The sequence below is a fragment of the Thetidibacter halocola genome, from assembly GCF_018224955.1.
Lineage (GTDB): Bacteria > Pseudomonadota > Alphaproteobacteria > Rhodobacterales > Rhodobacteraceae > Thetidibacter > Thetidibacter halocola.
Genome location: NZ_JAGTUU010000005.1, coordinates 1 through 57671 on the forward strand (window position 1 = coordinate 1; position 57671 = coordinate 57671).

Here is a 57671-nt window from a genome sequence, read left to right on the forward strand (position 1 = left end):
GAAATCGACGTCCTTGATCTTCGTCGGCGCCTTGATCCAGTCCAGCCGCTGAGCCTGTTCGGCCCAGAACCCCTCGGGGTCAGAGATCGACCGCGCATAAAGCGCATCGTATTTCGCCGCGTCGATGTGGGCCTTGGCGACGATCTCGGCGGATGGCGGATGGGTTCCGGTCGGGGTGGTCGGCTGGTCTTTCATGCGCTCCTCCTAAGCAGATCGGGTCATGCCGGTTGCCCCGGCGTCATGGACTTGCGCCGACCATAGGCTTTTGAAAACGGTTTTGGAAAATATATTTCTTACAACGGTTTAGATGTAAAAAATTTTCAGAAACCGATGATAATCTGTTAATGAATTTTCGAAAGCCTGCCCAAGTCCCTTGTTTTGCTGGACTTCGTAAAATGCCCGTTAAACGGGTGGAGCGACTGTCATGCGGTAACGGGTGCGCGATGTCTCGGTGTGACATATTGATGCGGTATGCCGTTGCATGCCGGACTTTCGCCACAAATCGGGGTGCCAAAACGTCTTGCACTGCCCCCTCGATTCTCTAGTCTCCCCCGACGAGGTGGAAAACCGCCCGTGTCCAACAGAGGGGAGAAAGACATGCCCAACATGACCGCCAAGCTGCTGTGCAGCGCCCTGGCCGTGACCTTTGCGACCGAAGCCGCCGCGACCGAGTGGAACGTTTCCGTCTGGGGAAGCCGCCGCGCCTTCACCGAGCACATCCACAAGCTGGCCGACCTGGTTGCCGAGAAGACCGGTGGCGAGTTCACCATGAACATCTCGTATGGCGGCCTGTCGAAGAACACCGAGAACCTCGACGGTATCTCGATCGGGGCCTTTGAGATGGCGCAGTTCTGCGCCGGCTATCACCCGGACAAGAACCGCGCGATCACCGTGCTGGAACTGCCCTTCCTCGGAGTGAACACGCTGGAAGAGGAAGTCGCCGTCAGCCACGCGGTCTATGACCATCCCGCCGTCGCCGAAGAGATGGCGCAGTGGAACGCCAAGATGCTGATGACCTCGCCGATGCCGCAATACAACCTGGTCGGCACCGGCGAGCCGCGCGACGAACTGGCGGAATTCGACGGCATGCGCGTCCGCGCCACCGGAGGGCTGGGCGAGGCGTTCCGCGCCGTCGGCGGCGTGCCGACCTCGGTGACCTCGTCCGAGGCCTACCAGGCGATGGAATCCGGCGTGGTCGACACCGTGGCCTTCGCGCAGCACGCGCACCTGTCCTTCGGCACGATCAACACCGCAACCTGGTGGACGGCGAACCTGAACCCCGGCACCGTGAATTGCCCGGTCGTGGTCAATATCGACGCCTACGAGTCGCTGACCGATGCCGAGCGCGAGGCGCTGGACAGCTCGATCGACGAGGCCATCGCCTTTTACCTCGAGAACTACGGCGAACTGCTGAAGCAATGGGACACCGTGCTGGCCGAGAAGAACGTCCAGAAGGTGATGATCGCCGACGAGGAACTGGCCCGCTTCCAGGACATCGCCGGCAAGCCGATCCATGACGAGTGGATCACCTCGATGAGCGCGCAGGGCCTGCCTGCGCAAGAGCTCTACGAACTGGTCGTCGGCACGCTGAAGACCGCGCGCGCGTCCAACTGACGTCCTGATCGCCGCGCCCCGGACCACGGTCCGGGGCCACTGGCCCGGGCTGACCGCCCCGGGGCGCGGGATATTTATTTCTCAAGAGGGGTGGATCATGGCGGGCGGCGCATCCGTGCTGAGCGATGACAGCCTGTTGTCCCGGCTCGACCTGGGATTGCAGCACGTGGAACGGGCGATGGCGCTCGTATCGGGGATCGGGGCGTTTCTGCTGATGTGCCTCGCGGTTGTGTCGGTGACCGGGCGCAACGGTTTCAACGAGCCGTTGCCCGGTTATGTCGACTGGATCGAGACAGCGATGCCACTGATCGCGATCTTCGGGATTGCCTATGTCCAGCGGCTCGGCGGCCATATCCGCATGGATATCGTTGTGGGCGCGCTGAAGGGCCGCCCGCTGTGGCTGGCCGAATTCATCACGACCTTCGCGGTGCTGGTGCTGATGGTGCTTCTGGTCTGGGGCAGCTGGGCGCATTTCGACCGCAGCTTTGACATGACGCGGCCGATGTGGTCGCGCGACAGCACGATCGACTTGGGCCTGCCGCTCTGGCCGGCCAAGCTGGTCGTTCCGGTGGCCTTTTCGGTGCTCTGCCTGCGGCTGGTGCTGCAACTCTGGGGCTATGGCCGGGCTTTCGTCCTGGGCCTGAGCGAGCCGGTGGCCGTGCCGCTGGTCATGAGCGCGGCAGAACTCGCCGCTGCCGAGGCCAACCAGGTGAAGGGGCACGACTGATATGGACAATATCGAAATCGGCCTCTGGGTGACGGGCGGGTTGCTGGTCCTCGTGGTGCTGGGAATGCGCGTGGCGTTTGCCGCGGCCTTTGCCGGGCTGTTCGGCCTGATCTGGATCTTCTGGGCGCGCAAGGGCTATGACCCGTCGGAATTCGGCTGGGCGCTGGAGGTGGCGGTCAAGACCGCGGGCCAGGTGCCGCATGGCAAGGTGGCAAGCCAGGCGCTGAGCCTGATCCCCACCTTCATCCTGATCGGTTATCTCGCCTATTACGCGGGCCTGACACGGGCGCTGTTCGAGGCGGCCAAGCGCTGGATCGCCTGGGTGCCGGGCGGGTTGGCGGTGTCCACCGTCTTTGCCACGGCGGGGTTTGCCGCTGTCTCGGGGGCCAGCGTGGCGACGGCGGCGGTCTTTGCCCGCATCGCCATCCCCGAGATGCTGAAGGTCGGCTATGACAAGCGCTTCGCCGCCGGTGTGGTCGCCGCCGCCGGCACGCTGGCCAGCCTGATCCCGCCCTCGGCGATCCTGGTGATCTACGCCATCATCGTCGAGCAGGACGTGGGCAAGCTGCTGCTGGCGGGGTTCATCCCCGGCCTGTTCTCGGCCTTCGTCTACATGATGCTGATCATCGGGTTGGCCTTGGTGCTGCCGAATTTCGGCCCGCCGGTGCGTGGCTTCACCTGGAAGGAGCGCTTTGTCAGCCTTCCGCCCGCGCTGCCCATCGTGGCGGTGGTCGTGATCATCATCTTCTTCGTCTACAACCCGTTCGGTGGCGACGCATGGGGCACGCCGACCGAGGGCGGCGCGATCGGCGCCTTCATCGTCTTCTGCATGGCGGTCTGGCGCGGCATGCGCTTTGCCGAGCTGAAGGATGCGCTGATCGAGACGGCCAAGCTGTCGATCATGATCTTCTCGATCATCTGGGGCGTGCTGATCTATGTCCGCTTCCTCGGCTTTGCCGACCTGCCTTCGGCCTTTGCCGACTGGATCACCTCGCTGCATTACTCGCCGATGCTGATCCTGGTCTGCATCCTGCTGGCCTATGCGGTGCTGGGCATGTTCATGGATGCAATCGGTATGCTGCTGCTGACGCTGCCGGTGGTCTACCCGGCGGTCATGGCGCTGAACGGCGGCGCGATGGTCGCGGCCGAGGACAGCGCATTCGGCATGTCGGGGCCGATGTGCGCGATCTGGTTCGGCATCCTCGTGGTCAAGATGGCCGAGTTCTGCCTGATCACGCCGCCCATCGGGCTCAACTGCTTCGTGGTGGCGGGCGTGCGCGACGACCTGAGCGTGCAGGATGTGTTCCGCGGCGTGACGCCGTTCTTCATCGCGGACGGGGTCACCATCGCGCTGCTGGTGGCCTTCCCGGCCATCGTGCTGTGGCTGCCAAGCATGGCCTGACGATCCGGGTCCAGATCCGATGGACGGGGCTTGCCACGGCGCGCCCCGTTTTTCATGCTTGCCTTCCGGATGATGATTCCATATTTCCGGAAGTATGGAATCTCTGGCGATCACCCAACTCTCCGCGCTGGCGCATCCGCGCCGCCTGGCGCTGTTCCGGCTGCTGATGCGGCGGTTTCCCGGCGAGGTGCCGGCCGGGGACCTGGCCCAGGCACTGGACCTGCCGCCCTCGTCCCTGTCGGCGGCGCTGGCACAGCTGCGGCAGGCGGGCCTGATCGGCCAGCGGCGCGAGGGAACCTCGCTGCTTTATCAAGCCGACACGACCGCGGCCGCGGGTCTCGTCGCCTACCTGGCGGCGGATTGCTGCCGCGGGCGGCCCGACATCTGCCTGTTACCCGACCATGACAAGGAGCCTGTCATGTCCCACAGAAAATACGCGGTCCTGTTCATCTGCACCGGCAACTCGGCCCGCTCGATCATGGCTGAAACCCTGCTGCGCGAGATGGCGGGCGACCGGTTCGAGGCGCATTCCGCCGGCACCCGACCCTATTCCGAGCTGAACCCCCGCGCGGTTGCGCTGTTGCAGGCCAAGGGACACGACGTGTCCGGCCTGCGGGCCAAGCATGTCTCGGAGTTCCAGGGCGCGGGCGCTCCGCCTCTCGACTTCGTCTTTACCGTCTGCGACCGCGCCGCGAACGAGGAATGCCCGCCCTGGCCGGGCCAGCCGATCACCGGGCACTGGGGCCAGCCCGACCCTGTCAGGGCTACCGGCACCGAGGCCGAGCGCCAGCTTGCCTTCCAGCAGGTCTATGGCGCCCTGCGCAACCGCATCGCGGCCTTCGCTGCGCTGCCCTTCGACTCGCTCGACCGAGTCAGCCTGCAGGCGCGGGTCGACACGCTTGGCCAGACGAGAGAGCCCGCATGACAACCTATGCCATCAACGGCCTTGGCCGGATCGGAAAGCTCGCCCTGCGTCCCATGCTCGAGGAAGGCATGCAGGTCGCCTGGCTGAACGATGCCGTGGGCGACCCTTTGATGCATGCGCACCTGCTGGAGTTCGACACGGTCCATGGCCGCTGGAATGCGGATATCACGCATGATGCCGACAGCCTGACGGTGAACGGGATGCGCCTGCCGATATTCTGCGAACGCGCGCTGGACGCGCTGCCGCTGGAGGGGGTCGACGTGGTAATAGACTGCACGGGCCATTACAAGACCGCCGCGCGGATCGCGCCCTATTTCGCGCGCGGCGTGAAGAAGGTGGTGGTTTCCGCCCCGGTCAAGGATGGCGACGCCGCCAACATCGTCTACGGCGTGAACCACGACACCTATGACCCTGCGCGCCACTCCATCGTGACGGCGGCCTCCTGCACGACGAATTGCCTCGCCCCGGTGGTCAAGGTGATCCACGAGGCATTGGGCATCCGGCATGGCTCGATCACCACGATCCACGACGTGACCAACACCCAGACCATCGTCGACCGGCCCGCCAAGGACCTGCGCCGCGCGCGCTCGGCGCTGAATTCCCTGATCCCGACGACGACCGGATCGGCCACGGCGATCACTTTGATCTACCCGGAACTCAAGGGGCGCCTGAACGGCCACGCGGTGCGGGTGCCGCTGCTGAACGCCTCGCTGACCGACTGCGTCTTCGAGGTCGAGCGGGCGACGACACCCGAAGAAGTCAACGCGCTGTTCAAGGCCGCAGCCGAAGGCCCGCTGAAGGGTATCCTCGGCTACGAGGAACGGCCGCTGGTCTCGACCGACTATGTCAACGACCCGAGGTCGAGCATCGTCGATGCGCCGTCCACCATGGTCGTCAACGGCACGCAGGTGAAGGTCTATGCCTGGTATGACAACGAATGGGGCTATGCGCACCGGCTGGTGGATGTCGCGCGGATGGTGGGCGCGTCGCTGTGACCGTGGCCGCGTCGCGCCCCGAGGGTCTGGCCGCCTATATCCCGGTGACGGCGGCCTACTGGGCCTTCATGCTGACCGACGGCGCGCTGCGGATGCTGGTGCTGCTGCATTTCCACACGCTCGGTTTCAGCCCTGTTCAGCTGGCCTACCTGTTCCTCCTGTATGAAATCGCGGGGATCGTGACGAACCTCTCGGCGGGGTGGATCGCCGCGCGGTTCGGTCTGACCACGACGCTCTATGCCGGGCTGGCCCTGCAGGTGGGCGCGCTGCTGGCGCTCGCCGGGCTGGACCCGTCCTGGGGCATAGGCGCGTCGGTCGCCTATGTGATGGCGGTGCAGGGTGCCTCGGGCGTGGCCAAGGACCTGTCCAAGATGAGCGCCAAGTCGGCGGTCAAGCTGCTCGCGCCAAGCGGGCAGGGCGGGTTGTTCAAGTGGGTCGCGGTGCTGACCGGGTCGAAGAACGCGGTCAAGGGCGCGGGCTTTCTTCTGGGCGCGGCGCTGCTGGCGCTGGCGGGGTTCCACGCGGCGGTCCTGGGCATGGCGGCCGTGCTGGCGCTGGTGCTGGTCGCGGTGGTGCTGCGGATGCCGGGCGGTCTGCCCGCCGGGCGCAAGGGCGCCAAGTTTCGCGAGGTCTTTTCCAAGGACGCCAACATCAACTGGCTCTCGGCGGCGCGGGTGTTCCTGTTCGGCGCGCGCGACGTGTGGTTCGTGGTCGGCATCCCGGTCTATTTCTACGCGGTCCTGTCGGACGGGACCGAGGCCGGCAACCGCGTGGCGTTCTTCACCATCGGAACCTTCATGGCGGTCTGGACGATCCTGTATGGCGCGGTGCAGGCCGCAGCGCCGAAACTGCTGGGCGCCGCGCACCGCCCCGAGGCCGAGCTGATCGCGGCGGCGCGGCTTTGGGCGGGGGCGCTGGCACTGGTGCCGGCGTTGCTGGCGGGGCTGGTGATCGTGGCGGGCGAGCCCGCGCCCTGGCTGACCGCGGCGCTTGTCGCGGGGCTCTTGCTTTTCGGCGCGGCCTTTGCGGTGAACTCGTCGCTGCACAGCTACCTGATCCTCGCCTTCTCCAAGGGAGAGCGGGTAACGATGGATGTGGGCTTCTACTACATGGCGAACGCGGCGGGGCGGCTGCTGGGCACGTTGCTGTCGGGCATGAGTTACCAGTTGGGCGGCGTCGCGGCCTGTCTTGGCGTCGCGGCGCTGATGCTGGGGTTGAGCGCGGTTTTCGCGGGTCGGCTCAGGGCGTGAAGCGCCTTGGGTCGCGGAGCAATGTTAGAAAAGCGTGAGCCGCGGATCGCCGCCGCGCGGCGGCCTTCGGCCTTGATTCCGCGCTTTGATCGCAGCGACTAGGTCAATCCTTTCAACGCCTGATACAGAGCCCTGAACTTCGCCAGCCGCTCTGCATGCCATGGCGTGTCCCGGGGCGTGAAGTGCTGGGCCTCGGGCGTCTCGTAGGGCGGCTCCGAACCCACCGCCCGCGCCGCCAGCCGCGCGGCCCCCAACGCCGGACCCACCGCCGCATCGGGCGTCCGGTCAAGCGGCACGCACATCACGTCGGCGATGGTCTGCACCAGAAGGTCGGCTCGGGCGCCGCCGCCGATCACCCGCAGCCGGGCGGGCAGGGGGCGCGCGGCCTCGACCGCCGCCTTGGCGTCAGCGAAACTGTAGGCGATGGCGTCGATCACCGCGCGCATCATCTGGCCGCGCGTGGTGCCGTTGCCGATGCCGGAAAACGCCCCCCGGATCTGCGCGTCGCCATGTGGCGTGCGTTCCCCGGTCAGGTAGGGCAGGCAAAGCGGCGCGTCGCGGCTGTCGGCCTCGGCGGCCTCGGCCAGCAGGACGGGCAGGGGCGCGCCGGTCATCTCGGAGAACCAGGCCATCGGGCGCGCGCCGTTCAGCATGGCGGCCATCTGGTACCAGAGGCCTGGGTAGGCATGGGCAAAGCTGTGCAGGCCCTGCGCGGGCGCGGCGGCATAGGCCCCGGTCGCCACGAACAACTGTCCCGAGGTGCCGAGCGAGATGAAGCCCACACCGTCGCTGACCGCCCCGATGGCCACTGCGCCCGCCACCGCGTCGCCAGCGCCCGCCGCCACAGGGATGCCCGCGGGCAGGCCGAGCGCCTGCGCGGCGTCACTGGTCAGCGTCCCCGCCACGGCATCGCCGGCCAGCACCTCTGGCAGCCAGGCGGGATCGGTGGCGGTGGCGGCGCAGAGCCGGTCGGACCATGTGCCGCGCGCCTGGTCGAACCACCAGGTGCCGCCCGCGTCCGACCGGTCGGTGACGATGCGCCCGTGCAGGCGATGGCCGATGAAGTCCTTGGGCAGCAGCACATGCGCGATGCGGGCATGCAGTTCGGGCTCGTGCCGCCTCAGCCACAGCAGCTTGGGCGCGGTCAGGCCGGGCATGGCGCGCACCCCTGCGATGCGTTCCAGAACCGGGTCGGACAATTCGGCGGAGTCCGTCGCGGCGCGACCGTCGTTCCACAGGATCGCCGGGCGCAGAACGTCTCCCGAGGCATCCAGCAGCACCGCGCCGTGCATCTGCCCGGACAGGCCGATGGCGCGCACCGGCCCGGATATGCGCAGCGCGCGTACCGCCTGCACGGCAGCCTGCCACCAGCTGTCCGGGTGTTGCTCGGCCCAGGCGGGATGCGGATGGGCGATGCCCAAAGGCACGCTCGCCTCGGACAGGGTCCGAAGCGCGGCGTCGCAAAGCACCGCCTTGACCGAGGAGGTCCCGACGTCGATCCCGAGGAACATGGGGCGTCAGGCCGCGCTGAGGGCCGGGTCCGGCTCCTTGGCGCCGGTCATGTAGGCCACCGCGTCGGACATCGTGTGGTCCTTGGGGTCGATCACGCAAAGCCGCTTGCCCAGCCGGTGCACGTGGATGCGGTCGGCCACCTCGAAGACATGCGGCATGTTGTGGCTGATCAGGATAATCGGGATGCCGCGCGCCTTAACGTCGAGGATCAGTTCCAGCACTTTGCGGCTTTCCTTGACGCCCAGCGCGGCGGTCGGCTCATCCAGGATGATGACCTTGGAGCCGAAGGCCGCGGCGCGGGCCACGGCGACGCCCTGGCGCTGGCCGCCCGAGAGCGTCTCGACCGGCTGGTTGATGTTCTGGATCGTCATCAGCCCGAGGTCGTTCAGCTTTTGCCGGGCGATGCGCTCCATCTCCTTGCGATCGAGCATGCGCAGCCACTGGCCCATGGGGCCCGACTTGCGGATCTCCCGGCCCATGAACATGTTCTCGGCGATGGACAGAGCAGGGGACATGGCGAGCGTCTGGTAGACCGTCTCGATCCCGGCGTCGCGCGCCTCGATGGGGGATTGAAAGCGGATCGGCTTGCCTTCGAGTTCGATGGTGCCGCCATCGGGGATCACAGCGCCGGAGACCGCCTTGATCAGGGTGGATTTGCCGGCGCCGTTGTCGCCGATGACAGCCAGGATCTCGCCCGGCATCAGGTCGAAATCGCAATGGTCGAGCGCGGTCACCTTGCCATAGCGCTTGACCAGGTTGCGGCCCTTCAGGATGGGTTGCATCTCTTGCACTCCTTGCTGGAGGGGCGGGGTGGACCCCCGCCCTGCGGGACGATTATCCGGATACCTTGCGGATCCACTGGTCGACGCTGACGGCGGCGATGATGAGGAAGCCGATCAGCAGGTAGGTCCACTGGCTGTCGGCGCCGGCCATGCGCAGGCCCAGCTCGAACACGCCAACGATCAGCGCGCCGAACAGCGCCCCCAGGATCGAGCCGCGCCCGCCGAACAGCGAGATGCCCCCGATAACCACGGCGGTGATGGACTGGATGTTGCCCAGCACGCCGGTCGAGGCCGAGGGCGAGACAGAGCCGAAGCGTCCGATCATCACCCAGGCGGTAAAGGCGCAGATGAAACCCGCCAGCATGTAGACCGACATCAGGGTCTTATGCACATCGACGCCCGCCAGTTCGGCGGCTTCGGGATCGTCGCCCACGGCATAGACATGCCGGCCCCATGCGGTCGAGCGCAGGGCATAGGCCAGGATCAGCGCCAGCACCAGCATCGCCACCACGCCCAACGTGATCTTGGCGCTGCCGAAGGCGAACGAGGTGCCGAGGAACTGCAGCAGGGGGGCGCTGGCCTCGATGTCCTGGCTACGGATGGTCTCGTTGGCGGAATAGAGGTAATTCGCCGCCAGCACGATCTGCCACATGCCCAGCGTCACGATGAAGGGCGGCAGCTTGACCCGGCTGACGAGATAGCCCGAGACCGCGCCGATGCCGGTGCCAAAGGCGAGGCCGAGAAGGATCGAAAAGAACGGCGGCAAGCCGTAGTCGAAGGTCAGCTTGCCCATGATGACGCTGCACAGCACCGCGATGGCACCCACCGACAGGTCGATCCCTGCGGTCAGGATGATCAGCGTCTGGGCCAGCGCCAGCACACCCACGATCTGCACCTGCTGGAGGATCAGTGACAGCGTGAATGGCGCGAAGAAGCGGAACGATCCGTTGTTCACATCCTCCAGCCGGGCCATGCCGGTCATGACCTTGATCGGTTCCCAATCGATGTAGAGCCCGAGGCCCAGCGTCGAGATGACCAGCACGATCAGCGGCACCATCGACGGATTGCTGTGCAGGAAATGCTGAAGGCGGGAAACGAAGCCCTTCTTGTGATCGTCGAACTGGGCGACGGTCTGGCTGGCGCCGGACAAGACCTGTTCGTATTCCTGGCCACGCGGCGTGGTCTCGGACATGGTTTCCTCCCGGAGATGTGGATGCGGTTTTCCGCCTTGCTTGCGGCAAGCGTGGACACGGGTTGACCTTGCGTCAAGCGTCAAGCGTCAAGCGTCAAGCGTCAAGCGTCAAGCGTCAAGCGTCATGGCGACGGGGCGGGGGATAACCCCGCCCCGTGCCGTCAGGGCGTCAGCCCCAGCAAAGGTTCATGCCCTCTTCGACCGAGATCGACTCGACGCCCTCGGCGGGCTTGTCGGTCACCAGCGCCACGCCGGTGTCGAAGAAGTTCTTGCCTTCGGTCGGCTCCGGCTTGACGCCATTGTCGGCCCAGGCCTTGACTGCCTCGACTCCAAGCGACGCCATCAGCAGCGGATACTGCTGCGAGGTGGCGCCGATCACGCCGTCCTTGACGTTCTGCACGCCGGGGCAGCCGCCATCGACCGACACGATCAGCACGTCGTTCTCGCGGCCGATCGCCTTGAGCGCCTCGTAGGCGCCCGCGGCGGCGGGCTCGTTGATCGTGTGCACGACGTTGATCGTCGAGTCCTTGGCCAGCAGGTTCTCCATAGCGCGGCGGCCGCCTTCCTCGTTGCCGGCGGTCACGTCGCTGCCGACGATGCGGGGATCGGTCTCGTCGCCGATCTTGCCCGGATCGGCCAGGTCGATGCCGAAGCCCTGAAGGAAACCCTGATTGCGCAGCACGTCAACGGTGGGCTGGCTGATCGCCAGGTCCAGCGTTGCGATGCGCGCATCTGCGGCAGCGTCGCCCAGCGTGGCCTTGGCCCACTGGCCGATCAACAGGCCGGCAAGAAAGTTGTCGGTGGCAAAGGTCGCGTCGGCGGCGTCGATCGGGTCGAGTGGCGTGTCCAGCGCGATCACCAGCAGGCCCGCATCACGCGCCTGCTTCAGCGGCTCGACGATGGCGGCGGTGTCGGAGGCGGTGATCAGGATGCCCTTGGCGCCGTCGGCGATGCAGGTCTCGATGGCCTGGACCTGGCTCTCATGGTCGCCGTCGATCTTGCCGGCATAGGCCTTGAGCGTCATGCCCAGTTCCTCGGCCTTGGCGGTCGCGCCTTCCTTCATCTTGACGAAGAAGGGGTTGGTGTCGGTCTTGGTGATCAGGCAGACCGTGGTCGAATGGCCGCCAGCCAGTGCCATGCTGGCCGAAAAGGCAAGCGCCGACGCGCCCATGGCGAGCGTCTTGGTCAAATTTTTCACAGGTATTCCTCCCTAGGTTCGCGCAAAGGGTCAGGGTTTCCCCACCCTTTCCACGGCAGAGGAAACGCGGATTCGCTGCGTCTGTCAATAAATAAATCTAAATGAATTATTAATTGACATATGGCGGGTGGATGCGCATCGTTCCGTGTGGGAGGATCCTCCGTGGCAGACAAGGGGCCGGCGCAAGCCGCAGATACCGGGACCGAGATACTGGAGCGCGGCTCGAATCAGGGGGCCATGCGGGCGCACAACGAACGCCTTGTCCTGACCATCCTGCGCCGCCACGGGCCGATGGCCAAGGCCGGGATTGCGCGCACCACGGGCCTGTCGGCGCAGACCGTCTCCGTCATCATGCGCAAGCTGGAGGGCGAGGGGCTGCTGACGCGCGATGCGCCGGTGCGCGGCAAGGTCGGCCAACCCTCGGTGCCGATGCGGCTGGCGCCTGACGGGGCGCTGTTCTTGGGGTTGAAGGTCGGGCGGCGCAGCGTCGAACTGGTGCTGACCGATTTCCTTGGCCGTGTGCGCAGCCGGGCGATGCGGGTGCATGCCTACCCGATGCCAGAGGACACGGTGCGCTTTGCCATCACCCAGATCGAGGCGATACTGCGCGACCTGAGCCGGCAGGAACGCGCCCGGGTGGCGGGCCTCGGGATCGGTATGCCCTTCTTCCTGTGGAACTGGGCGCAGCACCTGGGCGTGCCCGAGGGCGCGATGGACGCCTGGCGCGACGCCGACATCCGGGCCGAGATCGCCGCCGCCCTCGATTTCCCGGTGTTCCTGGAAAACGATGCCTCGACCGCCTGCGGGGCGGAACTGGTCTTTGGCCCCTACGAGGGCGCCAAGGATTTCCTCTATTTCTACATCGGCTATTTCATCGGCGGCGGCGTGGTGCTGAACGGCAAGCTGTTCACCGGGCGCGGCAATGCGGGCGCCCTGGGGCCCTGCCCGGTGCCGGACGGCAAGGGCGGCACGACGCAGCTTCTGGAGGTGGCGAGCCTGTCGGTTCTGGAACGCCGCCTGCGCGAGGCAGGTCACGAGACCGCCGTCATGTGGGAAAGCGCCGAGGGCTGGGCACTGGACCAGGCCATTGTCGATGCCTGGGTCCACCATGCGGCGGGCGGGCTGGCCCATGCGATCGCGGCCGCCTGCTCGGTGATGGATTTCGAGGCGGTGCGCATCGACGGCTGGATGCCGCCGGCGCTGCGCGGGCAACTGGTGGACGAGGTGCATGCAGCGATGCGCGGCATCGACCTGTCGGGCCTGACCGTCCCGGCGGTTTCGACCGGCAGCGTCGGCCCGGATGCACGCGCGCTGGGCGCGGCCAGCCTGCCGCTGTCGCAGCGGTTCCTGATCGAATAGCGCCCTCGGTGCCATATGCGCGATCCATCCGGCGCCCCGTGCTGCATCTGCCGGCATGTGGGAATCTGACGCGGCGGCGCACCCGGCGTCACGGTTGCGGTCCGGGGGCAGAGCGTCTATCCAGCGCGGCGGGCCGCGTCCGCGACGGTCCCGCGCAACCCGGAGTGGTGCCCGACATGACGAACCATCCCGACCCTTCGACGCTGATCGGCTGTCCGTCCTGCGACGCCGTCTATCTGGCGCGCATGCCCGCGCCCGGCGAACGGGCGGTCTGCGAACGCTGCGGGACGGTGCTGATCTCGACCCGCGAGAATGCCGGGCTGCACATCCTGGCGCTGTCGGTGGCGGTGCTGATCCTCGTGATTGCGGCCAGCTTCTTTCCCTTCCTGTCGATCAATGCGGCAGGTATGGCCAACCGTGTCTCGCTGTGGGACGTGGCGACCAGCTTTCGCTCGGGTGTGCTGGTGCTGGTCTCGGTCAGCACGGTGCTTCTGATCGTGCTGGTGCCGCTTATCCGCACCGCGCTGCTGGTCTACGTGATCGGCCCGATCGAGCTGGGCCGCCCGCCGCTGCGCCATGCCCGCGACGCGTTTCGCATCGCGCAAGAGCTCAAGCCCTGGGCCATGACCGAGGTCTTTTCCATCGGTTGCGCCGTGGCGCTGGTCAAGGTGTCGTCTCTGGCGCACCTGGAATTCGGCGCGGCCTTCTGGATGTTCACCGCGTTGTCGGTGATCGTGATCGTCGCCGACCGCTACCTGTGCAGCTGGTCGATCTGGCGCGCACTGGAAGAGGCGGACAACGCGTGAAGACCGCGCGCGACATGGGGCTGGTGACCTGCACCGGCTGTGCCTCGGTCTGGCCGGACGGGACGGATCGATGCGGGCGCTGCGGCGCGACCCTGCGCTCGCGCCATGACAACAGCCTCCAGCTGGTCTGGGCCTTCTGGGCCACCGGGCTGCTGTTCTACATTCCGGCGAATCTCTACCCGATGCTGGTCACGTCGACCATCGTCGGCACGCAATCCAGCACCATCGTCGGTGGCGCGGTCGAGATCGCCAAGCATGGCGAGATCGGCATCGCCGCCATCGTGCTGTTCGCCTCGGTGGTGATTCCGGTGGCCAAGTTTATCGCCATCGCCCACCTTGCAATCTCCGTACGGCGCGGCTCGATCCAGAGCCTGCATGGCCGCCAGCACCTTTACGAAGTCGTCGAATTCGTCGGCCGCTGGTCGATGATCGACGTGTTCGTGGTCGCCATCCTCAGCGCGCTGGTGCAGCTGTCGGTGATCGCCTCGATCCAGCCCGGCCCGGCAGCCCTGACGTTCGCCCTCTCCGTGATATTCACCATGCTCTCCGCACGATCTTTCGACACGCGACTGATCTGGGACAGCCTCAGCACCCGGAACGAAGACCCCGCATGACCGACCACGATACCGATACCGATACCCTGCGCGACGTGCCCCTGAAGAAGCCGTCCGAAGCGCGTTCGGGCATCTCGATGATCTGGCTGATCCCGGTGGTGGCCCTGGTGGCCTCTCTCGGCGTGGCCTGGAAGAACTGGACCGACCGCGGCCCGCTGATCGAGGTCGAATTCGCAAAGGCCGACGGCGTACGCGCTCAAGAGACCGAACTGCGGTATCGGGACATCACCGTGGGGCTGGTCGAGGACGTGCGGTTCTCCGACGACCTGGGCCGCGTCGTGGCGGCGATCCGGCTGGACAAGACAATCGCCCCCTTTGTCGACGCAGACGCGACCTTCTGGATTGTGCGGCCTCAGGTGACGGCGCAGGGGGTTTCCGGCCTCGATACGGTGCTGTCGGGCGTCTACATCGCCGGTGCCTGGGATGGCGAACCCGGAGAGCCGCAGGACAGTTACATCGGTGCCGACAAGGCGCCGCTGCTGGCGCTGGGCGAAAGCGGCGTGACCTTCACCCTGCGCTCGGAAAACGGGCTGCCCAGCGAGAACACGCCGATCTACTACCGCGGCGTGCAGGTCGGCCGCCTCGGGCCGACCGTGGTGGCCGAAGACGGGCTGACCGTCAGCGCCGACGCGGTAATCCTGGAACCCTATACGGGCCTTGTCTCGACCGCCGCGCGGTTCTGGGACATCTCTGGTTTCAGCTTTTCCCTGGGTGCCAGCGGGGCCAGCCTGAACTTCACCTCGCTGGCCTCCCTGATCGGCGGCGGCGTGACCTTTGAATCGCTGGGTTCGGGCGGCGTGCCGCTGGCCAATGGCGACGTGTTCACCCTGCATCCCGACGAGGACACCGCGCGCGAGGATTACTTCCTCGAGGGCGAGGGCGGCACGGTCGACCTGCTGATGATCTTCGAGGAAAACCTGGCCGGCCTGTCGGCCGGTGCGCCGGTGACGCTGGGCGGCTTGCGCATGGGCGAAGTGCGAACCATCGCGGGCATCGTCGATCCCGCCCGTTTCGGCGACACCGAGGTGCGGCTGGCCGTCACGGTCAAGCTGAACCCCGGCCGCATCGGCCTGGACCCGCAGGAGGGCGAGGGCGCCTTCCTCGACTATCTCGACCAGCGCATCGCCGAAGGCATGCGCGCGCAGCTGACCAACGCCTCGCTGCTAACCGGCGGGCTCAAGGTCGAGCTGGTGCTGGTGGACGACGCAGCCCCCGCGACGCTGGACCGCGCCGCCGATCCCTATCCGGCGATTCCCACCGCGCCGTCGAACGTGACCAACGTTGCGACCACCGCGCAGGGCCTGCTGACGCGGGTCGAGAACCTGCCGGTCGAGGAACTGATGGCCGAGGTCATTGGCACCTTGCAGGACGCTCGCGGCATCATCGGGAGCGAGGATCTGCAGGCCGCGCCGGGCGACCTGCGCGCGACGCTCCAGGCGGTGCGGGCGCTGGCCGAATCCGACGAGGTCGCGGCGCTGCCCGCGCAGGTGGGCGCGCTGGCCGAGGGGCTGAGCGAAGCCTCGGCCAAGCTGAACGCTTTGCTGGGCGACGTGCAGGACCAGGCGGTGGTCGCGGCCGTCTCGGACCTGATCGCCACGCTGGACCGGACGGCGCAGACTCTGCCCGCCCTGGCCGAGCAGGCGGGTGCGCTGCTGGGGCAGGCAGAGGCGCTGCCCTTGCAGGCGCTGGCCGACCAGATGGCGGCGCTGCTGGGCAATGCCGACGCGCTGCTGACGGACGAAAACGTGACCGCGATCCCTGGCGACCTGCGCGGCACGCTGGCCTCGTTGCGCACACTGACGGAATCGCCCGAATTCGCCGCCCTGCCGGGGCAGGTGGGCGGACTGGCCGAGGGTTTGCAGCAGGCCGCCGATACAGTGAACACCCTGTTGCTCGAGGCGCAGCAGCGCCAGATCGTGACGGCGGTCTCCGACCTCGTGGCCTCGCTGGGTGACACTGCCGGGCGGCTGCCGGGCATCGCCGACCAGGCAAGCGCGGTTCTGAACGACGCGGAAAACCTTGCGCTGGACGACCTGGCGCAACAGGCGCGCGCGCTGCTCGACAGCATCGACGCGCTGGTGGACCAGCCCAGCACCCGTGACTTGCCGGCGGAACTCAACGGTACGTTGGCCGAGTTGCGCCGCACGCTGGAGGAGCTCCGCGCCGGCGGCGTGGTGGACAATGCCAACGCGACGCTCGCCTCGGCGCGCGAGGCTGCCGCCGCCATATCCGAGGCCAGCCGCGCGCTGCCTTCGCTGGCGGACCGCCTGTCGGGCCTGGCCAATCGTGCCAGTGCGACACTGGGCGATTACGGCGCCAACGGCGATTTCGGGCGCGATCTGTCATCCGCCATCCGCCAGATCGAGGCCGCCGCGCAATCGATCGACCGGCTGGCACGGCAGATCCAGCGCAATCCCAATTCCCTGATCACAGGACGGTGACCCCCATGACCAAGCTGCCCGCCCTTTCCCTTTTCGCCGCGCTGTCCCTGGCGGCCTGCGCCGGGACCGAGGCGCGTTTCGACGCGCCTACGCCCACCGCCGCCCCATCCGAGAGCGTGTCCGTGCGTTTTGCCCGGATCGAGGTGGTGGCCGTCACGCTGCCGACCTATGGGCAGGACGAGGAAATCCACATCCGCGAGGCCTCAGGCGCCATCGTGCCGCTGGGGCCGCTCTGGGCGGATGAACCAGCGCGCGCGGTGACGCTGCAACTGGCGCGCGACCTGGACACGATCACCGGGCGGCTGGTCGCGCCCGAGCCCTGGCCGTTCCGCGACCCGTCGGACGTGCGCGTCGACCTGCGGGTGACGGATTTCCATGCGACCGAGGCGGGCACGTTCCGGCTGGCGGGCCAGGTTTTTGTCGCGCCGGAGGATGGCGGCCGCGACCGTGCGCGCGGATTCGAGATCGAGACGCCCATCGGGGCCGAGGGCGGTCCCGCCGCCATCGCCGCTGCCCGCGCGCAGGCGGTCACGCAGCTGGCACTGTTCGTGGCGAAGAACGGGCTGCGCTGATCGGGTGCTGTCAGACCAAGGTGAACAAGCCTCCGCCCGGACAGTCACATTGCCCCTTATGCCGGGCAGAGACCGCGCCACTCGGCCAGAGCCGCGGCGCGGTTGTGCTTGAAACAGGCGTGTGAATAGACGGCGTTCCTGTTTAACGTGGTTTCGAACCAAGGAATGAACGGCGGCGAACATCTGAACACGTCGCATCCGCCGGAAGCGAAGCACCGCTCTTTCCCGTCGTCGGAATGGGTGGTGCGAGTTTTCCGCTCCGTTGTTTGCCCGATGGCCCGTTTCCGGCCGGGCATCAGCACCGATTTTCTTCAAGGCAGCGCCATGGGACCGGAGCTTGTCGGTCACGATGACCTCAGGCCGGCCGTGCTTCCGCATTGCTTTCTTCAAGAGCTTCAGCGCCCCCTTCTTGTCCAGGGTCCCCAAGCAGCCAGTCGACATCGGGCAGGCTGCTGAGCAGTGCCTGCACCCCGATGTAATCGCTGACCTGTCCGGCGGACACGAAGAAGTTGATCGGGCGACCTTTGCTATCGCAGATGGCATGCAGCTTGGTGTTCATGCCGCCTTTGGTGCGACCGATCAGGCGGCCACGCCCCCCTTTTTGACGCCCAGGCTGGACGCGGTGCGATGTGCCTTCAGACAGGTCGCATCGATCATCACTGTTTTTGTCTCGCCGTGTTCAGAGGCCAGGCCAGCCATCATCTGCTTAAAGATGCCTTTGTCGCTCCACCGCTTCCAACGGTTGTAGAGCGTCTTGTGCGGACCATGCTCTTTCGGTGCATCCCGACAGCGTAAACCCTTGCAGTTTATAAAGATAATCCCGCTCAGAACGCGCCGGTCATCGACACGCGGCCTGCCGTGGGACTTCGGGAAGAAGGGCTCCAGACGCGCCATCTGTGCGTCGCTCAGCCAGAAGAGTTCAGACATGCCACCCCTCGTTTTTCGAACGCTGAATCATGCCCTCCAGCCGAAATCAATGGGGCTGGAGTCTAGATCGCGACCTGGAAAATACCAATCAATTACAGGCTTTTGCCAAGAATTTACCAAATTGGCGCAGACATGAGATCTGGAGATTATGGGGCCTCAGAAGCGGCGCTGTCAGACGAATTCGAACTCGTTTCCGATAGGGCAGGAGCGGGCTCAATTAATGCGAGCAGAGACCACGCCACTCAGCATGTGCTGCGGCGCGGTTCAGCTTGAATGGCTACGCACTTGATCGAAGTGTTTCGTGGCAGAGGCGTGGACGGCGGCGAAATTCTGCTAACTCCGTATACGTCGAAACCGAAGCATCGCCCGCTCTCGTCGTCGGAAGGGCAGGTGTGAAGTTCCCCCGGTTTCGTGGACACAATTTGACTTTCCCAGGAAGGTGTTCACTTGCCCAGAACGAGGGAGCCGTTTCAAAAAATATGCTTTCAATCGGCTTGCCGGCGAGACGTGCTGTGGGAGCGAAGGCGAGCCTTCGCTTCCTTATCAGGCGATCGAGAACAGCCGTCTTGCGTTGTCTTCGAAGAAGGCCCGTTTCGCCTCGGGTGAAATGTCCATCGCGTCGAGCGCGCCGACCTCTTCCTTGACGAACTGCCATGGGTAATCCATCGCGTACATCATCCGGTCGGTGCCGATCACGTCCATCACATACTGGACCGGAGGCGCCCAGCCGACACCCGACGACGTGTAGTAGAAGTTGTCGCAGAGGTAATCCCAGGCCCGCCGTTTCAGAGGCTGCACGTTCGGATGGCGGCCCGTGGTCGAAATCCGCGTGTGCATGAAGTCGATGCGGTAAAGCCAGTAGGGCAGCGCCTCGCCGCAATGGCCGAGGATGATCTGCAGGTTCGGGAAGCGGTCGAAGATGCCCGAGACGAGCAGGCGCAGCGCGTGCAGGCCCGTGTCGCAGGCAAAGCCATAGACGGCCGCATCAAGGGCGCGCGACAGGAAGGGTTGGATCATCTGCGCCGACGGCATGTTCGGGTGCAGGTAGATCGGCACGTTCAGCGCCTCGGCCGCCTCGAAGACTGGCCAGTATTTCGGATCGTCGAGGTAGGTGCCCAGCGTGTGCCCGTTCAGGATGCCGCCCCGCAGGCCCAGCTTGGTCACGCCGCGCTCCAGCTCCTTGGCCGCGCGGTCCGGGTCGAGCGGCGAGAAGGCGGCGAGGCCGACGAAGCGGTCGGGATACTTCGCGATGCCCTCGGCCAGTTCGTCGTTCGCGCGTTCGGCCAACGCGCTGGCGGTCGCCGGGTCGAAGATCTGCACGCCGGGCGATCCGAGCGACAGCACCGCGATGTCGATGCCGCTGTCATCCATGTCCTTGATGCGTTCCTCGCCCAGGCCCACGATGCGCCGGCGCTGCGCCTGCGCCAGCGGATGATCCCCGCAGAAGAAGCCCCAGAGCTGTGCAAAGCCCGGGTCCTTGATCTGCGGCTCGGCGATTTCCTTGCGATACAGCGCCATGATCTCGGGTGAGATCCAGGCTTCTTCGGTGGCGATACGCTTGTAGGGCGGGTTCGGGTCGCGCGGGGGAAAGGGAGGATAGCGGTCGGTCATCGGGCTGGCTCCTTGCTGGTCGGTTGAGACGGCGCGCCGATCCGGGTCAGGGCCCAGGCCACGGGAACCGAGAGCAGCGCGATGGAGATGCCGGGCACAGAGTCCGGGGCGAAGACGGCGGTGCTGGCGCCGATGATCAGCGCGCTGGCGATGGCCAGCAGGCGCATCGCGCCGCCGCCGTAGGCGCGCTTGCTGGCCAGACCCTCGGCCAGCAGGCTGCCCGCCACCGCGATGGTCAGGCAGGAAATGCCGATCTGCAGCCAGGTCCCGTCCATCAGCAGCGCCGGGTTCAGCGCAAACACGAAGGGCAGCAGGTAGGCGACGATGGCCAGCCGCATGCCGCTGATGCCGGTCTGCCACATGTCACTGCCCGCGATGCTGGCGGCCGCGTAGGAGGCCACCGCGACCGGAGGCGTCAGCATCGAGAGCAGGCCGAAATACAGGATAAAGAGATGCGCCGACATCTCGCCGATCCCCTCGCGCACCAGCGCGGGCGCGAGCAGGACCGACACGATCACGTAGACACCCGTCGTGGGCATGCCCACGCCGAGAACGATGGCGATGACCGCCGTGGCCAGCAGCAGCGGGAACACCCCGCCCAGCGAGGCGATCTTGCCCAGTGCCAGAGTCAGGGCGAAACCCAGCCCCGAGATGTTGATCGTTCCGATCACGATGCCTGCGACGGCGCAGACCAGCAGGATCGGCAGCAGTGTCTGCCCGCTGTTGCGCAGAATCTCCGGGAGCGCGGCCAGCGCCCCGCGCGGATCGGTCACCGCAAACAGCGCAAAGGCGGCACCGGCGGAATAGAGCGCGGCCTTGCCCGGCGAATAGCCGAGGTAGAACAGGAACCAGATCAGGATCGCGATCGGCGCGATCAGGGGCCATGCCCCCAGCAGGGCGGTGCGCAGCTTTGGCAGCGCCTCGCGGGGCTCGCCGGCGAGGCCATGCGCGGCGGCATAGCGGTCGATCATGCGATAGAGCAGGAAATAGTAGAAGAAGGCAGGAAGCGTCGCGGCCAGAACCACGTCGGTGTAGGGCACCTGCAGGAACTCGGCGATGACAAAGGCGGTGGCCCCCATGACCGGCGGCGCGATCTGGCCGCCGTTCGAGGCGACGGCCTCGATCGCGGCGGCATAGCGGGGCGGAAAGCCGGATTTCTTCATCATCGGAATCGTGACGACGCCGGTGGACATGACGTTGGCCACGGTGGACCCCGACAGCGTGCCGAACAGCGACGAGGCGATCACCGCGACCTTGGCAGGGCCGCCGCGCCTGTGGCCCATGAGGGCGAGCGCGAGGTCGGTCATCGCCCGGCTGCCGCCCACGACGTTCAGCGTGGCGCCGAAGATGATGAAGCCCAGGATCTGCGTCGCACCGACATTCAGCACGAGGCCGGGAATGCCGTTGGTATCGTTGTAGATATATAGAAGGTAGCGCACCGGCGCGAGGTAGGCCGCCTCGAAGATGCCCGGCGCCATCCATCCGAAAAAGCCGTAGGCCAGGAACGCCACAGCGAGTGCGGCCAGGACCGTGCCGCATTGCCGCCGCGTCGCCTCGAGCGCGCCCAGGACCGCAACGATCGCCGGCACCCACTTCTCCGGGCCACGGTTGATCGGATCGATCAGCCAGGCCTCGTAGTTCAAGGCCAGCCAGAACCAGCCGACCATTGCAGCCAGGCCGAATGCCCAGTCCAGCGCCTGCAGCCGGGGCGACAGCGGGCTCGAGACGATCCCGGCCAGGCAGGCGATGCCGCAGATGACCGCGAGGTATTGCTCGGTGATGATGACCCAGCCGAGATCCGCCGGCACATCCAGCAGCCAGAGGATGCCGAGAACCGGCAGGCTCGCCGATATGATCGCGCGCAACATGATGGACATTCTCACAAGGAAGGACGTCGATCGGGCGGCCCGGACAGGTGCGTGCCGCCCGAAAGCTTCGGTCGCGGGTTACTGCGCGACCTTCGCGTCCTTGGCTGCGTTGGCCTCGGTCCACATGCCCTTGTCCTGGTAGAAGGCCACGGCGGCCGGGTGATAGGGCACGGTGTTCGACGTCGACGCGAATTGCTCGGCGCTGCCCGAGCGGATCGCCGGATAATCCTCGCGCAGCTGCGGGAAGGCGTCGTAGAGCGCCGTCAGGATCGCCGTCACCTCTTCGTCAGGCAGGTTGACCGACGCTGTGAGATAGACGTCGTAGCCGATCACGTTGACCGGCTCGGTCACTTCGGGCAGGCGCGGCGACGGTTCGATTGTCACGATGTAGGTGCCGGGATAGATGCTGTCGACGTACTCAGAGGTCGCGTTCGGCCCGGTGATCGAGACATAGCGGATGCCGCCCGGGATCGTCGCATGGGCCTGCTGGGTCAGCGGGATACCCACCGCGATGCCGGTCGCGTCCAGCGAGCCTTCGGTCAGGCCTTCCATCCCCGGCCCGAGGCCCGAGACGGTGACGCCCACGACATCGTCGAGCGACAGGCCGCCGGCCTTGATATAGGTCTGGTCGACGAGGCTCACGGCCTTGAGGGCCGAGAAATCGGTGACCACGCGCTTGCCCTTCAGGTCCTGCACCGTGATGAGGTTGTCATTGGCGCGCGATGCCAGCGCCACGCTCAGGCCCCAGAGGCGGGCGAGGACGCGCAACTCGTCATAGCCTTCGCCGCCGTATTCGCCGCGCGCGACCCCACCGGTGTCGAGGCTCGAGTTGATCCCCACGGTCACTTCGCCCGTCGCGACCAACGGCAGGTAGACGGTCGAGCCCGCATAGGGCTGCACCGTGACCTGGCGTCCCAGCGCCTCTTGCAGCGCGGCCGCCATGCCACCGCCGACCGTGTAATAGAGCGAGCCCTGCGGGTTGGTTCCGATGGTGATCCGGCCTTGCGCGGTTGCAGCCGTTGCCTGCAGGCCAAGCACGGCAAGCGCCAGCAAGGCGCCCTTGTAGATCTTCCTCATGTCTTCCTCCCTTTTCGACCGTTTTCCCGGCCTTCGTTTCGCAAGTGTTACCCAACGCTTTTCGAAAAGATAGCAGTTGCGTGAATCATTCCTCCCTCAGGCCGCCGCGGTCCGGCCGCAGGCGCGGGCCAGCATGGCGGCGAACGCATCCGCGTTTTCGGGCGCGCGGGTCGCGGCCACGAACCCGTCCGGCCGGACCAGAACCAGCGGGGCCTGCCATGCCTCGAACCACTCCGGCGGCGCCTCTGGCGTCGCGAGCGGCACCCCAAGCCGCTCCGCCGCCTGTTTCAGGGCGCGGGCCGTATCCGGGTCTGGCGTGAAGAGGGTAAAGCCTTCGCCGAACGTGGCGGTCAGGCCCTTCAGGCCTGCCACGGGTGGCGCCAGGTGGTGTCCGGGGCGGGCGGCGATGTCGTGCTGGCCGATGGCACTCGGACTGCCGGCGCTGTCCGGCACGATGGGCGAGCCTTCGTAATGCGGCTCGAACCGGTCCACGTCCCAGGTGTCGCTCTGGCTGTCCCGCCAGGCCGTCTCGAACGCGGCGCCGTCCTTCTCGGGCGTGTGCGCGCGCAGGAACGCGCGGTCCTTCTCGATGTAGCGCCCGATGAAATCGCGCGCGGTCGAGGCAAAGACCGGCTTGCGCTCGGCGTCGTAGCTGTCCAGCAGCGCGTCGCCACCCCAGCCCTGTAGCGTGGCGGCGAGTTTCCAGCCGAGGTTGCGCGCGTCCTCGAAGCCGGTGTTGATGCCGTATCCGCCATAGGGCGGATGCGAATGGGCCGCGTCCCCGGCGATGAAGATGCGCCCGGCGCGATAGGCATCCGCCCGGGCGATCCGCAGGTCCCAGAAGCCGACATAGGTGATGTCGAGGTCGAAGGGTTCACCCACCGCCCGGTGCAGCAAGTCCGCGAAATCGTAATTGTCCCGCGTCGTCCCGGCGGGCACGGGCGCATGGAAGAACCAGCTCTTGCCGTGGTCCACCCGCCCGAAGAACAGCCAGTAGCCGTCGAGGTCGGGATGCAGCACCTTGTAGATCGCCTTGTCGGGATAGCGCTGCAACAGCCGGTGCAGGGCGTCGGAGTCGAACACCAGCAGGACCATCAGCCGGTCGTGGCTCTGCTCCGTTTCGGTGATGCCCGCTGCCTCGCGCGTCTTCGACCGGCTGCCGTCTGCGCCCACGAGGTAGGTGCTGTCGATCTCGGCCGTTTCGCCCATCGTCAGGTTGCGGATGCCCAGCCGCGTACCGCTGTCGTCCTGAGCGACGCTCTCACCGGTCCAGCCGTACATCAGCGTGATCGCGTCGATTTCGGCCGCGCGGGCGCGCAGCACGGCCTCGGTCTTGTATTGCGGCAGGCGGGCGTTGGCGGTGTGGTAATACCGGGCGACAGAGGCGCGGTTGAACCAGTCGAGGTGATACTCCGACAGGAGCGAGCCATACATCGTCATCCCACCGATACCCGCGCCGGGCGGCAGCGGATGCGCGGCGCGCAACTCAGCCTCGCAGTGCCACGCCATGAAATGCTCGGCCGTGCGCTGCGTCAGGTTCTGGCCCTTGGGAATCTGCGGCGGTTGCGGGTTCCGGTCGACCACGCAGGTTCGTATGCCGCGCTGGCCGAGGTCGATGGCCAGGGCCATCCCGACCGGGCCGCCTCCGTTGATGATGACGTCGAAGTTCTGGTTCACGAGGTCCGTCCGAATGGTCGTCTTGCGTTCAAGAGCGTCGGACTGCCCGGTGAAGGTGGTCACTAAGCTCTGCCAAGGCCAACCTTCGGGACCAGCGGCCTTCTTGTCCAGCACGCATTCGCCCTGTCCGAGGGATTTCGCACTCCTGCCGGTGGCAGGCAGCGACGCCCGCGAAGGGGCTTCGTGCCGTGAATTGTGCCTGCAATCCTCTGTGGTCCTGGGCCGTCGGGCGGCTTAACATCGACCCCTGATCGAACCGAAGCCGGATGGGTCTGCTGCCAGGCGAAGCGCGCGCTGGCCCGAAACCACGGAGTGACGTCATGCCGATACTTGCCGCGCCAGCACTGAGCCATGTCTGCGACCTGGAGGTCGAACTCGACCCGATCCGGGAAATGGGGTCCGGCCGTGCCGGTCAGCGCCGGATCGTTCCCATCGTCGGCGGGCGGGTCTCGGGGCCACGGCTCAACGGGCGGATCCTGAACCTCGGCGCGGACTGGCAGACGATCTTCGAGAACGGCATGGCCGAACTCGACACGCGCTACGCGATGCAGACCGACGACGGCGCGACCATCGAGATCATCAACTACGGCTACCGCCACGGCCCGAAGGAGGTCATCGCGGCGATCGCGCAGGGCGAGACGGTCGACCCCGCGTCCTACTACATGCGCACCCATGCGCGGCTGGAAACCGGCGACGCGCGTTATGACTGGGTCAACCGCACGCTCTTCGTCGGCACCGGCGCGCGGCTGGATGGCAAGGTGGTCGTGTCGCTTTTCGCGCTGGAGTGATCAGTCGAGGTTGAAGAGCTTGCGGAACCGGTCGAGGTTCTCGGTCGACCGCCGCATCGGGTCGTAGCCCGGTTCGGGATGCGGCTGCACCACGTCCCAGTGTTCGGCCATCTGGCCCTTGTCGTTGAACCGCACGAAATCGGCAAAGACATGGGTCGCGCTGATCTTGTGCAGGATCACCATGTCGCCGCAGGAAAAGATCTGCACCGGGCGCCAGTCGTGCCGGCCCGGACGGCGGTGGCCGACTTCCTCGATATACTTGCGCACGCCCCCGCGGCCCTGACCGATGCCCGGCGTATGCTGGATGTAATCCTCGGCCACGAGTTCATCGAGGAGCGACAGGTTATCGCCATGCATGACCTCGCCCATGAAGCGCAGGACGGTCCTTTCGTTCTCGGTCAGGTCGTCACGCGCCCAGGGATCGTAGGGGTTGGGTTCCATCAGTCGATATCTCCGCTTGTGTCCACGGCGCCGGAATGCGTGACCGCGCCGCGCTCGGCCCCCTGCACGCAGGCGGCGTATTTCTCCAGCAGCCCGCCATGGCGCGGCGGCTGCACCGGGCCGCGCGCGGCGCGGCGGCGGGCCAGCGTGGCCTCGTCCACCTCCAGCGTGATGCTCGCCACGCCGGGGCGCGCGTCGATGGTGATGATGTCGCCGTCCTCGACCAGCGCGATGGGGCCGTCCGCCGCCGCCTCGGGCGAGGCATAGCCGATGCACATGCCGCGCGACGCTCCGGAAAAGCGCCCGTCGGTCAGTAGCGCGGTCTTGGCCCCCATGCCCTGCCCATAAAGCAGTGCGGTGATGCCCAGCATCTCCTTCATGCCGGGCGAGCCCTTGGGCCCTTCGCCGCGCACTACCAGCACCTCGCCCTCGCGATAGGTGCGGGTTTCCACTGCCCGCTGCGCCGGCGCTTCGCCGTCGAAGACCCGCGCCGGGCCCCGGAAGGTTAGCGAGGGCAGACCCGCGACCTTCAGCAGCGCGCCTTTCGGGCAGAGATTGCCGGTCAGCACGACGACCCCGCCGGTGGGGGCGATGGGCCTTGCGGTGGGGCGCACGATCTCGCCATCCGGGGCAGGGGCCTGCGCCACCGCCTCGGCCAGCGTCTGCCCGGTGACGGTCAGTGCCGCGCCGTCTATATACCCGCCCGCGATCAGTTCGCGCAGGATCACGGGCGTGCCCCCGACTGCGTGGACATGTGCGGCCAGGTATTTGCCGCCGGGTGACAGGTTGCCGATCAGCGGCGTCCGCTGGAACACCTTGGCTGCGTCCTCGATGCCGAAGTCGATCCCGGCCTCATGCGCGATGGCGGGGATGTGCAGGGCAGCATTGGTCGACCCGCCGGTGGCCGCGACGATGGCGCAGGCGTTCTCGATGGCGGTACGGGTGACGATGGCGCGGGGGCGCGGCCCGTCGCCCTCGATGGCGGCGATCAGCGCCCGCGCCGCCGCGTGCATCAGAGCGGGGCGCGACGGGTCGGCGGCGGGCACCATAGATACGCCCACGGGCGACAGGCCCAGTGCCTCGGACACCATGCCCATCGTGTTCGCGGTGAACTGGCCCGCGCAGGCGCCGGGGCCGGGGATGGCGTGGCGCTGGTAATCCTCGAGTTCTTCCCGGTCGGCCTCTCCGGCGATCATGCGCCCGATGGTCTCGAACGCGTCCAGCGCCGAGACATCGCGCCCGCGCACGCGGCCAGGCAGCGTCGCCCCGCCATGCAGGAAAACGCCCGGCGCGTTGACCCGGACAAGGCCCATCATCAGCCCCGGCAGGTTCTTGTCGCAGCCGCCGATGGACAAGAGCCCGTCCCAGCAATGCGCCCGCATGGTCGCCTCGACGCTGTCGGCGATCAGCTCGCGCGAGATCAGCGAAAAGCGCATGCCGGGATGCGCCATGGTCAGCCCGTCCGACACCGAGACAACTGGCGTCTCGTGCGGATAGCCGCCCGCAGCAGCCACGCCCTCGGCCGCATGGGCCGCCTGCGCGGCGAGGTTCATGTTGCAGGGACTCATCCCGCCGCCGGTATGCGCCACGGCGATCTGCGGTTTCGCGATGTCCTCGTCCGTCATGCCCATGCCATAGAGGAACGCCTTGGCGTTCTCCCGCATGAGGGTGGAGTAGATCGTGGGAAACCGTCTCATCGCATGGTCTGCGGCAGCCAGAGCACCAGCGCCGGAAAGGCGACCAGCAGGACCAGCCGCACGAGGTCTGCGGCAACGAAGGGCAGGACGCCGCGGAAGATCGTCGTCAGCGGGATCGCCCGCGCGATGGAGTTGATGACGAAGACGTTCATTCCCACGGGCGGCGTGATCAGGCCCAACTCCACCGTCATCACGATGATGACCCCGAACCAGATCGGATCGAAGCCCAGTTGCGTGACGATGGGAAAGACGATGGGCACCAGCAGGATGATCATCGCCATCGCATCCAGGATGCAGCCCATGATGACGAAGAGCACCAGGATCAGGGCCAGCGTGCCATAGGCGCCGAGGTCCAGCGCCACCAGCCAGGCGGTGATCTTCTGCGGGCTCTGCGTGATCGCCAGGAAATAACCGAACAGGATCGCGCCGATCAGGATGGTGTAGATCGCGACCGAGGTGCGCAGCGCCTCGATCAGGCTTTCGAGCAGCAGGCGCGGCGTCAGACGTCCCCGCACGAAGCCGATCAGAGCCGTCAGAAACGATCCGACGGCGGCGGCCTCTGTCGCCGTCGTCACGCCGAAATAGATCGAGCCGATGATGAGCACGAAGAGCAGCATCACCGCCCAGACGCCCGCGAGGCTGCGCAGCGCCTCGCGCAGGTCGAACCGCTCGCCCGCGGGCAGGCGGCGGCCGTAGGCCAGGCGGACCGCGCCCATGTACATCAGGATCGCCAGCAGGCCCGGCACGATCCCGGCAATGAACAGAACGCCCACGTCCTGTTCGGTGATATAGCCATAGACCGCCAGCACGACCGAGGGCGGGATCAGGATGCCCAGCGTGCCGCCCGCGGCGATGACGCCGGTCGAGACGTCGTCGGGATAGCCCGCCTTCTTCATCTCGGGCAGGGCGATCTTGGTCATGGTCGCGGCGGTGGCGACGGAAGAGCCGCAGATCGCCGCGAAGCCCGCGCAGGCGCCGATGGTCGACATGGCCATGCCGCCCCTCATGGGGCCGAACCAGTGCCGTCCGGCCCGGAACAGCTCGCGCGACATGCCGGAATTGGTGGCCAGCACGCCCATCAGAACGAAGAAGGGGATCAGCGTCAGGTTGAAATCGGTGACGGTGCGGATCGGCGACTGCGCCAGCAGGTTCAGCGCCGGTTTCCATCCGGTGATGCCCGCGAAGCCCGCCACGCCGACCAGACCCATGGCGATGCCGACCGGCACGCGCAGGATCATCATCGCGAAGAGCGCGGCAAACCCGCAGATGGCAACCAGGTCTCCGCTCATGCGTCGTCCTTCACGTCGATGCTGTCAAAGTGGTCCAGCGATCCGCGCCCGGTCACGATCAACAGAAGGCGCGCGAGGATCGCGGGCAGGCTGACCGCAACGCCCAGCCAGATGAAACCCATCATCGGCCAGGCGGGCAGGCGCAGGTCCATCGTCGACTCGCCGCTGCCCGCCGCGCTCGACACGCGGCCGAACATTTTCCAGGCCAGCAGCGTGGTGAAGATCAGCAGAAGGGTCCAGGCAAAGGCATCGACCCAGCGGCGCGGCCCTTTGGGCAGGCGCTCGGCCAGGAGGTCGACCTTGATGTGGGATCCGCGATAGCCGACGCTGGCAAAACCCCACATGATCGCCGCGCCTAGCAGCAGGCGGGACATGTCGAAGGCGTCGGGCAGGGGATAGGCGAACAGGTATCGCCCGACCGCCGATGCGACGACAAGCAGCGTCACCAGCCCCATGATGAGGCCGGCCACCACCTCGATCCCGTGCGAGATGCGTTCGAGAATGCGTTGAAGCTGTAACATCGGCGGAGATGCGGGCGGCGCGGGGCCGCCCGCCACTGGCTCAGAAGCGTGCGTCGTTGCGATCGAGCGCTTCCATGTAGCTGTCGTAGATCGCCTGCGCGTCGGCGCCCACATCCGCCCTCCACTGGTCGAGCAGCGGCGCGGCGGCGTCGCGCCACATCTGCACTTCCTCGTCGGTCGGCGCGTAGAGCGTGTGCTCGCCGCTATCGATCATCTTCTGACGGCCACCCGCCTCGTTCGCGGCCCAGCCTTCGGAGAAGCGGCGCGACCATTCCGGCGTGCAGTGATCGTCGAGGATCGCGCGCAGGTCCTCGGGCATGCCGTTGTAGGTGTCCTTGTTGATCAGCAGCAGCTGCGCCGAGATGTAGAAGGGCATGTCGAGGTGGTTCTTCGTGGCGCTGTCGATGCCGAAGATGTAGATCGAGTTCCACGGGAAGGTGATCGCATCGGCGGTGCCGTTGGCAATTGCCTCGCGCGCCTCGGGGGCGGGCACCTGCACCGGACCGCCGCCCAGCAGGCTGACGAAGCGCGACATCGTGGCATGGGCGGGGCGCACGTTCAGACCCGAGATGTCGGCCGGAACCTTGATCGGGTTCTTCGAGTGGAACGTGCCCGGATCGTGCGGGTTGGCGAGGCAGAACTTGACGTCGGCCATCTCGGTCTCGGCGAGGGGCGCATACCATTCATGCAGCGCCTGCGCGCCGCCGGTGGCGTTCTTCGTCTGGAACGGGATTTCGATCAGGCTGTAGATCGGGAAACGCCCGGCCTGGTAGCCCGGGTTCGTGTAGGTGATGTCGGCGATGCCGTCGCGCGCCATGTCGTAATGGTCGGGCGCCGCGCCGAGTTGCTGCGCCGGGAAGATCGTGACGCCGATGCGCCCGCCCGAGGCCTCGGTCAGCGACTGAACCCAGGGTTCGATCCCCATCGTCTGGATCGGGTGCGTCGGCGGCACCCAGTGCGACAGCCGCAGCGTGACCTCTTGCGCGAACGCGCCCCCCGCCGCAAGCGCGCCAGCCATGGCGCCGGCCATCAGTGTCCGGATCTTCATGATCTTCCTCCCATGTCATTGTTCCGACTCGAACCGGCCGGATTGTCGTCAGACCATGGCCGATGCAGAGTGTTGCGGCAAGCCTGATGGACGGGCCGTGCGATGCCGGGAGGACGGGATGACGATCACGCTGGACGGAACGGGCCTGACGCTGGCCGCCATCGACGCCGTGGCCCGCGGCCGCGCCCCCGTCGCGATCAGCGACGATCCGGCGGTGCTGGCGCGGGTGCGCGGCTCGCGCCAGCGGATCGCGGGCGCGGTCGAGCGCGGCGAGGAGATCTATGGCGTGACGACGCTGTTCGGGGGGATGGCGGACGTGCATGTGACGCGCGAACAGCTGATCGACGTGCAGCGCATCGCGCTGTGGCAGCACAAGTCCACGACCGGCCCGCGCCTGCCCGAGGCGGACGTGCGCGCCGCGATGCTGCTGCGAGCGAATTCCCTGATGCGGGGCGCGTCTGGTGTGCGGATGGAGCTGATCGAGCGGCTGGTTGCCTTCCTCAACGCGGGCGCCGCGCCGCACATGTACCAGCGCGGCTCGATCGGCGCGTCGGGTGATCTGGTGCCGCTCAGCTATATCGGCGGGTCCATCCTGGGCCTGTCGCCCGAGTTCCTGGTCGATCTGGACGGCGAGACGCTGGACTGCGTCACGGTGCTGGGCCGCCTCGGGTTCGCGCCCATCGACCCGGAGCCGAAGGAGGGCCTTGCGCTGAACAACGGCACCGGCGCCTCGACCGGCGTGGCCGCCAACGTGATGACCCGCGCGCTCGATGCGCTGGCCATGTCGCTGGGCGTCCATGCGCTGTTCGCTCATGCGCTGCTGGCCACGGACCAGAGCTTTGCCCCCTATATCCACGCGATGAAGCCGCATCCGGGCCAGGTCTGGGCCGCCGCGCGCATGGCCGATCTGCTGGCGGGCGGGCAAACGATCCGGTCCGAGGCGGGGGGCGACCGAGCGGCGCGCAAGGGCGGGCTGATCCAGGACCGCTACGGCATCCGCTGCCTGCCGCAGTTCATGGGGCCGATCGTCGACGGCCTCGCCACAGCCGCCCGGCAGGTCGAGACCGAGGCGAATACCGCCAATGACAACCCGCTGATCGACCCCGAGACGGGCGAGACCTTTCACACCGGCAATTTCCTTGCGCAATACACGGCCGTCGCGATGGACAGCACGCGCTATTTCATCGGCCTGATGTGCAAGCATATCGACAGCCAGATCGCGCTTATGATCACGCCGGCCTTTTCGAACGGTCTGACGCCCGCGCTGGTGGGCAACATGAAAACCGGGGTGAATGTCGGGCTGAAGTCGCTGCATATCGGCATGAACCAGATGTCGACGCAGATTTCCTACCTGGGGCAGAGCGTCGCCGACCGCTTTCCGACGCATGCCGAGATGTACAACCAGAACATCAACAGCCAGGCGATGAACGCTGCAAACCTCGCCCGCGACCAGATGGACGTGACCGAGCATTTCCTGGCCGCCGCCCTTCTGACCGGGGTGCAGGCGGTCGAGGTGCGCGCGCTGACCGAAACGGGGTCCTGCGACGCCCGCACGATCCTGTCGCCCGCGACCGTCCCGCTGTACGAGGCGGTGCGCTGTGCGGCGGGTGGCGAGCCGGAGGCGGGCCGGACGCTTGTCTGGGACGACATGGACGGGTTCATCCAACCCAAGGTCGAGGGCGTCCTTGACGCGGTTGCGCGGCGTGATGCGATCCATGCCGCGCTGACGCCGGTGCGCGATGCGCTGGAGGCGTTCCGGGCCTGACGCTAGGCCGGGTGGCCGAGGCTGATCACCCGCGGATCGTCCGACCACAGGCTTTCGACCAGGTCGGCCCGGTGGCGCAAGACCGCGCGCTGGTTGACCGACCCCTTGTCGGTCACCTCGCCCTTTTCGAAGGACAGCGGCACCTCGAGGAACAGCATCCGCGTGACACGCGAGGCCGATCCCGTCGCCTGCGCCGCGTGTTGCGCAAGCCGTTCCGCCGCGACGGCGCGAACGGTCGGGTGGTTCAGCAGCGCCTCTCCGGTCACGGCCTCGTCCTTGACCAGCGCGGCCAAGGCGGACCAGTCCGGCATGACGAGCGCCCCCAACTCCCGATGGCCCTCGCCCGCGATCACGGTATCGGTGGCCAGCCCCTTCAGATCGTCCGTCAGCTTCGCCCGCACGGGGCCGACAGCCACCCACGTGCCCGAGGCGAGCTTGAAATTCTCGGCAAGTCGCCCGTCGAAATAGAACCCGGCCGATGCGTCGCCTTCCTTGACGAAGCGGAACGCATCGCCAAAGCGATAGAAGCCCTCATCGTCGAACGCCTCGCGCGTGAGTTCCGGGTTGCGCCAGTATCCCGGCGTCACCGACGGGCTCTTGACGCGCCCCTCCATCTTGTCGCCCTGTGGCACCAGCTTGAACGTCACGCCCGGCAAGGGCACCCCGAGGTTCCCGGCCGTCTTTTCGCTCTTGTGCCAGAGCAGGGCGCCCGGCCCCGTCTCGGTCGAGCCGAAACCCGTGCAGAGCGGCACGCCGCCCGGCACCATGTCGCGGGCCACGCGCGTGATGCGGTCCCAGACCGGTTGGCTCATCCCGGCACCGGCGTAGAACAGCATCCCGAGGCGTGAGAAGAACGTCTCGCGCAGGCGCTTGTCCGTCTCCATCGCGTCCAGCAGCATCTGGTAGCCCAGCGGCACGTTGAAGTACCAGGTGGGCGAGAACTCCCGCAGGTTCTCGATGGTCCGACCGATGTCACGCGGCGAGGGCTTGCCATCGTCGATGATGTAGGTGCCGCCGAAATAGATCACCAGGTGAAAGACGCGGTTGCCGCTGGCAGTGTGGTTCCAGGGCGCCCAGTCCACCACGGTCGGCGGTTCTTCGTTCATGAACAGGTAGCACTGCGCGTCCATCTGCGGGTTGGAGCAGATCATGCGCTGGGTCTGGATCACCGCCTTGGGCGAGCCCGTGGTGCCTGAGGTGAACAGGAACTTGGCCACCGTGTCCGGCCCGATGGCGGCATGGGCCTTGGCCATTTCGGGCGTCGGGGGCGTCTGAGCCAGCCTGTCGAAGGCCAGCGTTTCGCGCCCGGGCACCGTTCCGGTCTGCGTGACCACGGGAATGTTGGCGGCGAAGACGGCCTGGATCGCCGGGCCGAAAACGGTCGCGTCGTCGGCAAAGATCATCCCCGGGCTGATCTGGCCAGCGATGTCCCGGAGCTTCAGATATCCGCCGCCGGTCAGCGCATAGGCCGGCGCGAGGGCGGTCGACGGCACGCCGACATGCTGCGCGCCGAGCGCCATCAGGGCATGGGCGATGCTGTTGCCCGAAAGGATCATGAGCGGTTTCTCGGAAGACAGTCCACGCGCGACGAGCGCCGATCCGATGGCCTCGATCTTGCGCGCCGCTTCGCCATAGGTGATCCGGACCAGGGATCGGTCCGCTGCGCGCTCGGCCATCCAGACGTGATCCGGGGTCGTCCGGGCCCAGTGCAGGAACCGTTCAGTCAGGCAACGCGGATAGGCGGCAAGCGGTTCTTCGTTCCAGATCAGGATGCTTCCGTCCGCGCGCGTTTCACTGCGAATGACCGGATCCCACAGTCTCGGTTCTTCGGCGGTCCCATTCATCGTGGTTCTCCCCCTCCATGGCGTCCGGTAATCATATGCTTGATGGCTTCCGTTCGCCTTGCCTCGCCGACTTTGGTGCCTTCCTTCACGCCAGGCAACAGCTTCGTCCGGGCGAGTCTGCCTAAGGGCCGAAGGGGATGTTCCCTTTGACCCTTTCGCAACGATCCGTTGGAAGCCGGAACCCGCCGTCAGACCCTGGGTCTACATCTGGCCGGTCGCTGCCTGGGGCGCTCCTGGTCCTTCGAAGTCCGCGCTCGCTGCGGGTCGGGGACGGGTTTCAGCTTCGCTGCGGGCGCCTTCCCGGTCTTCGACGGGTCGCCGAACGAACATCCGGCCCCATCTGGTGGCTGCCATGCGGTAGGAAAACGGTTTCTCCGCATGTCACGAATTTGGGATCCAAGTCACGCAACACGTCACGCGTAGCAACGATACAACGGCGGCGGGCACGCCCTTGTGCGCTTTGCCCCGGCAGCCGCGACTTCGAAAATGTAAGGCGCGAATCCATGACTGCTACCATACGGCAAGCCGTCATGGGCCAGCCTTGCCGGACGCAAACAGAGGGCGAAGCATCAAGGCTTCGGCGCCGGCATGGCGCGATCCTATCCTGTCCAGCGGGCGCGTGTGCCGCGCGTATCGTAGTGGACGAAGCTGCTGTAAAGGCCCAGTCCGCCCTGTTGCATGCGGCCGGAGCCAATCAGTTCTTCGATCTTGGCATGGACCTGCTGTGGCGTGTGATCCTCCACCCGGATATCTGCCGCGCGCCCGCACAGGTGCTGGCTACGCGTCGCTCCTCCCACGGCACTGTTGTGCGCTGGACTGCGATAGCCCGATACGATGGTGATCGCTTTGCCCCCCAGTTCGGCGCGCAGGATCTCGAGCTGGTTCATCACCACCTGGATGTTGCCGATCGTGCCGGTGGGCGTGGCCGCGCCGTCTCGCGAGGCGAACTCGGCCAGCGTAAAATGCGCGGAACTGGCGGTGGTCGCGGTGTTGACCGGGCAATGCGCCGCGATCGGCCCGGACATGGCGTGGGCGGGCAGGCCGATATCCGGGCGCTCGCCGGTTTCGACCTCGTGGGCCGCGGCGGCGATTTCATCGACGCCCAGGCTCTGGCTCTGCGCGCTGCGGTTGTCCCAGCGCGCCCGCGTGCCGCGGGTGTCGTAGTGGACGAAGCTGTCATACAGCCCCAGCCCGCCCTGGCGCATCCGGCCGGCGGCGATCAACTCCTCGATCTTGGCGTGCACCTGCACGGGCGTGGTGTCGGCGACGCGGATGTCCGCCGCGCGGCCGCACAGGTGCTGGCTGTGTTCGGCGCCGCCCACAGCGGTGTTGTGCGCCGGGCTGCGGTAGCCCGACGTGATGGTGATCGCCTTGTCGCCCAACGCTGACCGCAGCACCTCCAGTTGCTCCATGACCAACTGCAGGTTGCCGACGACACCGCGCGGCGTGTCGGCGCCGTCGCGCGACTCGAACTCCGACAAAGTAAAATGCGCCGTGCTGGCCGTGTCAGCCGCGTTAACGGGGCAGTGTGCCATCACGGGAACATTCGACACGCCGAAGCCGCGCGCCACGCTTGCGTTCGTCGCGAGGTCGGGACGTTCGTTGCCCTCGATCTCGTAAGCGGCCTCGGCGATCGGATCGTCGCCCATAGACCGACCGAACGACTGCCCGGTGGAATAGTCGCCCGAGGTGAACATCCGCCCCTCGGCTGCGCGCCGCCGGGTGAGCCCCGGCAGAACCCGGCCACTCGCCTTGTTCCACCGCGCGAGCTCACTCGGTACGGCATCGTATTCGCCGGCATTGAGCCGCCGAAGCAGGGTCGAGCCGAGGAACCCGGTTCCTTCACGTCCCGGTGCGGTGCTGCGCCCGATGCCGACGTTGAAGGTGAAACTGACCAGTGCGTCGAACTGGTGCTGGTTCAGCCGAACGGTGACCGCCTCGTTCACGGCCCTTTCGAATTGGTGCAGGTCGCTGCGCAACAATTCGGTCGCCTGCGCCGCCGATATGCCGTCGGTATACGGCTGTTCCGAGGCTCGGCCGTCGCAATTCCCCCGGTGCAGGAGATGCCCGTAGCCGACCGTGCAATGCCCGACCGGATCGTTGTAGAGTTCGCCGCGAAAGCCTTCGTGAGCCTTGATGAAGTCGACCCCGCGATCCGAGATCTGGTGCGTCATGATCCGTTCTGGCGCTTCCATCGCGCCCGGCAGGAGCAGCCGGTCGTTGCGATGACCCATCGCGACGATCGAGAAGGAGCGCACCCGTTGGCTCTGGCTGAAGCTGAGGCTGTCGGATGTGATTGTCAGCGTGCCATCGCCGGTGATCAGCGGGCGGCTGTCCAGGATGAACTGCCGGTTGGCGATATCGGCGAGACGTTCGACCAGCGTGTCAAAGCCGGGGATCAGCGCGGCCCCCGGAACGACGGTGCGCAGGCCGGAAGTGATGACGCTTTCGATGGTGTCGATGGTGCGCTGGTAGGCATCGGTCACCGCATCGGTGAAGGATTGCCCGTTCTTCCAGTTGCGGAAGAAGAAATGGGTCATCGGCTCGGGGATGAAATTGTTGCGCGCAGATCCCACCACCACCTTGGCGCCGGCGTCGATCCAGGCCTGGTTCAGCGCCGATCCGACGCAATTCATCTGATACACCGCGCGCAGGCGGAGCGGACGGCCGCCATTGTGCACGGTGCGCAGTTCCGAGATCATGCCGGCGCTGACGAACTGGCCGCCCTCCAGCACGATGCCGCTGGAGTTACCGTGGGTCAGCACCATCAGATCGACGATCTTGTTGGCCTCTGTCAGACGGACGAGCGTGTCCTTGAGCTGGTTGTAAAGCGCCGTTCCGTTGCGCAGTGCGACGACCTGGCCGTAGGGGTCGGGCGCGGCGGCGGAATAGCGGTTCAGAACCATTTCCGCGCTTTCCAGCAATGCGTCGGTCGCCTGACGGACGCGCTGCTCGACATAGGACACAAGCGGGTCGATCGCCGCGTTGGGCAGCAAGTTGCCGCCGGGGATGCCCCTCAGCAGGCCATCGACGAAACTGCCGATCTGCAGGTCGATGCCGCCGTTCTCCATCAGCACCACCAGCGCGCGGTCGGTCGCCGCCATCGGCACGGCAAAGCCGAAGCGGTTTCTTTGCGTGATCGCGGGTAGGGATCCACCGCGCGAAGCAGTCTTGGCCAGCGAGGATGCCCGGCTGCGCGCGGTGGTGGGCGAAAGGCCGCTCAGATACGCCTTGCGGTCCAGAAATCGGTTTTGCATCGGACGATCTCCTGTCTTTCGACGCGCCACGCAGTCGCGTCAGTTCCTGTGGCCGAGTTCGAAATGCAGTCCGGCTGGGTGATGGGTGTCGTGCCCACCCCAGACGAAACCGTGCCGGTTCGCGATCGCCACCAGATCGCGTACGGCGCCCTTGTCCCCGGCCGCGGCCGGTTGCGCCCCGGCCTGGTTCCATTCGGTGTTGACGTCGAAAGCGATCCCCCAGAGATGGGCGCTCCCGCCGGGATGCGGCGACTCGGGGACATGCGCGTTATCGAAGGTCAGGACCTTGCTCATCAGCCCGGCGGTTTCCCAGGCGGCGAACAGATCTGCCAGCGACCTCGCCCCCAGCCGGTGGAACGCGACCGAGCCGTTCGAAGGCGCGCCTTCGCCGGAGGGAATGCCGACCAGTTGCGGCACGTCCACCTGTGCGATGTTCTCCTCGGCCCAGGCGGCGGGATCCGGGCGAGGGTCGCCATAGCTCGCCACCCGCTCGGCTTCGGAGCAGGGGCGCAAGGTCTGCGGCGGCGGGACGTCTGAGGGTGACAGGGCGGGCCCGCTCGACCCGCTGGCCTGCGGTGTGAACGGCGCCGTATCCTGCCGGTGTTCGCCCGTATCGCTGGGTTGCTCGGCCTCGGCTGGTGCCGGTGCTGACGGGGGCCTGCGCGGCGGCGCGGACGGCATCCGTTCCGCAGCGCCCGTGGTCGAGCCGGCTGCCGGTTGCGGATTGGTCATGTCGCGCGCGGCAGGAGGCCGTTTTGGCGTGTGCCGGTCGAAACTGTCGAAGCGGCGGCTCAGGCTGACCGAAGCGAGGTCATAGGCGGTCGCATAGCGCATGTTCTTGGCGATCTTGTCAAAGATCGCATGTTCGTTCGGGATATCGGACAGCGCGGTGGCTGCGTCGTCGATCGAAGGTGGCTCGGGCGTGGTCGGCGCAGGCGGAGCCGGACGCCTTGGCTGCGCCGATTGCGCCTCGGCGCGCGGCTTCGGCGGCGTGCTCGCGCCGTTCAGTATGGCGTCGAGATCGGCCCGGAAATCGTCGTCCTGGACCAGCTTGCGCACCTCGCGCGAGGTGAATGCGTTGGCGCGTGTGCTTGCTTCCGATGTTCGCGGGGAGGGCGGAGCCGCCTTCGCCGGGGACCGCATGGGCGCGGCGGCCTGTCCGCGTGGCGCGGCCGTGGGTGCCGACTGGGACGATGGCGCGGTGCGGGTTGCCGGGGCCGGCGGCGCCGAGGCGGGCGAGGGCGCGTCTTCGTAGGGCGTCGGGTCGAAGCCAGGATTGGCCTCGGCGACATCACAGCTTTCCCCACCGTTCGCGGCCCTGGTCAACCCCATCGCCGCGGCTGCGTCGAAGCGTGGATTGGCCGTCGCCACGTCGTATTCCGATGCGCCGGACGCGCCGTTGCCGTCGGGCGTTCCCGGTGCGGCGAAGCTGCGGCCGTCGTCGAAGCTGCGCATGAGGACCGGACGCGCAGGAGTGTAGACCGGTAGGGCAGGGCGGCGCGCCAGCATTTGCACGACGCCCGACTGTCGCAGCGACGCATGCTCACGGATTGGATCGCGACCGCGTCTAGGCATCGAAAACCTCCGGGTTGTCGATCCGGAACCGCGCGATGCAGTAAGGATCGAGTGTGAGAATGACGTCCGACATGGCCCGGGCCAACACGTCGCGATGCACGCGGACATCGATTCGGTCGGGGCCATAGCTGAGCACTTCTCCCAGTTGCGCGTTTACGACTGCGACAGGTTCGTGCTCATCGCTGATGCAGAGGTTGTCGCCCTCGATCCGCAACACTGGGCCGTTGTCGCCCGGCTCGACTGAAGCACTGCGCACCTGGGGCGGAGTCTTGCCGCGTCGCGCCTGGCGGATCATGTTCGCGAGGTTCGAATAGTCGACGGTGCCGCCCGAGGCGCTTTTCAGGTCGACGTTGCGCTGTTCCAGCCTTTCGATGTCGTCAACCGAACGGACTCCCAGCCGCTTAAGCTTGCGGCGCGACTCGTCATCGATCGGCGCGGATTCCAGCTGCAGCTCGCCGCGTGCAGGCGGCGGTTTGGAGGTGGCCCGGATCTGCTGGTCGGTGATCGAGGCCAGCTGAAGCGTTATCGTGGAAAAGCCTTCCTGCTGCGGCTCGGCGGTGCGAAAACGCACATCGTCACCGTCGAAGGTTGGGAACACCTGCAGGTCCAGGGACAGATCCTTGACGGCGTAGGACAATGGCCGGTTCATCGACTTCACCGCCAGCGTTTCGCGTGCCTGGTCCAGCTCGACCACGAGGGAGTCGATGAAGGACTCGAGCCGCCAGCTTTCATTGCTCATGCCGCACCCCCTCTCGGATCGACAGGGGTTGTGGATGTGTGTTCGGCCAGTTCGCCAACCGGGACCAGCGTGATCCTCAGCGTGTGGAACACCGGCATGATGCCCGTCTCGGCATGATAGATCGGCGGCGCCGTCCCGAGCGCCGCGACGCCGCCATCCGCGGTGCGCAGGTCCAGTTCGATCGGAGTTTCGATCTCTATCCGTGTGGCCCGCAGCCTTTGCGTGCGCGCCCCGTCTTCGTAGGTTCCGGCGAGGTCCATGAAGGCCGTGAGATTGCCGGCCAAGCTGGCAAATGCCTCGTCGATATCGGCGCTCCAGCCCATGGTCAGCCCGTCCCCCCCTGGTTCTGGTCCGGCGGGATCGCGATGGTCACGGGGCGCAGGGCCACGGTGACCGGATCGACGATTTCGTAACCGGGAAAGTGCACGGCCAAGGTGCGCAGATCGAGCGCGCCGGATTCGGCCCGGCCGTCCCGCGCCACGTCCTGCGGCAGTCCATCGGCATAATCCGAGCTACCGGCTGGTGCCGGAGCGGTCGCGGTTTCCTGGTGGCGGGCATAGGACTCGATCATCGCGGCTCACCCCTTTGTCTTCATGGGCAGGAAGTGGATGCGATCAGGCACCGGAAAGAGGCGGGTGCGGTCGCGCATTTCGGTGACCTGGCCGAAATCGTCATGCGCCATCGGCTCGCGGAACAGCGCCTCGCGCATCATCAGGCTGGGAAAGGCCCAGATGGTGCCCAATTCGTGATCCTTGCCGCGCAGACGCAGCCGGGTCGTCGCCTCCATGTCGAGTGCGGCGCGCAGATCGGCATGCTTGATCGCTGACAACTCCTCCGGGTCCAGCGGGTCGGATTGCAGCGCCAGCGCGTCGTTCAGCATATCGAGGCTCAGTTCCATCCCCGCGCGCATGCGGCCTGCGATTTTGGTCGCCGTGTCGCCCGAGGCCGTTGGTGCGATCCGGGTTTCCATCCTACCGTTGCTGTCAGCCTTGCCGGTGGCGCGGATGTAGTAGCGGCACAGAACGTCGATTTCCCAGCGCCGCTCGTTCGGATCCGCCGCAGAACTGCCTTCCCAGATCTTGTTCCAGAAAGCGCGATGCGCTGTGGGGTCGGACAGGTGGAGCACGCTTGTCCCGGTGCGTCCGAAACCGGCGAAAACCAGCCCGTCGACAAGACAGATCGCGTGATGGCCACGCACGCCGAGCACCCGGCCCTGTGCGCCAGGCCAGCGCAGCGATACCGACACGTGCAGGTCGCGATGACGGGGCAGTTGCGTCAGCGCGTCGTCCTCCAGAAACAGCGGCACCGGCTTGTCGGTATGGATCTCGCGCAGCCGGAAGGATTTCCGAAGCAGCGCCTGGCCGGTTCCGGGATCGGCGATCGACAGGTCGGCGATCGCGCGGGGCAGGGGTGCTTTCGGGGTCTCGCCCATCGGCTTGAGAATGAAGCGCAGCGCGATGCCGTTTCCCTGCGAGGAAAAGACCGATTTCAGTTTTCCATCGATCTCCATCTGCTTTCCGAGCACGAAGCGCATCTTGACCGCCTGCGAAGGCTCGGCGCGCGGTCGATCGGTGTTCGAGGCCGTCTGCGACAGTAGCGGCAGCAAAGCTGCGGCATTGCCGCCTCCGCCCATGTTCTGCATCAGTTGATCCAGCAGCAGAGAGCGGTTGGTTTCCGCCAGAAGCCCGCGGATGAAGGCTTGCTGGTTGCGTTCGCGCTGCAGGTCGTTTTCGGCCTCGGCCCGGATAATGGTGGACAGGAAATCGAGCGGCTTGTCCGCCAGAACGCCCAGCAACTGTGGAGCCTGTTGCAGCAGCGGTCCCAGCAGGGCGGCCAGCATCGGCCCCGACAGCACGCCGCCGTCCATCTGGTGCGCATAGGGTATGCGCCGCGCTCCAAGAGAGGCGGCATAGCGGCGTTCGGACGTCATGTGGCCAAGCGGATGGTGGATGTGGCGGCGCATCGACGCGGCCTCGGCCGGCGGTGGCGGTGGCGGTGGCGGCCCAGGCGCAGCGGTCGTGCCTTCGCCGCCACCATTCCCGCCGCTGCTTCTGGGCAAGGCCTCGACGACCTGGCGCAGCAGGGCCACGAGTGCGTCGGTATCCAGCCCGCTCCGCGCTTCGCTACCCGATCCGCCGGACCCGTTGCCGCCGATGCTGCGGATCAGTTGCGGCAAGGCCTGCAAAAGAGACGGCGCCACCGCCTGGAAAACCTGCAGGAGTCCGTCCACGAATTGCGCGCGGCTGAGCGCGGATTCCTGGAACGACAGCGGAATCCGGCGCACCGGACGCGACGCGGACAGGTCCCCCGACCCGCCCCCCATTGATCTGCCAAGGTCGGCCATATGATCACCAAGCGACATCATGCGCGGCGGTCCGTGTTCGTACTCTGCCATGTCCAGCCGTCCGCCCTGCGAGAGCGGGGCAACACGGAACACGCGCGACCGGGCCGTGCCGTTGCCCTCGCTGTCGGCGTAGCTGAGCAATTGCAGATCGGGATGATCCCGATCGAAATGCCGCAGTGGAACGGAAAACCGGAATGTCCGGGAAAGCGGATTGAGGCTTTGCGGGGCAGAGCGCACGCCCGAGCGATAGGAAACCTCGGCCAGATCGTCGTCGCCCCAGCGGGACTGGTATTGCGACGGATCCCGACGCCCGACGAGGAATTCGAAATGAGAATTCGACCCGATATCGGCCTTCGCCTCGACCGCGTTGGCCGATGTCGCCTCAATCGAGAGAAATGCGAGGGCCATCGCGTCATGTCCTTACCCGCCTTGCCGCGGCGACGCGCCCGCGGGAACGGCCGGAACGCCACCTTGTTGCTGCGGAGGTTGCAGCGCGGCGACGCCGCCCGCGCCGTACATGTCCGCGAAATTGTCGAGCTTGAAATAGTCGCTTTTGAATTGAATCTTTACGCGACCCATGAGCTTCGCGAACAATTCATCCTGGGCGGTCTGGTTCGACGTATTGACCTGGATATTGGTATTCGAAACACTCATGCTGCCTTTCGGACCGCCAAAAATCGATCCGATCAATCCGCCACCGTAGGAGGCGCTGGCATTGAACACGTTGATGTTCTGATCCTTGTGGCTCTTCCGGCTGTCTCGTTTCGCGGTGATGCGGAATTCGACGGCGGCCTCCACTTCACCCTTGTCGACAACCAGGCGAGACACGCCCATCAGGATGACTTCGCGCAAGGCCGCGCGATGTTCCTTGGCCATGGCGATCTTGGCATCCATGATCGCCGCCTTGACCTCGTTGTCGTCCATGTCGACGGGTTCGCCCTCGGGCGTGGTCAGTGCCAGCTTGGAGCCGCCCTCCGGGTCTTCCTCCATCGACAGGTTGTATTGGCTGTTCGGCTTTTCGACGAGATAGGCGAAGGCGTCTTCGTCATCGACCTTCTTGAGGAAATCGGAGGTCGATTTGGTGGCTTCGCGCATGAGGCGGATGAAATCGTCGGTCTGCGCCTTTTGAACCGAGATATTGGCGTCGAACACCGCCTTGAGAAGATCCGCCACGAATGCGGGGAAATCCACGGAGTCGACGAGGTCCTCGAAGGAATCCACGCTTTCTTCGAAGCCCGGATTGTAGTCCTTGAACCCCTCGACCATCGCGGTCGAAAGACCCTGCTGGCGGGCGAGTTTTCGGTAATTGTCGTCGACCACCGTGTGATAGACGTCCTGCTGTTCGTCGAGCGTCATCGCCCGGAACATTGCGCTGCGGGCCAGTTGCTGACGCGCGGCCTCGCGGGCCTGCTGCTGAATTTCGGGGACGGCATACTGGGTAGGCATTGAGGGGCTCCTGAAACGATGTGACGGTCAGCGGCAATTTCGTTTAGAAATTCCAGTCGTCAGTCGGAGACCTCGCCCCGTTCGAAGACCGCGTGGCGTCCTGCATGCCGCTTCCCGACGGACTGCCGAACATTCCGTTCGGCATTCCGGGTAGCCCTGCGGGCATGCCCGGGAAGCCGCCCGCCGGCATGCCGGGATAGCCACCGTTCATGCCCGGAAAGCCGCCCATGCCGGGTGAATCGAAGCCGAAGAAGCCGGGAAACTGCAGGCTGGCCATCGAGCCGCCAGCCTCGGCCAGCTGGTCCTCCGCCAGGATGAAGGCTTCCACGCTGGCAATGAAGTCCTCGAAGGCGGACTGGTCCTCGACCAGCGCGGGCGTGGCGCGCGCGACCGTGGACAGGATCTTGTGTCCGTACATGCCCTTGTTGCGTAGCGGCGTGAAGTCTTGCATGCCGCGCACCTGTTCGATGACCTTCCAGAAGGATTGCGACCCGCGCCGGCCAAGCTGCTGCTTGACATCGTCGCTGTCGAGAATGCGGCGGATGACAAAATCCAGTTCGGCATACATCGTCGGCGCGGCGATCTTGGGCAGGCCGGTGCAATAGGCGGACAGGTTGTACTGCAGATCCTCGATCGCCTGGTACACCTTGGAGGCCGAGATCGAACTGTAGTTGTCGCCGTTTTCCTCGACCTTGCCGATATACTTGACGGTCTCCATCATCAGCACTGCCCAGTACCGCTGGAAATCCGGGTTGACGTGTTGATCCTCGACGACCGGGGCGTCGCCAAGGCCGAACAGTTGCCGGTAGAACATCTGCCGCTCGGCAGGCGCGACACGCCGGCTGACCCGGCCGGTCTTGAGATCGCGGAACTCTTCGTCCAGCACATACATCCGCAGATCGTCGGACAATTCCCGCGACCGCACCTCGAGCAGGATCGGCGCCTGGCCGTCGCCCGCGCTCTGCATCGCGATCCGGTCGACCGCAGGGAAGACGCCCAGCATGTCGCCCCAGACCATGGTCAGATACATCTGCGCGGCAGCCTCGACGCTTGCGCGTTCGTATTCCGGCGCGGTGATCCGGTCTTCGTAATAGCTGACCGAATAGTCCTCTACCCCGACAGTGTCGCCATAGGCGGCGGGGCGTAACGCGACATCCTCCTTCTGCAGCTTTGATAGCGCGATCGAGATGAAATACGGTGCGTTCTGGTCGTTGATCACCGTGATGTCTTCGTTGGTGCGCCGTATATAGTCGACCAGGGCAGGCTGGAGCTTTGCCGGTATGTTGATGCCCAGCACCTGCTCGGCCTTCAGGATCAGCGCCAGTTCCGCATCACCGTAGACAAATTCAGCGGCAAGCATGTTCAGCGTTGAATCGAACGGGTCGCGCCGCAGCAGGACAGGCTCTTCGTGCAGGCGCGCGACCATCGCCCCGAGCACGGCTTCCGGGATAGCCAGCCGCTTTTCGTTGCGCAACCTGGTGAGCGCGTATTCACTGGCGAACCGATACATCAGCTCGCCGCCGCGATCCTCGTCGACGATCGCGTTGAAGATTCCCTCGGACTCGTCGATGCCTTCGACCAGGAGAACGCGCGCGAACAGGTACTCGACGACCTCCTCCTCGGCCAGGAGGTTGCGCAGGTTGAAGGACAGGCGACTGGCGTTCTTCGCCAGCAGGCGGCGGACGGCATAGAATTCCGCTGTGTAACCGTAGCGATCGATCAGCTGTCTGAGGTCGACGTCGCCCGGGCTGCTCGGGGTGGACAACAGCGTTCGGACCTGCGGATCGCGGCTGAAGATCGGCAGGCCGAGGATCTCCGCCACCGCATCCTTCGCCCGCGTCAGCCGTCGCCGGGCCTCCGCCGCATGGCGACCGGCCTCCTTGGCCAGCCGGTTGGCCTCGCGCGCCTTTTCGGTGTAGCCGGCGGCTTGGCTCTTGACCGTCTCCAGCGTCTCCAGTGCCCGGTCAGCGGCGGCGCGGGCCTTGTCCCGCTCTGCCTTGAGCGTCTTGAGGTCGGGCGCCGCGGTCTGTGCGCCCGCACCCGCGGTCTTGGCGCTGCGCGCTGTTGCGCCGGTCTGCTTGGGCTCTTCGTCCCTGGTCTTGTCCTCGACCTGACGCAGGGCCTCGTCGTGCTCGGCGGTCTTGCGTTCGGCATAGTCCTCGGCCTTGGCGTGTTCCTCGTAGGCCTCGTCGATCAGCCGCGCGCCGCGGTCCGACTCGGACTGCGCCTCGCGCGCATCGCGATCTTTCTCGGCGGCCAGCGCCTCCAGTTCCTCGACCCGTTCGCTGGCTCTTGGTTCCGGTGCGGGAAAGCCGGTCCGCAGCCTGGCCGTCATCGCGTCGATGGCCGCCTCGACGTAGGGGTGAAGCTGATCGGTCGCGCCGATCCGCCCGATGGTCGGGCGCTTGAAGTTGAAACCTGTCGGGCCATTCAGGAGAAGCGAGTTGCTCATAGACCGTTCCAATCCTTTTCAGTCGCCCCCTAGGGGCCCGTCGTCCTTCACGCCGCGAGCCGGGTGTTCCGTTGCCGAAGCGTGTTGTTGAGAAGTTGGCAGGCATCGCCGAGATTGAGATGACCATAGCCGCGCCGGCGGTCGCGCAGCGGGCCGCGTGGTTGGTCGCAGGTGCGCATCAGTATTTCCTTCACGTCGCGGTCGCTCAGTCTCTCGCCACGGGCCAGTGCCTGGGCGCGCAACAGTGCTACCGCGCCCGCCACGAATGGCGAGGCCTGCGACGTGCCGCTGGCCAGCTTGTAGCCGCCACCGATTTCCGTACTGGCGATCGTCGTGCCCGGGGCGATCAGCGAAACCTCGGCGCCGTAGGAACTGAACCCGGCGACTGCCCCGGTCGGGTCACCAGCGCCCACGGCGATCACGCCGGGCAGCGCGCCCGGATAGTACTTTTCGGGCGTGCCGTCATTGCCGCTGGCCGCGACGACGGTGACCCCGCGCGCCAGGGCGTAGGCGATCACCTCTTCATGCGGCAGGCCGCCGCCGGCATGCCGGATGCCCAGGCTGGCATTGATCACATCGACGCCTGCGTCGACGGCCCATTTGATCGCCACGTTGATGTTGTCGACGATGCCTGCGCCCACCAGCGCGTCACCGTCGCGCATCGTCGCCAAGGTGCGCACCGCCACCAACGAGCAATTCGGGGCCACGCCTTCAGGGATCTGAAGGCCGCGGGCGGCGATGATCCCGGCGACATGCGTGCCGTGGCCGACCTCGTCCTCGGCCAGTTTGTCGTAGCCGGTGAGGTCGCCGATGAACTGCGTGGTGTCTAGCCCCTCCATGTTGACGAAATCGGCCTGCGATTCGATGGCATGGGCCAGTTCGGGGTGTTGGGCATCGATCCCGGTATCGAGGATCGCGACACGGATCCCCCTGTCGCCGCGACCAAACATGTGCGCCCGCGGCAGCCCGATCCGCGTCCGCGACGTGTCGAAGCGGAGATCCGACAGCGATGCGGCGCGCACGGGTTCGGGCTCGGGGGCACCGCTTACCACGATCGGACGGACATATTCGAAGGACGGGTTCAGCTGGATGCGGGCGACGAGTTCCGGCGGCAGACCGGTTTCGCGGCGCAGGATGACCCGGAAGATCCTGTCGAGGCCGGCCGCGACCTCATCCTCGGACCAACTGCGCCTGCGCGGCGAAAACTCGCGCGTAACCCAGAAATCCAGCCCGTTTTCGCGCATGGCGGTGTCGAATTGCGGCTCGAGACGGTCGACGATCAGCGATTTGTCATGGATGAACTGCTGCCAATCCGGGATTGGCCCCTGCGGCCGCGCGACGTGTTGCGCGAATTTGATCACGAGATGTGGCTTCATGACCGGGGTCCCAGATGGTCGTGGCGCTCACCAGGAAACAACCTGAAATAGACAGGTCACCAATCGAATCGATTCAAAGTTGTCGGTAAATTCCACGTTAACACATTTTAAGGGCAACTATAACATGTATCCGCAAGCCAAGGTTGTGCCTTCGCGCTTCGGTCGCCTGGCTCGGGGAGGTGTCGGGCGAATGCGGGCTTTGGTGATCTGGTCGCCCCTCAACGACATCGATGTGCCAAGGTGGGTCTGCCAAGCTTCACAGAGGAAAGCGGTCATTTCGGAAATCAAAACGGTCGAGCCCGACCTGTCTAAGACTGCTGTTCGGTTTCATGGAACCGACGCCTCTGGTCGGGCGGTGCAGCGTTGGGACCAAGTGCCGGCGTTTCTCAGTCAGCTTCCACCCTGCGTTGTCGCGAGACTCTGCTGCACGACACTTTTGGGGAATTAATATCGTGAATACAGCGTGGTAGCCGAATTCATGTGCAGACCGGCACCTCTGACCGACAAGACCAGGAACTGGCCTGACTGTAACGAGGCGCTCAAGCGCCGCGGCTCGCTGGCGATCTGGTTCGACCGGGATGACTTGGGGCGATGCGCCGACGCCCAGGCGTGGCCGACAGCAGACTTGCGGCGGTGAGAAGAATCAGGAAGCAGCCCGGTGGACCGTTTCGAAGTGAAGGTATCTTCCTGGCGCTGAACGAGGAACGCCTGTCGACTTGGAAGATCCGACTCGATGTCATTGCACGTGTCTCCGAGTGCGAGGTTCGACATCAGGCGGACTGGAGGGAACGCTATGGCGACGACGCAATGCCGCCATAGGCGATCACCCCGCGCTACATGCTCTGCCACACCCTCGCGCACGCGCTCATGCAGCAACTGACGCTTGAGTGGGTATTCCTCTGCATTCCTTCGGGAAAGGATCAATGCTGGGACTGGCGATGAGCAGATGGTCGAGTGGACTGATCTATGCCGCAACGCCGGACTCGGACGGGACGCTCGGCGGACTCGAACGTCAGGGAAGGGCGGGGCGCATCGAGGGTATTCTGAAACGTGCGATCGATGCGATCGAGGGGCGCGGTTCCGATCCGCGAAGTCCCTAGGGCATGTGGTTCGGATGATGCTTTGGCTTGGCCTGATGCCGGCACTGCCGGGCACGCCCGTGAGATGGACAAATCGGATTTGCATCGAACCAGCATCTTGTTGGCAGTACTCGCGCTGACGACGGACCGAAGCATGTACCCGGGGCGATTTCGCTGGACGATCGCGGTGACAGAAGAGCGGATCAACACGGAGAAACGTTTAGCCTGCCACTCAGCGGCTAACGCCGTATAACCAATATATCTTTACCGGGTCCGCCCCGCTACCGAAGAGCTGAAACTAGAAAAAGCTTTTCGCAATTTGAAATCTGGCTTACGATAAATTCTCTGCTGTATCCTCGGTCGAGAGCGATGGAAAACACGGCGACGCTGATTTTCCATCGCGCATAGTTTGGCCGATCAGGCTGTTTCATATTGTTTAAAAAGCCGAATTTTCGGGAATTTCTTAGGGAGGCGAACCATGCCGTCCACAAGCACAGACATTCGTATCATCTCCGAAGACCAGAGTATTTGGGCCAGCGGCGACCGAGTGGGTCTCGAGTGGAGCGAATATTTCCCGATCCTCGGGGGTGGCCGTTCGACCTACGAATTGAGCAAGGTCCGCTTCCTCGAGGGCGGGGGGCGCGTGATCATAGACGGGGAGACGCTGAACTGGGAACCGCCCGCGTGGTATGCCACGATCGCGAATGGCGTCGTCAGGACTGTCGTCATCGCCTATGACATGACTGACGAGAACGGCGTCACGACCACTCGCACGCTTGCGATAAAGGCCATCGGCACCGCTCTTGGCACGGCCTATGAAATCCCCGGTCTCGACGACGGTTTCTTCGGCCCCTACGAGTTCATTCACACGTCCGGATCGTCGGCCACAGGTGTGACAGAGGACAAGGGCCCGACCAGCACGAGCGTCACACCTCTTCCGGAGAACGGGATAATCCAGCTGGACGTCATAACCGCAAGAGACATCCTGCGCGACGGCCATCAGTTCGAGACCATGGTTCCCATCGATATCGATTGGGACCTGATGGCGGGCATCCACGACCTCGCGGCCGCGGCCACAAGCGGTCTGGCCAACGCCGAAGCGGCCGCGCGCGCCGATGCGCTTGCTGCCCGTGCCGCCTGGGAAGTTGCCTCGGAGAATGCCGGGTTGGTCAACGCGGTGCTGCTGGCCGATGCCGAGATTCTCGCCACGAGAACCGCGCGGGACGCTGCAAAGGTCACCTACGACGGCGCGGTGGTTCTGCAGAACGCCTGGCAGGACGCGCGGATCGAGGAAACTGCAGCAATCGCGGCGCAGACCGTCGCTCAAGGCGCCTTCGATACCGCGTCTTCTCTTCTCAGCGCCGCCCAAACGTCGCTGAACGCGGCCAAGAACACTTTGGCCAGCGTAACCAGCAGCATCACCAGCTTCCTCGGTGGGATCGCTTATGGCAGCCTCGACGCGATCATCATCGCAAACAACGTCTGCGACATCTGTGTGCCCGACGGCCTCGTGAATACGGCCCGCAGCCTGCAGTCGCAACTGTCCAGCGCGCAGAGCGCCGTGAACAGCTGGACATCGACCGTGGCCAGCCGCCAGATCAGCTTCAACTCCGCTCAGTCGGCGCTGAACGAGGCCAAGGGTGATGTGTCGGCGGCCGTTGCCGCTACCTTCGAGGCGCTCAACGATCTGAACGACTACCTTGCCGGCCAGTCGGTGAGCGGCCTTTATTCCCTATACCAGCTTGCAGCGAACGCCTACAACGAGGCGCTCGCGGATCGCTTGGACGCGCTGAACGCGATGTGGGCCAACGGCATCCTGCAGTTCCAGGCACCGACGGCCGCCGACCTGGTCTATTACAATGCCATCGCAGCGGATCGGCTCGCCGACAAGATCTGGTACGACGACCTGTTGGAAGAGGCCATCGGGCTGGTCAATGATGCCGCGAACATCCTCGCTGACGCGCTGACCTCGACCGAAATCCAGCTGCAGGCGCGGGTCGAGGTGGACGTGGACGCGCAGGTCGGTTTTCAGGTCAAGATGACCCTTGACGCCGGATCGGTGGACAGCGCGCTTGACTACCGCGTCGACACGCAGGCCGAACTGGACGAACTCGCCGACACCTTCACCGTGACGGCGGTCGCGACGAACACCAACGGTGATACCGTCGCCTTCGAGACGATCAGCCCGAATGCAACATTCTATGCAGGCTTCGTCTACGACATCGGGGCCCAGTTCCGCATCCTGGTCGATCTCTTCAGCCAGATTGCCGGGCTTGAGGTCTTCGATTTCCCGAACGGCCCGAACCCGCTGCAACTGACGGAAACCATCCGGATGGCCGGTTGGATCGACCTGATCGATTTCGACACGCGCGACCTGTCCTATTCGCCGGACCTGCCCGGCTGGGTGGGTGACATTCTCGGATTCAATTTCACGTTCCCGACGATAGAGACCTTCGGCCGGGCAGCAGACATATCGGCGGACGTCTATACCGACCCGGCCGGGTTCGATCTGGACCGACTGGCGGACGTGTTGCTGGATTTCGTCAACGCCAAGCTCGATTACAGCGACGAGTTCCGCGCCCTTCTGATCCAGGAAGGGGCCTATTCCGACCTGACCACAAACGATTTCGGCGAGGCCTTCGTCACGGCGTTGTCGATCTTCTTCGACCTTCTGACCGGCGAAGGCGATACCGATGGCGACGGTGTGGTGCCGCTCTTCACGCTGAAGAACGATGCCGGCACCGTCGATGGTCTGTTCCATATCAATTCGATCGCAGATGTGATCGGCGAGGTGGATATTGAAAATGCCGGATCGCTGGGCTTCTTCGTGGCCGAAGGCCAATCGGACAACGTGATCGAGGTCACCGTCGATATCGACCAACTGGCGGCGGTGCTGGTGAACCTGGCCTTCGGCATCCCGCCGAACGCCGCAGTCAACCCGCTGGATCTCGGCATCGGGATCGAGGATATCCTCGAGAAGGTCAACATCAGCGACGAGATGAAGGCCGCGATCGCGGACTTCATCCGGCTCGACCTAGGTTTCGAGGCGATGGATCTCGACGTCTCGACCGGCGCGAACTTCAGCCAGAAATTCGCACTGTCGGTCGATGACATGGTCTTCGACCTGGAATTCGAGGACGGAACGACGCGACAGGTGCGCGCCTCCGAAGGGGGCGAGATCGTTATCGAGAACGCCTCGTCTCTCGTCGATACGAATGGCAACGGCAGTATCGACTACACGATGACGCTGACGCCCGATGCGACCTTTTTCAACGACACGCAGATCGGTCTGAACATCGGCTACACGCTGGACTTCCTGAAGGCGAATTTCGAAGCCTTTGCCAAACTGCCGCTCAACGACATCTTCGGCGGACTGTCGCTGCCCGGTGTGCCCGAAGAGGTTGGCATTGCCCTTGGACTGGGTCCGGTGGTGCGTATGGAGGGCGACCTCAATCTTCTGTCGATGGATATCTTCGAGGACATCTTCGACTTCGATGCTGGCAACAGCGCCTTTGCCGGGGCCTTCACCCCTGCTGCAGGAGCGGAGGGCATCAACTACACCGCTGGTGACTCGGGCGAGGATTTCGCGGGTACGCAGTACGCCGACACACTAACGGGCGGCACTGGCGCAGACACGATTGGCGGTCGCAGTGGCGATGACTGGATCGGTGGCGGCGACGGCGACGACGCAGCATACGGCAACCTGGGCAACGACACGCTGCGCGGCGGCACGGGCGACGACCTGCTGAACGGCGGCAATGGTAGCGACAACGTCGCGGGCGAGGCCGGCGACGACACCGTCTTCGGCGGCCAGGGGGCTGACATGCTCTTTGGTGGCGTTGGCGACGATCGGGTGATCGGTGGCAACGGACGTGACCTGGCCTATATGGGCGGTGGTAACGACACCTTTATCGACAACGGCCAAGGCGGCGCGAACGGCCGCGACACGGTCTTTGGCGGCGCGGGCAACGATACCATGCAGGGCGGCAACGGCGACGACGTGCTCTATGGCGAGGCCGGTTTCGACGTCATCTACGGCCGACTGGGCGACGACAGGATCTATGGCGGCGACAAGAAGGACATCCTTTTCGGCGGCGATGGAAACGACACGGTTTTCGGCGGTGAAGGCCGCGACCGGGTCTATCTGGGCAATGGCGACGACGTCTTTTTCGACAGTGACGATGTGACATTCGGCGACGATTTCATTTTCGGCGCGGGCGGCAACGATACGATCCGCATGGGCGGCGGCAACGATACGGCGACGGGTGGTGGGGGAGCGGACGTCTTCGTCTTTGCCGCCGACATCAACGCCGACACGGTGACGGACTATGCGGTTGGCCAGGACGCGCTGCAGATCGACGCGGGGCTCTGGGGCGGGGCGCTGAACCAGGCCCGGATCGATACGCTCTCGAGCGTATCGGGCGGCAACCTGGTGCTGGATTTCGGCGGCGGGCATTCGATTACCTTTACCGGCGTAACCAGCAACACCGGGATGATCGACGACATCACGCTGTTGTAGCGCTGCTGCGGCCTGATCGCGCGAGGCGTTTGAACAGGTTCCCGATATGAGAGGCATGCCATCGTCCACGACGGCATGCCTGGATCCCACTGTTGTTCGGTTCCTTGGCCAACGCGCGAAGGGTTCTTTACCCGTCGGCGCGGATTGCGTCGATGAGCGGGGCCAGGCCCTGGGAGCGGGCATCGGCATTGCGGCCGACGGTGTCCTGCAGCGTCCCTCCGCCTTTGCCGGCCTGCCTGAGTGCCTCTGCGCCATTCGGATTGCCCAGCTTCACGCCGCGCGCCCTTGCTGCCGCCAGCGCCCCTTCGTGCGTCGGGATATTGCTTCGCGCTCGGCCAGGGCGACGAGGGCCATGACGCGGACGGTGAGGGCGTTGTCTGAATCGCGGCATCGCTATACTGCGGCTGCCGGCCACGCTTGCCGGTTGGCGGCGGCACCCAGACCATGTCCGGATCGAACCAGAAGGTCAGGGAGCCACGCTGCTTCAGCGCTTCGTCATAGTCCGGCCAGTTCTCGGTCTTGTAGCCAGGCGGGATCGGTGTGCTTAAGCAGACCAGCCACCACGCTGGATTCACGGGGTGAATCCCTCCCGGCCTTTAGGCAACAAAGCCACTTTGATCTGGTCCAGTCAGGCTGAGGTGATAGGCTGAACGGAGGATAGCAGAGAGCTGATGAAACTTGCTGCTGTAGGCATCCCTGTGATGATCCTTTCACTCACCGCTTGCGTCGAAGAGGCACCGACCGCAGGCCAGCCCGCTGTCGGGAACAGCGGTGACCTGTCAGCATTCGAAGGCGCGCGGGCGGGCCAGTCCGAAATGGGGGTCCAGGCTCTTGGCTACAAACTCATCAGCACCGCAGGTTTGACTGCGTACTGGTTCAATCGGAGCGCCGGCGCCTGTGCACGAATCGTCACCGCTGACGGGCGGTACGCTTCCGTCGACATGGTAGCCGCCGGAGATTGCTGAACATGCAGGCCTTGCGGGATCATTTCACGCCAGAAAGCGAGGTAAAGACACAATGAACATTGGACTGAAGGTTCTTCTTGCCGCGACCATGGTGTCCGCAAGCGCTATTGCTCAAGATGGTCCCGTTGCATTGGAAGGGCGGATATCCTCAGAAAGCTTTATCTTTCAGCCGAATTACTGGCCGAACCCGACCGTTGACTTGACGGACGTGAGCGATGTCCTGATCGGGCGGCTTGACCGGTTTATTCCGAAGGACGCCCAAATACTTGGCCGCTTTACCGATCCGCTATTCACTGGAGATGGCCGCTATCGCATCGATCTTCCGGTCTAGCCGCCGGCCTTCATCCGGTCTGAACCGCACCGGGTTTGCCGGAGGCTCCAACTCTTGAGTAGGATGGAGCATCATGAGCAAGACCACGAACAAGTTCTCCCCTGAAGTCCGCGATCGCGCCGTGCGGATGGTTCTCGACGGCGCCGGTTCGCACGGTTCTCGGTGGCAGGCGATCACATCGATTGCTGCGAAGATCGGTTGTTCGGCGAACACGCTGAACGACTGGGTCAAGAAGGCCGAGGTCGACATTGGGAGGCGCGCAGGCATCCCCAGCGACATGGCTGAGAAGATGAAGGCGCTCGAGCGGGAGAACCGGCAACTGCGCCAGGCGAACGAGATTCTTCGCAAAGCCTCGGCGTATTTTGCGATGGCGGAGCTCGACCGCCGATCTGCGCGGTGCTGCCGATCGCCCCTCCACCTACTATGATCATCTGGCGAAGCGGGCTGGTCCAACGCGTCTGTCAGGCCGCGCCCGTCGTGATGAGGCTCTGCGCCCCTAGATCTGGCGTGTTTTCGAAGAGAATTGGCGGGTCTATGGCGTGCGGAAAGTCTAGCGGCAGCTTCTCCGCCGCGAACAAGGGCCCGAACCGATGCCACCAATATCTCACCGTTTCATGGCTGACATCGATGCCGCGCTCGTCCAGCAGATCCCCGACGTTCCGGAGCGACAGCGGGAACCGAATGGACGCCATCATCCGCTTGGCGGTGATCTCGGGACTGGTCTTGAAGTGGCGAAATGGGGAGCGTTTGACTATCAGTTGAGCCCGCGAAACCACCCTGCGCGCCTCAAGCCAGGTTTCTCTGACAGGACCTTCACAAACGCCATACAGCACCTCACCCCACCTCGCGCAAAGTTCCCTTGACGGTGCCGCGCTCCCGGATCAGGCCCGTTCGAGGGCCGCCACGATTGAGTCGCCGCAGGCCACTGTTCCGGCCCGGCCACCGAGATCGCCGGTGCGCCGGTCCGGATCGCCCAGCACCTCTTCCAACGCCGCGACAATCGCCGCGGCGGCGTCGGGCTGGCCCAGATGATCCAGCATCATCGCGCCCGCCCAGATCTGGCCCACCGGGTTCGCGATGCCCTTGCCTGCAATATCGGGTGCCGAGCCATGAACCGGCTCGAACAGGGACGGAAAATGACGCTCCGGGTTTATATTTCCGGACGGCGCGATGCCGATGGTCCCGGTGCAGGCCGGTCCCAGGTCCGACAGAATGTCTCCAAAAAGGTTCGATGCGACGACAACGTCGAACCAATCGGGATGCAGCACGAAATGCGCGGTCAGGATGTCGATGTGGTACTTGTCGACTTCGATGCCGGGGTAATTCTTGGCCATCTCGACCACGCGCTCGTCCCAATAGGGCATCGAGATGGAGATGCCGTTCGACTTGGTCGCCGAAGTCAGGTGCTTCTTGGGTCGGCTCTGGGCCAATTCGAACGCGAATTTCAGGACCCGATCGACACCGATCCGCGTCATCACGGTTTCCTGCAGGACGGTTTCCCGGTCGGTGCCTTCGAAGATGCGTCCCCCGACAGAGGAATATTCACCTTCGGTATTCTCGCGAACGACCCAGAAATCGATATCGCCCGGCACTCGGCCCGCGAGCGGCGAGCTGACGCCCGGCATCAGCCGTACGGGGCGCAGATTGACATATTGATCGAACTCGCGCCGGAACTTCAGCAACGAGCCCCAGAGGGATATGTGATCTGGCACCGTCTCGGGCCAGCCAACGGCGCCGAAATAGATCGCATCGCTGTCGCCGATACGCGATTTCCAGTCATCCGGCATCATCTGGCCATGGGCCTTGTAATAGTCGGCGGAGGCAAAGTCATGCTGGTCGAAATGAAGCCCAAGGTCGAATTTGCGCGCCGCGGCCGACAAGACCTTCAGCCCCTCCGGCATGACTTCGGTTCCGATCCCGTCGCCGGGGATGACTGCGATGCGGTAGGTATTGCGGCTCATTCGGGTTGACCCTCTGACTGGACGCCATGCTGCGCGGTGGCGAGCTTGGTCGCCAATTTGATCGCCGTGACGAAAGCGCCGGTATCGGCGATGCCTTTGCCAACGATGTCATGCGCCGTACCATGGGCGGGCGTGGTGAAAACGATCGGCAGGCCCGACGTGACCGTGACCCCCTTGTTGAAACCCTTGAGCTTCGTCGCGATCTGGCCTTGGTCATGGTACATCGCAACGACGCTGTCAAAGTCCCCGGCGAAGGCCTTGAGATAAACCGTATCGGACGGAAACGGCCCCTGGCAATCGATCCCCTCGGCCTGCGCGGCCTCCACGGCGGGGCGGATGATGTCGATCTCCTCGGTGCCGAACAGGCCGCCCTCGCCGTTATGCGGGTTCAGCGCGGCCACCGCGATGCGCGGCGCCTCGGTCCCGGCGCGGCGCAGCATCGTGTCGGTCAGGCGCAGCGCCTCGATGATCCGGTCATGGGTGATGAGGTCGAGCGCTTCGCGCAGGCTGACATGCGAGGTCACGCGGCTCATCCACTGGCCGTCCAGCACGTTCATTTCGCGAAAGACGCCGTTGAAGCCCAGAAGATGCGCAAAAAGCTGATGCTCGTCATTGAAGCGATAGCCCCCGTCGAACATCGCCTTCTTGTGCAGCGGCGCGAAGCAGATGCCGTGAACCGCGCCCGAACGTGCCATTTCGACAGCGGCCTTCAGCGTGTCGCCGACAAGCGCGCCGACCTTGGGGTCCGGCTTCCCCAGAGTGATGGTCGCGGGATCCATGTTTGCCAGATCGATCATCGGAATTGCCTTGGCCGAATGGTCGGCCGCGCCTGGCACGTCGATCAGGTCGACCTCGAAGGAGACCCCGGCCTGCGCCTTACCCATCTCGAGGATCCGGCGGTCGCCCAGAAGGATGATGTCCACGGCCTCCCGAATGCTGCCCTCTGCCAGGATGCGGGCGGTCATCTCTGGCCCGATCCCGGTCGGATCGCCCATGGTAAGAAGCAGGGTCGGTCGGAATTCGTCGGTCATTCAGGGTTTCCTTTTCCGAAACGTGCAGCGAGGCTGTCATGGCTGTTTGTGCAGGGCGATTGGCCGATCTTGCATCGAGGTTTGCGGCAGGGGCATCGGCATCTCACAGGATGGCCCGCCAGTCCGGGCAGTCAGTCGATCCACCGAGGTCATGACACCCCATCGATACGATGATGCTGCGCGATAGAAGCCGACCGGTCACCTCGCTCTGTCTGGCCATCGGCGTTCCTCCTGTGCGCAGTTGGCGACGCGAGGCACCGACCATCTCAGCGTGCGACCTGAATGCCATCAGCGCTTGCTTATTGTCAACAATCATGTCTTGATGCCCCGGTATTGGATGTCAATGTTCGCAATAACAGGGTGCGCGCGACGAATGGATGCCTCTCGGAACGCACTTGATTTTTCCATTTAAAATAGGCGTGGGAGCGTTTTTACGGCTTCTCCAGCCAGTGGCGCTCATTCCCGCTTTGTCGACAATAGGAGGGACACATGACACGGACCGACATGCCGGAACTGACGGCGCCCAAGCAACTCATGGAGGGGTTCCGACGCGAACGCATCCAGACCTCCGGGGCGGAGATCAATGTCGCCATTGCGGGCAACGGCCCACCCCTGTTGCTGCTGCACGGCAACCCGCTGACTCATGTCAGCTGG

45 protein-coding genes and 7 pseudogenes (1 of these 52 running past the window's edge) are annotated in these 57671 nt (G+C 65.5%); 20 read left to right on the forward strand and 32 right to left on the reverse strand.

The genetic code is table 11. From position 1 onward, the window contains the following. Positions 1-195: acetyl-coenzyme A synthetase N-terminal domain-containing protein (locus KB874_RS12730; protein ID WP_212536943.1), on the reverse strand; the 195-nt coding region annotated here is incomplete at its 3' end. A gap of 402 nt (positions 196-597) precedes the next feature. Here KB874_RS12730 and dctP point away from each other — a divergent pair. The 6 genes from dctP (at position 598) to arsJ (ending at position 6913) form a co-directional block, all read left to right on the forward strand. Next, the gene (gene dctP / locus KB874_RS12735; RefSeq protein WP_212536944.1) at positions 598-1614 is read left to right on the forward strand and encodes a TRAP transporter substrate-binding protein DctP; all 1017 of its coding nucleotides are present in this window, start codon (positions 598-600) and stop codon (positions 1612-1614) included. A gap of 97 nt (positions 1615-1711) precedes the next feature. Further along, on the forward strand, positions 1712-2341 hold the full coding sequence (locus tag KB874_RS12740) for a TRAP transporter small permease subunit (protein WP_212536945.1): 630 nt from the start codon (positions 1712-1714) through the stop codon (positions 2339-2341). A 1-nt stretch (position 2342) separates the two neighbouring features. After that, positions 2343-3743 carry a TRAP transporter large permease gene (locus KB874_RS12745; RefSeq protein ID WP_212536946.1) on the forward strand — a complete coding sequence of 467 codons (1401 nt, stop codon included), beginning with the start codon at positions 2343-2345 and terminating at the stop codon, positions 3741-3743. A gap of 94 nt (positions 3744-3837) precedes the next feature. Continuing rightward, positions 3838-4668 carry a metalloregulator ArsR/SmtB family transcription factor gene (locus tag KB874_RS12750; RefSeq protein WP_212536947.1) on the forward strand — a complete coding sequence of 277 codons (831 nt, stop codon included), beginning with the start codon at positions 3838-3840 and terminating at the stop codon, positions 4666-4668. Further along, on the forward strand, positions 4665-5663 hold the full coding sequence (locus KB874_RS12755) for an ArsJ-associated glyceraldehyde-3-phosphate dehydrogenase (protein WP_212536948.1): 999 nt from the start codon (positions 4665-4667) through the stop codon (positions 5661-5663). Before KB874_RS12750 ends, KB874_RS12755 begins: the two co-directional genes overlap by 4 nt. Continuing rightward, entirely contained in the window at positions 5660-6913 is a 1254-nt protein-coding gene (gene arsJ, locus KB874_RS12760; RefSeq protein WP_346346546.1) for an organoarsenical effux MFS transporter ArsJ, read from the forward strand. The genes KB874_RS12755 and arsJ overlap by 4 nt, the downstream gene beginning before the upstream one ends. Positions 6914-7011: 98 nt before the next feature. Here the strand turns inward: arsJ and xylB are convergent, their stop codons facing one another. From xylB to KB874_RS12780, 4 genes are all read right to left on the reverse strand, one after another. Next, complete coding sequence (gene xylB / locus KB874_RS12765; protein ID WP_212536950.1) at positions 7012-8424, reverse strand: xylulokinase; 1413 nt, start codon at positions 8422-8424, stop codon at positions 7012-7014. A gap of 6 nt (positions 8425-8430) precedes the next feature. Next, complete coding sequence (locus KB874_RS12770) at positions 8431-9207, reverse strand: ATP-binding cassette domain-containing protein (protein WP_212536951.1); 777 nt, start codon at positions 9205-9207, stop codon at positions 8431-8433. A 52-nt stretch (positions 9208-9259) separates the two neighbouring features. After that, a complete protein-coding gene (locus tag KB874_RS12775) occupies positions 9260-10399 on the reverse strand; it encodes an ABC transporter permease (protein WP_212536952.1) in 1140 nt (379 codons plus the stop codon). 169 nt (positions 10400-10568) lie between these two features. Next, positions 10569-11597 (reverse strand): sugar ABC transporter substrate-binding protein, encoded by a 1029-nt coding sequence (locus tag KB874_RS12780; RefSeq protein WP_428849248.1) that lies wholly within the window; start codon positions 11595-11597, stop codon positions 10569-10571. Positions 11598-11834: 237 nt separating this feature from the next. Here KB874_RS12780 and KB874_RS12785 point away from each other — a divergent pair, with 237 nt between their 5' ends. From KB874_RS12785 to KB874_RS12805, 5 genes are all read left to right on the forward strand, one after another. Continuing rightward, positions 11835-12956: an ROK family transcriptional regulator gene (locus KB874_RS12785; protein ID WP_212537310.1), complete on the forward strand. Its 1122-nt coding sequence runs from the start codon at positions 11835-11837 to the stop codon at positions 12954-12956. A gap of 176 nt (positions 12957-13132) precedes the next feature. Continuing rightward, complete coding sequence (locus KB874_RS12790) at positions 13133-13762, forward strand: paraquat-inducible protein A (RefSeq protein ID WP_212536953.1); 630 nt, start codon at positions 13133-13135, stop codon at positions 13760-13762. After that, positions 13759-14376 (forward strand): paraquat-inducible protein A, encoded by a 618-nt coding sequence (locus KB874_RS12795; protein WP_346346547.1) that lies wholly within the window; start codon positions 13759-13761, stop codon positions 14374-14376. The genes KB874_RS12790 and KB874_RS12795 overlap by 4 nt, the downstream gene beginning before the upstream one ends. Then, a complete protein-coding gene (locus KB874_RS12800; RefSeq protein WP_212536954.1) occupies positions 14373-16817 on the forward strand; it encodes a PqiB family protein in 2445 nt (814 codons plus the stop codon). The genes KB874_RS12795 and KB874_RS12800 overlap by 4 nt, the downstream gene beginning before the upstream one ends. Positions 16818-16822: 5 nt before the next feature. Continuing rightward, positions 16823-17389, forward strand: a complete 567-nt coding sequence (locus KB874_RS12805) for a PqiC family protein (protein ID WP_212536955.1) — start codon at positions 16823-16825, stop codon at positions 17387-17389. Positions 17390-17445: 56 nt separating this feature from the next. On the opposite strand, the pseudogene KB874_RS12810 reads toward KB874_RS12805, so the two are convergent. From KB874_RS12810 to KB874_RS12835, 7 genes and pseudogenes are all read right to left on the reverse strand, one after another. After that, positions 17446-17803: pseudogene (locus tag KB874_RS12810) on the reverse strand (DDE-type integrase/transposase/recombinase); the annotation flags it as partial. Then, positions 17796-18316, reverse strand: a pseudogene (locus KB874_RS12815) (IS5 family transposase); the annotation flags it as partial. The pseudogenes KB874_RS12815 and KB874_RS12810, both read right to left, overlap by 8 nt. A 217-nt stretch (positions 18317-18533) precedes the next feature. After that, a pseudogene (locus tag KB874_RS22925) lies at positions 18534-18712 on the reverse strand (IS6 family transposase); the annotation flags it as partial. Positions 18713-18859: 147 nt separating this feature from the next. Then, positions 18860-19927 carry an amidohydrolase family protein gene (locus KB874_RS12820; protein WP_212536956.1) on the reverse strand — a complete coding sequence of 356 codons (1068 nt, stop codon included), beginning with the start codon at positions 19925-19927 and terminating at the stop codon, positions 18860-18862. Further along, complete coding sequence (locus KB874_RS12825; RefSeq protein WP_212536957.1) at positions 19924-21795, reverse strand: TRAP transporter permease; 1872 nt, start codon at positions 21793-21795, stop codon at positions 19924-19926. Before KB874_RS12825 ends, KB874_RS12820 begins: the two co-directional genes overlap by 4 nt. A 78-nt stretch (positions 21796-21873) precedes the next feature. After that, on the reverse strand, positions 21874-22872 hold the full coding sequence (locus KB874_RS12830) for a TAXI family TRAP transporter solute-binding subunit (protein ID WP_212536958.1): 999 nt from the start codon (positions 22870-22872) through the stop codon (positions 21874-21876). Between the two features lie 96 nt (positions 22873-22968). After that, positions 22969-24612 (reverse strand): FAD-dependent monooxygenase, encoded by a 1644-nt coding sequence (locus tag KB874_RS12835; RefSeq protein ID WP_346346548.1) that lies wholly within the window; start codon positions 24610-24612, stop codon positions 22969-22971. Between the two features lie 257 nt (positions 24613-24869). Here KB874_RS12835 and KB874_RS12840 point away from each other — a divergent pair, with 257 nt between their 5' ends. Beyond that, positions 24870-25337: a DUF3237 domain-containing protein gene (locus KB874_RS12840; protein WP_212536959.1), complete on the forward strand. Its 468-nt coding sequence runs from the start codon at positions 24870-24872 to the stop codon at positions 25335-25337. Here the strand turns inward: KB874_RS12840 and KB874_RS12845 are convergent, their stop codons facing one another. From KB874_RS12845 to KB874_RS12865, 5 genes are read right to left on the reverse strand one after another with little or no spacing between them, the layout of a single operon-like run. Beyond that, the gene (locus tag KB874_RS12845; protein ID WP_212536960.1) at positions 25338-25778 is read right to left on the reverse strand and encodes a nuclear transport factor 2 family protein; all 441 of its coding nucleotides are present in this window, start codon (positions 25776-25778) and stop codon (positions 25338-25340) included. It abuts the gene before it with no gap. Then, on the reverse strand, positions 25778-27475 hold the full coding sequence (locus KB874_RS12850; protein WP_212536961.1) for a dihydroxy-acid dehydratase: 1698 nt from the start codon (positions 27473-27475) through the stop codon (positions 25778-25780). Before KB874_RS12850 ends, KB874_RS12845 begins: the two co-directional genes overlap by 1 nt. Beyond that, complete coding sequence (locus KB874_RS12855) at positions 27472-28764, reverse strand: TRAP transporter large permease (RefSeq protein WP_212536962.1); 1293 nt, start codon at positions 28762-28764, stop codon at positions 27472-27474. The genes KB874_RS12850 and KB874_RS12855 overlap by 4 nt, the downstream gene beginning before the upstream one ends. Next, positions 28761-29285, reverse strand: a complete 525-nt coding sequence (locus KB874_RS12860) for a TRAP transporter small permease (RefSeq protein WP_212536963.1) — start codon at positions 29283-29285, stop codon at positions 28761-28763. Before KB874_RS12860 ends, KB874_RS12855 begins: the two co-directional genes overlap by 4 nt. A 40-nt stretch (positions 29286-29325) precedes the next feature. Then, positions 29326-30333 carry a TRAP transporter substrate-binding protein gene (locus tag KB874_RS12865; protein WP_212536964.1) on the reverse strand — a complete coding sequence of 336 codons (1008 nt, stop codon included), beginning with the start codon at positions 30331-30333 and terminating at the stop codon, positions 29326-29328. Positions 30334-30451: 118 nt separating this feature from the next. Here KB874_RS12865 and KB874_RS12870 point away from each other — a divergent pair, with 118 nt between their 5' ends. Next, positions 30452-32098, forward strand: a complete 1647-nt coding sequence (locus KB874_RS12870) for an HAL/PAL/TAL family ammonia-lyase (protein WP_212536965.1) — start codon at positions 30452-30454, stop codon at positions 32096-32098. Positions 32099-32100: 2 nt separating this feature from the next. Here the strand turns inward: KB874_RS12870 and KB874_RS12875 are convergent, their stop codons facing one another. The 10 genes from KB874_RS12875 to KB874_RS12920 form a co-directional block, all read right to left on the reverse strand. Beyond that, a complete protein-coding gene (locus tag KB874_RS12875; protein ID WP_212536966.1) occupies positions 32101-33942 on the reverse strand; it encodes a feruloyl-CoA synthase in 1842 nt (613 codons plus the stop codon). Between the two features lie 599 nt (positions 33943-34541). Further along, the gene (locus KB874_RS12880) at positions 34542-37199 is read right to left on the reverse strand and encodes a glycoside hydrolase family protein (protein WP_212536967.1); all 2658 of its coding nucleotides are present in this window, start codon (positions 37197-37199) and stop codon (positions 34542-34544) included. A 39-nt stretch (positions 37200-37238) separates the two neighbouring features. Beyond that, complete coding sequence (locus KB874_RS12885) at positions 37239-38654, reverse strand: M15 family metallopeptidase (protein ID WP_212536968.1); 1416 nt, start codon at positions 38652-38654, stop codon at positions 37239-37241. Between the two features lie 112 nt (positions 38655-38766). Continuing rightward, positions 38767-39513, reverse strand: coding sequence for a hypothetical protein (locus KB874_RS12890; protein WP_212536969.1), 747 nt, complete (start codon positions 39511-39513; stop codon positions 38767-38769). After that, positions 39510-39836 (reverse strand): hypothetical protein, encoded by a 327-nt coding sequence (locus tag KB874_RS12895; RefSeq protein WP_212536970.1) that lies wholly within the window; start codon positions 39834-39836, stop codon positions 39510-39512. Before KB874_RS12895 ends, KB874_RS12890 begins: the two co-directional genes overlap by 4 nt. A gap of 2 nt (positions 39837-39838) precedes the next feature. Continuing rightward, a complete protein-coding gene (locus KB874_RS12900) occupies positions 39839-40084 on the reverse strand; it encodes a hypothetical protein (RefSeq protein ID WP_212536971.1) in 246 nt (81 codons plus the stop codon). A 6-nt stretch (positions 40085-40090) separates the two neighbouring features. After that, complete coding sequence (locus KB874_RS12905) at positions 40091-42265, reverse strand: hypothetical protein (protein ID WP_212536972.1); 2175 nt, start codon at positions 42263-42265, stop codon at positions 40091-40093. A gap of 12 nt (positions 42266-42277) precedes the next feature. Beyond that, entirely contained in the window at positions 42278-43303 is a 1026-nt protein-coding gene (locus tag KB874_RS12910; protein ID WP_212536973.1) for a hypothetical protein, read from the reverse strand. Positions 43304-43346: 43 nt separating this feature from the next. Then, positions 43347-45755 (reverse strand): hypothetical protein, encoded by a 2409-nt coding sequence (locus KB874_RS12915; protein ID WP_212536974.1) that lies wholly within the window; start codon positions 45753-45755, stop codon positions 43347-43349. A 47-nt stretch (positions 45756-45802) separates the two neighbouring features. Beyond that, the gene (locus KB874_RS12920; protein WP_212536975.1) at positions 45803-47131 is read right to left on the reverse strand and encodes a S8 family peptidase; all 1329 of its coding nucleotides are present in this window, start codon (positions 47129-47131) and stop codon (positions 45803-45805) included. A gap of 478 nt (positions 47132-47609) precedes the next feature. Here KB874_RS12920 and KB874_RS12925 point away from each other — a divergent pair. The 3 genes and pseudogenes from KB874_RS12925 to KB874_RS12935 all read left to right on the forward strand — a co-directional run. Next, a pseudogene (locus KB874_RS12925) lies at positions 47610-47757 on the forward strand (IS5/IS1182 family transposase); the annotation flags it as partial. Between the two features lie 297 nt (positions 47758-48054). Next, a complete protein-coding gene (locus KB874_RS12930; RefSeq protein WP_212536976.1) occupies positions 48055-48231 on the forward strand; it encodes a hypothetical protein in 177 nt (58 codons plus the stop codon). Positions 48232-48688: 457 nt separating this feature from the next. Further along, positions 48689-52729 (forward strand): hypothetical protein, encoded by a 4041-nt coding sequence (locus tag KB874_RS12935; protein WP_212536977.1) that lies wholly within the window; start codon positions 48689-48691, stop codon positions 52727-52729. A 127-nt stretch (positions 52730-52856) separates the two neighbouring features. On the opposite strand, the gene KB874_RS12940 is transcribed toward KB874_RS12935, so the two are convergent. Then, a complete protein-coding gene (locus tag KB874_RS12940) occupies positions 52857-53003 on the reverse strand; it encodes a hypothetical protein (RefSeq protein ID WP_212536978.1) in 147 nt (48 codons plus the stop codon). Positions 53004-53103: 100 nt separating this feature from the next. Further along, positions 53104-53286 (reverse strand): annotated as a pseudogene (locus KB874_RS12945) (transposase); the annotation flags it as partial. A gap of 114 nt (positions 53287-53400) precedes the next feature. Here KB874_RS12945 and KB874_RS12950 point away from each other — a divergent pair. The 3 genes and pseudogenes from KB874_RS12950 to KB874_RS12960 form a co-directional block, all read left to right on the forward strand. Further along, positions 53401-53694 (forward strand): hypothetical protein, encoded by a 294-nt coding sequence (locus KB874_RS12950; RefSeq protein ID WP_212536979.1) that lies wholly within the window; start codon positions 53401-53403, stop codon positions 53692-53694. A 52-nt stretch (positions 53695-53746) separates the two neighbouring features. After that, a complete protein-coding gene (locus tag KB874_RS12955) occupies positions 53747-54025 on the forward strand; it encodes a hypothetical protein (protein WP_212536980.1) in 279 nt (92 codons plus the stop codon). A 73-nt stretch (positions 54026-54098) separates the two neighbouring features. Continuing rightward, positions 54099-54522: pseudogene (locus tag KB874_RS12960) on the forward strand (transposase); the annotation flags it as partial. A gap of 66 nt (positions 54523-54588) precedes the next feature. Here the strand turns inward: KB874_RS12960 and KB874_RS23380 are convergent. The 3 genes and pseudogenes from KB874_RS23380 to KB874_RS12975 form a co-directional block, all read right to left on the reverse strand. After that, positions 54589-54780, reverse strand: a pseudogene (locus KB874_RS23380) (IS6 family transposase); the annotation flags it as partial. Positions 54781-54906: 126 nt separating this feature from the next. Next, the gene (locus KB874_RS12970; protein WP_212536981.1) at positions 54907-55986 is read right to left on the reverse strand and encodes a tartrate dehydrogenase; all 1080 of its coding nucleotides are present in this window, start codon (positions 55984-55986) and stop codon (positions 54907-54909) included. Continuing rightward, entirely contained in the window at positions 55983-57017 is a 1035-nt protein-coding gene (locus KB874_RS12975) for a PdxA family dehydrogenase (RefSeq protein WP_212536982.1), read from the reverse strand. The genes KB874_RS12970 and KB874_RS12975 overlap by 4 nt, the downstream gene beginning before the upstream one ends. Before the next feature lie 489 nt (positions 57018-57506). Here KB874_RS12975 and KB874_RS12980 point away from each other — a divergent pair, with 489 nt between their 5' ends. Next, positions 57507-57671, forward strand: partial view of an alpha/beta fold hydrolase gene (locus KB874_RS12980; RefSeq protein ID WP_212536983.1) — the 5' portion only. The gene runs 777 nt beyond the window's last position; 165 of the gene's 942 nt are visible here — the first part of the coding sequence; the start codon lies at positions 57507-57509; the stop codon falls past the right edge of the window.

Coding starts and splice junctions, on each gene's coding strand:
- KB874_RS12930 (WP_212536976.1), top strand. CDS start 48,055: ATGCTGGGACTGGCGATGAGCAGATGGTCGAGTGGACTGATCTATGCC.
- KB874_RS12865 (WP_212536964.1), bottom strand. CDS start 30,333: ATGAAGATCCGGACACTGATGGCCGGCGCCATGGCTGGCGCGCTTGCG.
- KB874_RS12900 (WP_212536971.1), bottom strand. CDS start 40,084: ATGATCGAGTCCTATGCCCGCCACCAGGAAACCGCGACCGCTCCGGCA.
- KB874_RS12975 (WP_212536982.1), bottom strand. CDS start 57,017: ATGACCGACGAATTCCGACCGACCCTGCTTCTTACCATGGGCGATCCG.
- KB874_RS12860 (WP_212536963.1), bottom strand. CDS start 29,285: ATGTTACAGCTTCAACGCATTCTCGAACGCATCTCGCACGGGATCGAG.
- xylB (WP_212536950.1), bottom strand. CDS start 8,424: ATGTTCCTCGGGATCGACGTCGGGACCTCCTCGGTCAAGGCGGTGCTT.
- KB874_RS12880 (WP_212536967.1), bottom strand. CDS start 37,199: ATGCAAAACCGATTTCTGGACCGCAAGGCGTATCTGAGCGGCCTTTCG.
- KB874_RS12855 (WP_212536962.1), bottom strand. CDS start 28,764: ATGAGCGGAGACCTGGTTGCCATCTGCGGGTTTGCCGCGCTCTTCGCG.
- KB874_RS12840 (WP_212536959.1), top strand. CDS start 24,870: ATGCCGATACTTGCCGCGCCAGCACTGAGCCATGTCTGCGACCTGGAG.
- KB874_RS12775 (WP_212536952.1), bottom strand. CDS start 10,399: ATGTCCGAGACCACGCCGCGTGGCCAGGAATACGAACAGGTCTTGTCC.
- KB874_RS12920 (WP_212536975.1), bottom strand. CDS start 47,131: ATGAAGCCACATCTCGTGATCAAATTCGCGCAACACGTCGCGCGGCCG.
- KB874_RS12970 (WP_212536981.1), bottom strand. CDS start 55,986: ATGAGCCGCAATACCTACCGCATCGCAGTCATCCCCGGCGACGGGATC.
- KB874_RS12745 (WP_212536946.1), top strand. CDS start 2,343: ATGGACAATATCGAAATCGGCCTCTGGGTGACGGGCGGGTTGCTGGTC.
- KB874_RS12830 (WP_212536958.1), bottom strand. CDS start 22,872: ATGAGGAAGATCTACAAGGGCGCCTTGCTGGCGCTTGCCGTGCTTGGC.
- KB874_RS12885 (WP_212536968.1), bottom strand. CDS start 38,654: ATGCGCAGCTTCGACGACGGCCGCAGCTTCGCCGCACCGGGAACGCCC.
- KB874_RS12820 (WP_212536956.1), bottom strand. CDS start 19,927: ATGACCGACCGCTATCCTCCCTTTCCCCCGCGCGACCCGAACCCGCCC.
- KB874_RS12755 (WP_212536948.1), top strand. CDS start 4,665: ATGACAACCTATGCCATCAACGGCCTTGGCCGGATCGGAAAGCTCGCC.
- KB874_RS12740 (WP_212536945.1), top strand. CDS start 1,712: ATGGCGGGCGGCGCATCCGTGCTGAGCGATGACAGCCTGTTGTCCCGG.
- dctP (WP_212536944.1), top strand. CDS start 598: ATGCCCAACATGACCGCCAAGCTGCTGTGCAGCGCCCTGGCCGTGACC.
- KB874_RS12910 (WP_212536973.1), bottom strand. CDS start 43,303: ATGCCTACCCAGTATGCCGTCCCCGAAATTCAGCAGCAGGCCCGCGAG.
- KB874_RS12905 (WP_212536972.1), bottom strand. CDS start 42,265: ATGGCCCTCGCATTTCTCTCGATTGAGGCGACATCGGCCAACGCGGTC.
- KB874_RS12770 (WP_212536951.1), bottom strand. CDS start 9,207: ATGCAACCCATCCTGAAGGGCCGCAACCTGGTCAAGCGCTATGGCAAG.
- KB874_RS12850 (WP_212536961.1), bottom strand. CDS start 27,475: ATGAGACGGTTTCCCACGATCTACTCCACCCTCATGCGGGAGAACGCC.
- KB874_RS12890 (WP_212536969.1), bottom strand. CDS start 39,513: ATGAGCAATGAAAGCTGGCGGCTCGAGTCCTTCATCGACTCCCTCGTG.
- KB874_RS12825 (WP_212536957.1), bottom strand. CDS start 21,795: ATGTTGCGCGCGATCATATCGGCGAGCCTGCCGGTTCTCGGCATCCTC.
- KB874_RS12805 (WP_212536955.1), top strand. CDS start 16,823: ATGACCAAGCTGCCCGCCCTTTCCCTTTTCGCCGCGCTGTCCCTGGCG.
- KB874_RS12915 (WP_212536974.1), bottom strand. CDS start 45,755: ATGAGCAACTCGCTTCTCCTGAATGGCCCGACAGGTTTCAACTTCAAG.
- KB874_RS12895 (WP_212536970.1), bottom strand. CDS start 39,836: ATGGGCTGGAGCGCCGATATCGACGAGGCATTTGCCAGCTTGGCCGGC.
- KB874_RS12870 (WP_212536965.1), top strand. CDS start 30,452: ATGACGATCACGCTGGACGGAACGGGCCTGACGCTGGCCGCCATCGAC.
- KB874_RS12875 (WP_212536966.1), bottom strand. CDS start 33,942: ATGAATGGGACCGCCGAAGAACCGAGACTGTGGGATCCGGTCATTCGC.
- KB874_RS12790 (WP_212536953.1), top strand. CDS start 13,133: ATGACGAACCATCCCGACCCTTCGACGCTGATCGGCTGTCCGTCCTGC.
- KB874_RS12750 (WP_212536947.1), top strand. CDS start 3,838: ATGGAATCTCTGGCGATCACCCAACTCTCCGCGCTGGCGCATCCGCGC.
- KB874_RS12955 (WP_212536980.1), top strand. CDS start 53,747: ATGAACATTGGACTGAAGGTTCTTCTTGCCGCGACCATGGTGTCCGCA.
- KB874_RS12950 (WP_212536979.1), top strand. CDS start 53,401: ATGAAACTTGCTGCTGTAGGCATCCCTGTGATGATCCTTTCACTCACC.
- KB874_RS12785 (WP_212537310.1), top strand. CDS start 11,835: ATGCGGGCGCACAACGAACGCCTTGTCCTGACCATCCTGCGCCGCCAC.
- KB874_RS12845 (WP_212536960.1), bottom strand. CDS start 25,778: ATGGAACCCAACCCCTACGATCCCTGGGCGCGTGACGACCTGACCGAG.
- KB874_RS12800 (WP_212536954.1), top strand. CDS start 14,373: ATGACCGACCACGATACCGATACCGATACCCTGCGCGACGTGCCCCTG.
- KB874_RS12935 (WP_212536977.1), top strand. CDS start 48,689: ATGCCGTCCACAAGCACAGACATTCGTATCATCTCCGAAGACCAGAGT.